59 protein-coding genes and 2 pseudogenes (1 of these 61 running past the window's edge) are annotated in these 52,296 nt (G+C 38.8%); 42 read left to right on the forward strand and 19 right to left on the reverse strand.

Annotated elements, in window-relative coordinates:
- The 18 genes and pseudogenes from KVT27_RS15775 to KVT27_RS15860 all read left to right on the forward strand — a co-directional run.
- On the forward strand, window positions 1-177 hold the 3' end of the coding sequence (locus KVT27_RS15775; RefSeq protein ID WP_217581597.1) for a hypothetical protein. 576 nt of this gene lie to the left of the window's left edge; only the last 177 of its 753 coding nucleotides appear in the window; its start codon lies off the left edge, out of view; it ends in the stop codon at window positions 175-177.
- 46 nt (window positions 178-223) lie between these two features.
- Window positions 224-418, forward strand: a complete 195-nt coding sequence (locus tag KVT27_RS15780) for a hypothetical protein (protein WP_134026760.1) — start codon at window positions 224-226, stop codon at window positions 416-418.
- 71 nt (window positions 419-489) lie between these two features.
- Window positions 490-663: a hypothetical protein gene (locus tag KVT27_RS15785; protein ID WP_166672233.1), complete on the forward strand. Its 174-nt coding sequence runs from the start codon at window positions 490-492 to the stop codon at window positions 661-663.
- Window positions 664-666: 3 nt separating this feature from the next.
- Entirely contained in the window at window positions 667-2,082 is a 1,416-nt protein-coding gene (locus tag KVT27_RS15790) for a TOTE conflict system archaeo-eukaryotic primase domain-containing protein (protein ID WP_217581598.1), read from the forward strand.
- An 83-nt stretch (window positions 2,083-2,165) separates the two neighbouring features.
- Window positions 2,166-2,969, forward strand: a complete 804-nt coding sequence (locus tag KVT27_RS15795) for a hypothetical protein (RefSeq protein ID WP_217581599.1) — start codon at window positions 2,166-2,168, stop codon at window positions 2,967-2,969.
- Between the two features lie 125 nt (window positions 2,970-3,094).
- Window positions 3,095-3,319: a helix-turn-helix domain-containing protein gene (locus KVT27_RS15800; RefSeq protein WP_217581600.1), complete on the forward strand. Its 225-nt coding sequence runs from the start codon at window positions 3,095-3,097 to the stop codon at window positions 3,317-3,319.
- Between the two features lie 102 nt (window positions 3,320-3,421).
- Window positions 3,422-3,562, forward strand: coding sequence for a hypothetical protein (locus KVT27_RS15805; RefSeq protein ID WP_217581601.1), 141 nt, complete (start codon window positions 3,422-3,424; stop codon window positions 3,560-3,562).
- On the forward strand, window positions 3,549-4,193 hold the full coding sequence (locus KVT27_RS15810; RefSeq protein ID WP_217581602.1) for an HNH endonuclease: 645 nt from the start codon (window positions 3,549-3,551) through the stop codon (window positions 4,191-4,193). The genes KVT27_RS15805 and KVT27_RS15810 overlap by 14 nt, the downstream gene beginning before the upstream one ends.
- Before the next feature lie 245 nt (window positions 4,194-4,438).
- Window positions 4,439-4,612, forward strand: a complete 174-nt coding sequence (locus KVT27_RS15815; protein WP_217581603.1) for a hypothetical protein — start codon at window positions 4,439-4,441, stop codon at window positions 4,610-4,612.
- Entirely contained in the window at window positions 4,613-5,029 is a 417-nt protein-coding gene (locus KVT27_RS15820; protein ID WP_217581604.1) for a hypothetical protein, read from the forward strand.
- The gene (locus KVT27_RS15825; protein WP_217581605.1) at window positions 5,019-5,696 is read left to right on the forward strand and encodes a hypothetical protein; all 678 of its coding nucleotides are present in this window, start codon (window positions 5,019-5,021) and stop codon (window positions 5,694-5,696) included. The genes KVT27_RS15820 and KVT27_RS15825 overlap by 11 nt, the downstream gene beginning before the upstream one ends.
- Before the next feature lie 2 nt (window positions 5,697-5,698).
- Window positions 5,699-5,941: a hypothetical protein gene (locus tag KVT27_RS15830; RefSeq protein ID WP_217581606.1), complete on the forward strand. Its 243-nt coding sequence runs from the start codon at window positions 5,699-5,701 to the stop codon at window positions 5,939-5,941.
- Window positions 5,942-6,020: 79 nt separating this feature from the next.
- Window positions 6,021-6,356: a hypothetical protein gene (locus KVT27_RS15835; RefSeq protein ID WP_217581607.1), complete on the forward strand. Its 336-nt coding sequence runs from the start codon at window positions 6,021-6,023 to the stop codon at window positions 6,354-6,356.
- Window positions 6,357-6,409: 53 nt separating this feature from the next.
- Window positions 6,410-8,539 carry a phage tail protein gene (locus KVT27_RS15840; RefSeq protein WP_254636169.1) on the forward strand — a complete coding sequence of 710 codons (2,130 nt, stop codon included), beginning with the start codon at window positions 6,410-6,412 and terminating at the stop codon, window positions 8,537-8,539.
- Window positions 8,540-8,648: 109 nt separating this feature from the next.
- Window positions 8,649-9,035, forward strand: a complete 387-nt coding sequence (locus KVT27_RS15845; protein WP_217581609.1) for a phBC6A51 family helix-turn-helix protein — start codon at window positions 8,649-8,651, stop codon at window positions 9,033-9,035.
- A gap of 391 nt (window positions 9,036-9,426) precedes the next feature.
- Window positions 9,427-10,002 carry a recombinase family protein gene (locus KVT27_RS15850; protein ID WP_217581610.1) on the forward strand — a complete coding sequence of 192 codons (576 nt, stop codon included), beginning with the start codon at window positions 9,427-9,429 and terminating at the stop codon, window positions 10,000-10,002.
- A 494-nt stretch (window positions 10,003-10,496) separates the two neighbouring features.
- A complete protein-coding gene (locus KVT27_RS15855; RefSeq protein ID WP_217581611.1) occupies window positions 10,497-10,862 on the forward strand; it encodes a hypothetical protein in 366 nt (121 codons plus the stop codon).
- A gap of 153 nt (window positions 10,863-11,015) precedes the next feature.
- Window positions 11,016-11,111, forward strand: a pseudogene (locus KVT27_RS15860) (iron-sulfur cluster assembly accessory protein); the annotation flags it as partial.
- 183 nt (window positions 11,112-11,294) lie between these two features.
- Here the strand turns inward: KVT27_RS15860 and KVT27_RS15865 are convergent.
- Window positions 11,295-11,816, reverse strand: coding sequence for a GNAT family N-acetyltransferase (locus KVT27_RS15865; protein WP_036119949.1), 522 nt, complete (start codon window positions 11,814-11,816; stop codon window positions 11,295-11,297).
- A 161-nt stretch (window positions 11,817-11,977) separates the two neighbouring features.
- A complete protein-coding gene (locus tag KVT27_RS15870; RefSeq protein WP_036119946.1) occupies window positions 11,978-12,529 on the reverse strand; it encodes a hypothetical protein in 552 nt (183 codons plus the stop codon).
- A 169-nt stretch (window positions 12,530-12,698) separates the two neighbouring features.
- Here KVT27_RS15870 and KVT27_RS15875 point away from each other — a divergent pair, with 169 nt between their 5' ends.
- The 5 genes from KVT27_RS15875 to KVT27_RS15895 all read left to right on the forward strand — a co-directional run bounded on the left by KVT27_RS15875 (window position 12,699) and on the right by KVT27_RS15895 (window position 18,165).
- Window positions 12,699-13,196, forward strand: coding sequence for an NUDIX hydrolase (locus KVT27_RS15875; protein ID WP_036119944.1), 498 nt, complete (start codon window positions 12,699-12,701; stop codon window positions 13,194-13,196).
- A gap of 25 nt (window positions 13,197-13,221) precedes the next feature.
- Window positions 13,222-14,973 carry a sensor histidine kinase gene (locus KVT27_RS15880; protein ID WP_217581625.1) on the forward strand — a complete coding sequence of 584 codons (1,752 nt, stop codon included), beginning with the start codon at window positions 13,222-13,224 and terminating at the stop codon, window positions 14,971-14,973.
- A 6-nt stretch (window positions 14,974-14,979) separates the two neighbouring features.
- Window positions 14,980-15,723, forward strand: coding sequence for a LytR/AlgR family response regulator transcription factor (locus KVT27_RS15885; protein ID WP_036119938.1), 744 nt, complete (start codon window positions 14,980-14,982; stop codon window positions 15,721-15,723).
- Between the two features lie 118 nt (window positions 15,724-15,841).
- Window positions 15,842-17,635 carry a carbon starvation CstA family protein gene (locus tag KVT27_RS15890; RefSeq protein ID WP_217581612.1) on the forward strand — a complete coding sequence of 598 codons (1,794 nt, stop codon included), beginning with the start codon at window positions 15,842-15,844 and terminating at the stop codon, window positions 17,633-17,635.
- A gap of 200 nt (window positions 17,636-17,835) precedes the next feature.
- Window positions 17,836-18,165: a YuiB family protein gene (locus tag KVT27_RS15895; protein WP_004228336.1), complete on the forward strand. Its 330-nt coding sequence runs from the start codon at window positions 17,836-17,838 to the stop codon at window positions 18,163-18,165.
- 97 nt (window positions 18,166-18,262) lie between these two features.
- On the opposite strand, the gene KVT27_RS15900 is transcribed toward KVT27_RS15895, so the two are convergent.
- On the reverse strand, window positions 18,263-18,745 hold the full coding sequence (locus KVT27_RS15900; RefSeq protein WP_217581613.1) for a divergent PAP2 family protein: 483 nt from the start codon (window positions 18,743-18,745) through the stop codon (window positions 18,263-18,265).
- 123 nt (window positions 18,746-18,868) lie between these two features.
- On the opposite strand from KVT27_RS15900, the gene KVT27_RS15905 reads away from it, so the two are divergent.
- From KVT27_RS15905 to cysI, 7 genes are all read left to right on the forward strand, one after another.
- Window positions 18,869-20,377, forward strand: a complete 1,509-nt coding sequence (locus KVT27_RS15905; RefSeq protein WP_036119927.1) for a leucyl aminopeptidase — start codon at window positions 18,869-18,871, stop codon at window positions 20,375-20,377.
- A gap of 135 nt (window positions 20,378-20,512) precedes the next feature.
- Window positions 20,513-20,716, forward strand: a complete 204-nt coding sequence (locus KVT27_RS15910) for a hypothetical protein (protein ID WP_036119924.1) — start codon at window positions 20,513-20,515, stop codon at window positions 20,714-20,716.
- A 387-nt stretch (window positions 20,717-21,103) separates the two neighbouring features.
- Window positions 21,104-21,877 (forward strand): uroporphyrinogen-III C-methyltransferase, encoded by a 774-nt coding sequence (gene cobA, locus KVT27_RS15915; RefSeq protein ID WP_036119921.1) that lies wholly within the window; start codon window positions 21,104-21,106, stop codon window positions 21,875-21,877.
- Window positions 21,878-21,889: 12 nt separating this feature from the next.
- Window positions 21,890-22,630 (forward strand): sirohydrochlorin chelatase, encoded by a 741-nt coding sequence (locus tag KVT27_RS15920; RefSeq protein ID WP_208705330.1) that lies wholly within the window; start codon window positions 21,890-21,892, stop codon window positions 22,628-22,630.
- Window positions 22,630-22,779: a YezD family protein gene (locus KVT27_RS15925; protein WP_008178096.1), complete on the forward strand. Its 150-nt coding sequence runs from the start codon at window positions 22,630-22,632 to the stop codon at window positions 22,777-22,779. Before KVT27_RS15920 ends, KVT27_RS15925 begins: the two co-directional genes overlap by 1 nt.
- 46 nt (window positions 22,780-22,825) lie before the next feature.
- The gene (locus tag KVT27_RS15930) at window positions 22,826-24,607 is read left to right on the forward strand and encodes an assimilatory sulfite reductase (NADPH) flavoprotein subunit (protein WP_217581614.1); all 1,782 of its coding nucleotides are present in this window, start codon (window positions 22,826-22,828) and stop codon (window positions 24,605-24,607) included.
- Between the two features lie 87 nt (window positions 24,608-24,694).
- Window positions 24,695-26,413 (forward strand): assimilatory sulfite reductase (NADPH) hemoprotein subunit, encoded by a 1,719-nt coding sequence (cysI, locus tag KVT27_RS15935; RefSeq protein WP_208705335.1) that lies wholly within the window; start codon window positions 24,695-24,697, stop codon window positions 26,411-26,413.
- 43 nt (window positions 26,414-26,456) lie between these two features.
- On the opposite strand, the gene KVT27_RS15940 is transcribed toward cysI, so the two are convergent.
- From KVT27_RS15940 to KVT27_RS15955, 4 genes are read right to left on the reverse strand one after another with little or no spacing between them, the layout of a single operon-like run.
- Window positions 26,457-27,527 carry a sulfate/molybdate ABC transporter ATP-binding protein gene (locus KVT27_RS15940; protein ID WP_008178104.1) on the reverse strand — a complete coding sequence of 357 codons (1,071 nt, stop codon included), beginning with the start codon at window positions 27,525-27,527 and terminating at the stop codon, window positions 26,457-26,459.
- A gap of 15 nt (window positions 27,528-27,542) precedes the next feature.
- The gene (gene cysW / locus KVT27_RS15945; RefSeq protein ID WP_036119907.1) at window positions 27,543-28,415 is read right to left on the reverse strand and encodes a sulfate ABC transporter permease subunit CysW; all 873 of its coding nucleotides are present in this window, start codon (window positions 28,413-28,415) and stop codon (window positions 27,543-27,545) included.
- Between the two features lie 10 nt (window positions 28,416-28,425).
- Complete coding sequence (gene cysT, locus KVT27_RS15950) at window positions 28,426-29,259, reverse strand: sulfate ABC transporter permease subunit CysT (protein ID WP_036119904.1); 834 nt, start codon at window positions 29,257-29,259, stop codon at window positions 28,426-28,428.
- Window positions 29,260-29,270: 11 nt separating this feature from the next.
- Window positions 29,271-30,314: a sulfate ABC transporter substrate-binding protein gene (locus KVT27_RS15955; RefSeq protein ID WP_036119900.1), complete on the reverse strand. Its 1,044-nt coding sequence runs from the start codon at window positions 30,312-30,314 to the stop codon at window positions 29,271-29,273.
- Window positions 30,315-30,758: 444 nt separating this feature from the next.
- Between KVT27_RS15955 and KVT27_RS15960 the strand changes: the two genes are divergently transcribed.
- From KVT27_RS15960 to cysC, 4 genes are all read left to right on the forward strand, one after another.
- A complete protein-coding gene (locus tag KVT27_RS15960) occupies window positions 30,759-31,460 on the forward strand; it encodes a phosphoadenylyl-sulfate reductase (RefSeq protein WP_217581615.1) in 702 nt (233 codons plus the stop codon).
- 12 nt (window positions 31,461-31,472) lie between these two features.
- On the forward strand, window positions 31,473-32,537 hold the full coding sequence (locus KVT27_RS15965) for a sulfate permease (protein WP_036145515.1): 1,065 nt from the start codon (window positions 31,473-31,475) through the stop codon (window positions 32,535-32,537).
- Window positions 32,538-32,629: 92 nt separating this feature from the next.
- Window positions 32,630-33,769, forward strand: a complete 1,140-nt coding sequence (sat, locus tag KVT27_RS15970) for a sulfate adenylyltransferase (protein ID WP_150906964.1) — start codon at window positions 32,630-32,632, stop codon at window positions 33,767-33,769.
- Window positions 33,766-34,359, forward strand: a complete 594-nt coding sequence (gene cysC, locus KVT27_RS15975; RefSeq protein ID WP_036220107.1) for an adenylyl-sulfate kinase — start codon at window positions 33,766-33,768, stop codon at window positions 34,357-34,359. The genes sat and cysC overlap by 4 nt, the downstream gene beginning before the upstream one ends.
- 56 nt (window positions 34,360-34,415) lie before the next feature.
- Here cysC and mnhG read toward each other — a convergent pair whose 3' ends face one another.
- Genes mnhG through KVT27_RS16010 form a run of 7 tightly spaced genes read right to left on the reverse strand, consistent with a single transcriptional unit; the run spans window position 34,416 to window position 40,171 of the window.
- Window positions 34,416-34,784, reverse strand: coding sequence for a monovalent cation/H(+) antiporter subunit G (mnhG, locus tag KVT27_RS15980; protein ID WP_036119889.1), 369 nt, complete (start codon window positions 34,782-34,784; stop codon window positions 34,416-34,418).
- Window positions 34,768-35,049, reverse strand: coding sequence for a Na(+)/H(+) antiporter subunit F1 (locus KVT27_RS15985; RefSeq protein ID WP_008178119.1), 282 nt, complete (start codon window positions 35,047-35,049; stop codon window positions 34,768-34,770). Before KVT27_RS15985 ends, mnhG begins: the two co-directional genes overlap by 17 nt.
- The gene (locus KVT27_RS15990; RefSeq protein WP_217581616.1) at window positions 35,046-35,525 is read right to left on the reverse strand and encodes a Na+/H+ antiporter subunit E; all 480 of its coding nucleotides are present in this window, start codon (window positions 35,523-35,525) and stop codon (window positions 35,046-35,048) included. Before KVT27_RS15990 ends, KVT27_RS15985 begins: the two co-directional genes overlap by 4 nt.
- Before the next feature lie 4 nt (window positions 35,526-35,529).
- The gene (locus KVT27_RS15995; protein WP_036119880.1) at window positions 35,530-37,017 is read right to left on the reverse strand and encodes a Na+/H+ antiporter subunit D; all 1,488 of its coding nucleotides are present in this window, start codon (window positions 37,015-37,017) and stop codon (window positions 35,530-35,532) included.
- Window positions 37,010-37,351 carry a Na(+)/H(+) antiporter subunit C gene (locus tag KVT27_RS16000; protein ID WP_008178124.1) on the reverse strand — a complete coding sequence of 114 codons (342 nt, stop codon included), beginning with the start codon at window positions 37,349-37,351 and terminating at the stop codon, window positions 37,010-37,012. The genes KVT27_RS15995 and KVT27_RS16000 overlap by 8 nt, the downstream gene beginning before the upstream one ends.
- Complete coding sequence (locus tag KVT27_RS16005) at window positions 37,351-37,773, reverse strand: Na(+)/H(+) antiporter subunit B (protein WP_012292381.1); 423 nt, start codon at window positions 37,771-37,773, stop codon at window positions 37,351-37,353. The genes KVT27_RS16000 and KVT27_RS16005 overlap by 1 nt, the downstream gene beginning before the upstream one ends.
- The gene (locus KVT27_RS16010; protein ID WP_217581617.1) at window positions 37,760-40,171 is read right to left on the reverse strand and encodes a Na+/H+ antiporter subunit A; all 2,412 of its coding nucleotides are present in this window, start codon (window positions 40,169-40,171) and stop codon (window positions 37,760-37,762) included. Before KVT27_RS16010 ends, KVT27_RS16005 begins: the two co-directional genes overlap by 14 nt.
- A 154-nt stretch (window positions 40,172-40,325) precedes the next feature.
- Here KVT27_RS16010 and KVT27_RS16015 point away from each other — a divergent pair, with 154 nt between their 5' ends.
- Window positions 40,326-40,889, forward strand: coding sequence for a DUF5366 family protein (locus KVT27_RS16015; RefSeq protein ID WP_008178131.1), 564 nt, complete (start codon window positions 40,326-40,328; stop codon window positions 40,887-40,889).
- Between the two features lie 441 nt (window positions 40,890-41,330).
- Here the strand turns inward: KVT27_RS16015 and KVT27_RS16020 are convergent, their stop codons facing one another.
- Window positions 41,331-43,181 carry a transglycosylase domain-containing protein gene (locus KVT27_RS16020; RefSeq protein WP_217581618.1) on the reverse strand — a complete coding sequence of 617 codons (1,851 nt, stop codon included), beginning with the start codon at window positions 43,179-43,181 and terminating at the stop codon, window positions 41,331-41,333.
- A 237-nt stretch (window positions 43,182-43,418) separates the two neighbouring features.
- On the opposite strand from KVT27_RS16020, the gene KVT27_RS16025 reads away from it, so the two are divergent.
- Together KVT27_RS16025 and KVT27_RS16030 are read left to right on the forward strand one after the other, a co-directional pair.
- Window positions 43,419-44,006 (forward strand): peptidylprolyl isomerase, encoded by a 588-nt coding sequence (locus KVT27_RS16025; RefSeq protein WP_036119874.1) that lies wholly within the window; start codon window positions 43,419-43,421, stop codon window positions 44,004-44,006.
- Window positions 44,007-44,028: 22 nt separating this feature from the next.
- Entirely contained in the window at window positions 44,029-44,241 is a 213-nt protein-coding gene (locus KVT27_RS16030) for a hypothetical protein (protein ID WP_008178137.1), read from the forward strand.
- A 40-nt stretch (window positions 44,242-44,281) separates the two neighbouring features.
- Here the strand turns inward: KVT27_RS16030 and KVT27_RS16035 are convergent, their stop codons facing one another.
- Window positions 44,282-45,703 (reverse strand): magnesium transporter CorA family protein, encoded by a 1,422-nt coding sequence (locus tag KVT27_RS16035; RefSeq protein WP_150906967.1) that lies wholly within the window; start codon window positions 45,701-45,703, stop codon window positions 44,282-44,284.
- A gap of 110 nt (window positions 45,704-45,813) precedes the next feature.
- A complete protein-coding gene (locus KVT27_RS16040; RefSeq protein ID WP_036119867.1) occupies window positions 45,814-46,989 on the reverse strand; it encodes a MalY/PatB family protein in 1,176 nt (391 codons plus the stop codon).
- 72 nt (window positions 46,990-47,061) lie between these two features.
- Here KVT27_RS16040 and KVT27_RS16045 point away from each other — a divergent pair, with 72 nt between their 5' ends.
- Window positions 47,062-47,322, forward strand: coding sequence for a DUF1871 family protein (locus KVT27_RS16045; RefSeq protein WP_008178143.1), 261 nt, complete (start codon window positions 47,062-47,064; stop codon window positions 47,320-47,322).
- Window positions 47,323-47,405: 83 nt separating this feature from the next.
- Here the strand turns inward: KVT27_RS16045 and KVT27_RS16050 are convergent, their stop codons facing one another.
- On the reverse strand, window positions 47,406-47,648 hold the full coding sequence (locus KVT27_RS16050) for a hypothetical protein (protein WP_225316109.1): 243 nt from the start codon (window positions 47,646-47,648) through the stop codon (window positions 47,406-47,408).
- 307 nt (window positions 47,649-47,955) lie between these two features.
- Between KVT27_RS16050 and KVT27_RS16055 the strand changes: the two genes are divergently transcribed.
- The 3 genes from KVT27_RS16055 (at window position 47,956) to yugI (ending at window position 50,596) form a co-directional block, all read left to right on the forward strand.
- Entirely contained in the window at window positions 47,956-48,504 is a 549-nt protein-coding gene (locus KVT27_RS16055) for an RNA polymerase sigma factor (RefSeq protein WP_036145504.1), read from the forward strand.
- Complete coding sequence (locus tag KVT27_RS16060) at window positions 48,497-50,134, forward strand: hypothetical protein (RefSeq protein ID WP_217581619.1); 1,638 nt, start codon at window positions 48,497-48,499, stop codon at window positions 50,132-50,134. The genes KVT27_RS16055 and KVT27_RS16060 overlap by 8 nt, the downstream gene beginning before the upstream one ends.
- A gap of 84 nt (window positions 50,135-50,218) precedes the next feature.
- On the forward strand, window positions 50,219-50,596 hold the full coding sequence (gene yugI, locus KVT27_RS16065) for a S1 domain-containing post-transcriptional regulator GSP13 (protein ID WP_008178152.1): 378 nt from the start codon (window positions 50,219-50,221) through the stop codon (window positions 50,594-50,596).
- 43 nt (window positions 50,597-50,639) lie between these two features.
- Here yugI and KVT27_RS16070 read toward each other — a convergent pair whose 3' ends face one another.
- Entirely contained in the window at window positions 50,640-51,947 is a 1,308-nt protein-coding gene (locus KVT27_RS16070) for a sigma-54-dependent Fis family transcriptional regulator (RefSeq protein ID WP_008178156.1), read from the reverse strand.
- Window positions 51,948-52,093: 146 nt separating this feature from the next.
- Here KVT27_RS16070 and KVT27_RS16075 point away from each other — a divergent pair.
- Window positions 52,094-52,296 (forward strand): annotated as a pseudogene (locus tag KVT27_RS16075) (L-glutamate gamma-semialdehyde dehydrogenase); the annotation flags it as partial.

Consider the following 52,296-nt stretch of genomic DNA (forward strand, 5'->3'; position numbering starts at 1 on the left):
GAACTGCGTTTTTGTTCGGGTATATGTAATAGAAGAAAAAAGTTTAAAAAAATGCAAAAAAGCACTTTACATTCCTCAAGTGCTGACGATATAATGGAGAGTGATACGTCTGTTTTTGTGCAGACTTCACTTATGATAACATTCTTTTATTTATATTGTCATTATACAGGAGGATGAACGGCAATGCAAGTGGTTTAACAAAATTAATTATGGGGGTTTTAAAATGAGCGATAAACAGATTTTGATTGTAAAAGATTTAGGTGTTTCCATCTCGTTAATGGAGCGAGGACATAACTTGATTGCTCAGATGATGAGCGAGCGATATGAAGGTTTGAAGCTATACGTTTTTCATAATACGGCCAGCTTGGAATCGGACATCTTAGACTACCCACCTAGCACCTACTACTCAACTGATTAGCTGCTTAACTTCATTCCTAGTTATATATTAGTTATTTGTACCGAAAAGGGACACTTTTAAGGGGGCTTACTATGTTAACGAAATGTATTTTATCTATGAGAGTTGCGCGTGACTTGCTTGCGAGGGGCTGTAAGATGATCGATGTCGACACGTCAACGGCACGGCCAGGCAACGTTGTATTCATTTTTGAGGTAAACGAACATTTTAACCAGGCGTTAGCAGAAATATCACAAAAGGGGCGATGAGGATTGAAACGACAGGAACTGAACGACACAATTACGAAAATTAGCGAGCTTTACATTAGTGCGCGTAAGCGTTACATCATCCAGACTCAGCAGAACTATATCACATTAGACGGTTATAAGAATCCAAGCGTGTGGACTTTGACTGATAGTTTAATAGAGCGCCATTTAAAAGGCGTGAATACTTACGGTGTATTTAATGGTAACAGTGTTAACAAATTTATAACGTTCGATGTAGACTACGCTGACGACCAGGTATTAGCGCGATGGTCTACGTTGAAACTGATTTACGCATTAGAGAACGATTTCAATATACCGTCAGCAGATATTCACGTTTCATTCAGCGGAAATAAAGGCTATCATGTCGATCTGTTCTTTGATGTGCCGATTTCGTCTGATGATGCAAAGTCTTTCTACAGACAAGTAATTAAGACTGCAGATTTGCCGAGCGAAAAGGTTGAATACCGTCCGACATACACGCAAGCGGTAAAGCTGCCACTCGGAATAAATCAAAAGACTGGCGCTAGATGTTGGTTCGTTGATCGTGAGACGCTAGAGCCTATCGAATCCTTCGATTATTTAAACGATGTGGAGCCGATGGATCATGCGCTCATACTCGACGCACTGATTGAATTAACGCCTGAACAAGAGGCGGAATTTAGAGAAGTTGTTGAGCGTACCAACGTCGATGTGACAGCCGTTAGTCACGAAAAGGCTCAGTCGAAGGTTATCGGCATACTAAAAGCCGGACAGCTACAATTCAGTAATACACGCCACGAGACGACGGTCCTACTTGCTGCGTTCTGTAATTCGCAAGGGTATGAAGAAGCCGAAGCAATCGATTTAATTATGTCGATTTTACTCGCTACGCCTAGCGAATATTTCAGTGAAGGCAGTACAGCGGAGTATTGGCAGAAGGAAACGGAACGGATCGTAAAATTGGCGTTCGAACGTGGCTACAAATTGGGTAACGAAGATGTCGCGGTGAAAGTCTATAAGTCGGAAATACTTGCGGTTTTGGGTGTCGGTACGTTCCGGCAGAAACAATTGGCTTATGCGATGTTGATTACGTCCAAAAGGTACGGCAAGACTTTCTATTTAACTACCAGAACCGCTATGAGAATGATAGAAACGAAGTCCCATGAAACGATACAATCGGCTATGAAAAAACTTGTCGCTGTCGGATTTATTGAATATGTGCGTAAAGGTGAGATTGATAGAGCGAAAAGTAGCCAAATAGGACATGCATTCTATAAACCGAATCGTTATCGGATTTTAATTGATAAGCCGCAAGCTGACGATGAAAGTGTAGATGTTATGCCTAATCAGTCGTTAATCGACGTTACGTACCAGTTATTTGATATTCGAGAGTTACGTAGAGTCATATCACGCAAGGAGCTAGGTAATCGTTGGGCTCGTTAACTACGGTATTAGTTATATATTAGTTATTTGTACCGAAAAGGGACATTTTTGAAGCACTATAAACCACAGAAAAGAGGAATTAGATGACGACACAAACTGTGCAGAAAAACCCGAGCGCGAAGCAATTAGAACGAGATATTAGAGCCTTTTGGTTCAAGCATTACCCAAAAAGAAAAAGCTACTCCGATGCACAAAGAAACCTGTTGGCGCAGGACTTTGTAAATGAGCAGCTTGAGTTATGGGGAGTAGACTTATACATGATTTCTGACATCAAGGTCTATCACCCAGCTTATTTAAAAACAACGAGTTTTCGTAAGGCTAATGTATATGATATTCTAGCTGACTTTATGACTGCCGTCAATAATGCAACTGCGGAGAAAGAGGAAGCATACCCGACGTATTCGGAAGAACAGGAGTATTATCGCGCACAAAAACGGACGCAGCATGAATTGGCTATTTTTGAAGTTGAAGAAGATAGCGATGTTCAACCGGCTTATACAGTATCTTCGGAGGACATGGAAAAACATCGAGTGGTGGAGATAGAAACGATGCACGTCGAGCGTGAGCATATCGAAGATTTTATTCGGAAACTAAAGACTAAGCCGACGCTGTATGCCCGTAGACTGCAAAGTGAGTATGGTGGCACAGCTAGAGAAATCGCTCGTAAAATATACAAGTTGGATCCGAAGAAAATTCAAAAGTGCAAAATCTGCAACGAGTGGTTTTATCCTAAACATGCTAAGACGGAGGTATGTGATTTATCGGTCATGTATAAGGCTATGAATATGGGTAATTACGTGAAATATGTAGCGACGAAACAAAGCACTTGCTGGCATGTGAGAAATGCTCGGAAAACCAGACAGGCCAAGGGTTCTTGTCCCATTTGACGATACCTTTTTTCCTACTAAATAGCCACTGGAAATACATAGTTTCGGTGGTCCTTTTATTTTAAAGTGAAAGTTTCAAAGTGTAACAAATCATAACAAAATAGAACAAAAAGGCGGTGGCGGAAGTGGAGAACAATTTAGTAAGAGATATGCGAGAGGCTCATGGATTAACGGTGCGTGATTTTGCTGCGAGAATCGGCGTCACGCCTGCAACAGTAATCAGCGCGGAGAAGTCTGAGTTTATCACGCAAAAAATGAAAGCTAATGTTATGAGGTTTTTTGATTTGGATGACGTGTTTTTTGAATACGTTGAAAAGAGAAGAAAGTTAATGATTTATGAAAATGGGTAGGCGATATATTTTTTAGCCAAAAACCTAAAATTATATAAATTTGTCCATGATTACACGTTATCACATTAAAAGTCAAAAGTAAAGCCTTTTGGAGGTGAGCGAGTGAATGAGCGATTACAGCTATTAATCAAATATCTTACAGCTTTAGCAGGAGTACAAGCATCTGGAATCAAGGTGCGTGACGAGATACTCCAAACTATAAAAACGATTGAGGGAGAGATTGAGGGAAATGAAAAAGAATAAGAGTGAAGTTAAAACAATTGAATGCCGTATCTGTGTTGAGACAAAAGCAATTGAGTTATTCCGCCGTGATGCGAAAAGTAAAACAGGACATCAAAATATTTGTAATGAGTGTAGGAAGCAACACAGAAGGAAGAACGGTGAATACGCTCGACAACGTGCTTACGCATATGCCGTTAAAGCCGGACAAACTAAACCGATGGTAAGTGCTGCGTATATCGAAACCATTTTGACGGAGGCGTGTGTATATTGTGGTTGTGACTTTGCTGATGACAATGTAGTAGCCACTTGTGACCATGTATACCCGCAATCAAGTAGTTACGGTGGAGTTAATATTGAAGCTAATGTCTTGCCTGCGTGTAGGTCTTGTAATAGTACAAAGCATGATTTATTTGCGATAGAAGCCTTCGATAAATATCCCGAGCGATTTAAACCGGAACTATTGCGTCCATTTGTGCGACGCTTTATAGGTGGATTGATTAAACGGGAGTTAACTGACATTGAGGTTGAACAAATGATAGGTCACTTACGAGACGAGGCGGTAGAAATTCGGAGAAATGAGGCGAAACAATGCAAAAAATCGAGCGAGGCGTCTACAGATATAACGCAGGAGATGTTAACAGCGGTTGGATAACACTTTATAAACTACGAGAAATGACGGCGGCACAGCGTGAAAAATACGACTTGTGTCGCTATTTTAATGACAAAAAAGAGGAGTTGGAACTGAATGGAGCATAAAAGGTATTCATCGAACTATCAGAGTGAAGGCAAGCGAGCAAAGCCGAAGCGTCGTAAAAAGCAGTATAACAAAAACGGTATCGAAATCATCGGGCAGCGATATCCGAAACCAAAAATTATAAACGGGACGGTGTTTTACTAATGCAGATTTACTACAGTAATGACAACGGAGAACATTGCGTTTACATCGATGAAGGCGAACGTCAGCATCGTATATTTTTACCACCGGAAGTTGCAACGCTAGATGCTCGATATTTTGTGCAATCAGAGGCAGCTAATTACGTAATTCAACAGCTTTTAAAAGGCGGTGATTAAATGCGCTTTGCCTTGCTATCAATCGTTAACTTGCGAGAGGTTCCGTTCCTGTCACTACTAATTTACGAAACTGACGAACGTGGTATATCCAATTTAATTGGCGAAATCTCAAAGCCTTATGACGAGTTAATCGACTTGCTAGACGATTTATATGCGTATGAAATAAACGAGCTGCAGACGGATAGCCAAGAATTGTATCGAGAATTAATGAGCGCTCAGTATCCAGTGATTTATCGGCGTGAAGTCGAAGGAACGCGCGAGCGGATTTCTCGTAACGAGGAAATGTTAGTCGAATTATTCGAGTTGGACAAGCAAGACGAGACTGTTATTCCGACATGGCGATTGTGGTGTATCGCTAAGTTAGAAAAGATTATTCAAATACTAAAAACAAAGGGGATAAAATCGGATGGCAATTAAAGAACACGAGTTTACATTATTACAAGATTACAAAATTGAAGGTGCTGAAAGAGCAGCAAAACTAGCGCAGTATCAAGCAGACTTAACAAGTGCTCGTGCACGTTTAAGTGAGTTGCAGACGCAATATGAATATACGTTTACTGAGAGCGTTAAGCATGGTACAGACGAAACTGCCCAACTCGCTAAAATTGACGATGACATTGCGCTACAAAAAGAGGTTGTCACACGTAGGGAGCGCGATGAGCGTTTAGCACGCGCTGCAATGCCGGAAGGGACGATTTCATCCGTAGACATAGTAAACGAGTATCAAAACGTGTTTGTACCTAAAGTTAGATCAGAGTATGAACCAATTGTCGATGCAAAATTAAAAATGGCGAGGGATTTGCTGATTAGCTGTATTATTGACCACCGCAATGGTGAAGATGCTTACGGATATTTACGTGAGGAAATGGTTGAAATTTCTAGAGCTAATCGTTCCCAAGGTAAAACGAGTGAGGTTACTTCAATAGCACATCCGACAGGTTCAGCGAAAGTGATGCGAAGTCTAGGAGTTACAAATGGGGTGCATGAAGTAATCAGCCAGGTTAGTCGATTCACATACGGGCATAAGCCGAATGATTTTGAATATATCGCAGAAGTACCAACAAAGACTAAAGGAGCGAAATAATTATGAGCAAATATAACGAACATGTAGAAGCTTTGTTAGCACAACAAGCGAAGGGAAAAGGTGTTAATTTCCGCGTGGTAGAATCTGGATTAAAACAGAAATTGCAAGAAGGCACAATCGAGCAGCAGGACGTAGCAATCGCAATGCAAGTCGCTAGAGCACTCGGTTCAATAGAATCGAAAGTTTTATACGCAAATGTTAAAAGAGCTTCCCAACAAGAACATGAAACACAGCAAACTGAATAACGCAATATTAACGCAAGGCATGACGTTTTAACCGACGTTGTGCCTTTTTAAATTCAAAAATGCAAGGAGGACATAGGGGATGAAACTAATCAAACATAAGCAGGAAATAACACAATTACTAGACGATAACGAAGTAATACTTGCTGCAGCTAAGTTTGTAGTAGAAGTGGAACGCCTTCACGGTAAAGTTCCGCAAATTAAGGTTAAACTGGCAACCGAATTAAAAGTACCATTACTAGCTATAGCAATGAGTGGCCGTATACAAGCCGACCATGCTCGTAAACGATTAGAGGCGTTGAATGGAGCCGTCGAATATGCCAACGGAGATAGAAGCGCACGCAAACGATACATTACAGCAAGCCAACAAGCTGATCGATTGGCTGACGTAGTAGCAAAGAGAGTTGAGCGAATCTAATGGCTATTAATCTAACGGCGGTTTTCAGAATGAGGGACCAGGGCTCGTCCCGTATGCGAAGATTAACGCAGTTGATGGACCAGATGAACCGCACAAGTAGAGCGACAGGGGAATCAGTAAGTCGCACACAAACAGCGGTAAATAGGTTTGGTGGTGCTATATCTTCAACATCCAATCGTATGAGCAGCTTTTCTACTCGTATGACAGGCTTACGTGCGGGAACTAACGGGCTTAGTGCAAGTTTTAGCGGTATGCAAAGTTCTTTAATTGGTCTAATGGGGGCATACGCTGGTGTGAATGGGGCGGCCAAGTTGTTTAACGCAACAATAGGCGCTGCAGCAAACTACGAACAAAATGCGATGGCTATTAGCGGAATGTTTGGTGATGATAAACAAGCTAAAAAGTATCTTCAAATGATTGAAAAGGCTGCTATTGATAGTCCAGTATTGAATAGTACAGATATGATGACAAACTCAAAAGCATTCATAGGAATCAGTAAGAACCTTAATGAGTTAAAACAAGTTTGGGGTTTAGTTGAACGTATACAGGCACTTTCTGGCGTAGACACTCAACAGGCAGCTTTCTCAACAAAAGAACTTATGCAAGGTGATTACGTTTCGATGTACGAAGCAGTTGGACTAGATAAAAAGGAATTGCAAAAAATCACTAAAATGGACGGCATGTCTGCTAAGATGGCTGGTTTAGATAAATTATTAACCAAAATGGGTGTAACTGATGAAATGGTTAATAAGATGGGGAATACGACAAAAGGATTGTGGTCGCAACTTGAAGAGAAGTCACAGACGTTCTTTAGAAACATGGGAATGGAGAGCAATACAAAACTAGGAGAATTCTTACGACGACTAAATAAAATGTTTGATGGTCTTGATACTACCACTCTCAGCGATAAATTGGGAGGTATACTTGCTAAAGCCACAGATAAAGCGATTGCTTTATACGATATATTCGTGAAATGGCGAACACAAATAGCATACGTAGCTGGAGCGATTGGCACGTTTGTAGCTGCATTAGCTGTAGTAGGAACAATTTCTGCGTTGGCAAATCCGATAGCACTAATAGCAATGGGAATAGCCGCAGCAGTAGTCGGATTCAAAGCGCTCTACGACAATAGCGAAATGTTCCGAGGAGCAATCGATGGCATAGTCGGCAAGGTTAAATCGTTATGGTCCGCATTTAAGACGGGCGGCACAGGCGGTTTAATCAACGCACTATTTCCGCCTGATATTGCGAATCAGATTAACTCGTTAGTTGGCGGAATTAAGGCGAAGATTTCCGGACTAATGACTGCATTTAAAACTGGCGGATTTAAAGGCGTACTGGAGATGTTAATTTCTCCCGAAGCTATTAGCGCAATGACATCTCGTTTTGCAACGATAAAGGAGCAAGTAATTAGCGTATTCACTAGCCTCGTTGAAGCCGTGTTGCCAGTACTTCAAACGCTATGGTCAACGGCACAGCCGATTCTTAGCGCTTTGTGGGACGCATTAAAAATCGTAGCTGACGTCGTAATGCTCGCATGGAATAACATTATCGCACCTACGATTACATTCGTTATGAAAACTTTCCGACTTATGTGGACGGTGATTGGCCCGATACTTGAGCTTCTAGGTGCAGCGATTGGCGCAGCCTTTAAGATATTGCGCTTAGTATGGGATACGATTGTAGGTCCGTTTGTAGCATTCCTAGCCGGAGGATTTACGCAGGCATTCGGAGCAGCTACAGAAATTGTTAAAGCGTTGACTCCCGCATTCAAAACTGTGGGCGGTTGGATTAGTACAGCGGCAGGATACTTAAAGGACTTCGCAGCAATTCTCGGAAACATTAAAATGCCAGACTGGATAGGTAAAATTGGTTCTGGTGCCGTAAGTTGGGCGAAGAAGTTGATACCGGGCAAAGACGGCGGAGCTGCTAAATCGCACTATAGCGGATTAGATTCCGTACCATATGACGGATATGCAGCGCGTCTCCATAAAGGTGAACGCGTTTTAACTGCGCGTGAAAATCGTGATTATTCGGAAGGTAACGGTGGAGGAGGAAATGGCACAAGCGGAGGAGTCGTTATCTCAGGCAATAACTTTACAGTACGTGAAGATGCGGACATACATCGTATAGCGTTTGAGCTAGCGAAATTAATCGAACAGGAGATGGTGCAAACTGGCTAAGAGTCCTATCGCGATATGAAGACAAAACGGGCGGGCATCGGCTTTATAGCGCTGCTTGCTCGTCTTTTTTATACCTAATTGCGTAAGAACTAAATAAAGGAGAGACATTATGTACGATCGATTAATCGTAGGGCAGCGCAATGTTAAGCCGTATCTTGTAAGTGATAAAGACATCGCCAGATTACGAGAAAAATTTAACGGAAAAGAAAAGAAGGTACGGGCGGTTGTCCTTCTAGCGCAGAATAGCGGTTATATAAAGATGGAAGAAGTGGCGTTCCTATGTAAAATTACGCGCATGACATTATATCGCTGGCGTACGCAGGATAAGACGTTTCAAAAGGAGTGCGATAGGTTGCTCGATAAGGCGTTTAAACATACGAGAAATGAGTACAATAGAATAACGCGACGTCGAGTGTTTTCATTAGCGGAATTATGCGGAGGATGGTACGGGTATCGTAACTTGGAGGATATAATCCACGATTTACCTCTATTATAAAATGTTACATTTTTACTCTTTTGAGAACGTTTTAGGGCGTGAAATATCGGGCAGAGGCCTTTTATGGACGCGCCCTTAAAACACTTTGGGAAGTCACATTACTTCGCTATATGACGCAGTTTTAACGCACATATAATAGAAGGAACGCGGATTTTGTGCGATTTACATAAGTAAGATAACGTAATGTTAACGCAGATACACCGGGCAGGCAGTCGGATTGGACGGGGCGGTCTGAAACTCGAGGGGTTCGAGTATGACGCTATATTAACGCAAAGATTATGGACGCTACCGTATTATCAAAACTTAACAGTATTGACAACGTTTTGCTGATGCGATAAGATAGCCTTATAAACGTTATCAAAACTTATTATCAAAAGTTAGGGGCGATATAATGGCTAAATACGGATATGCTCGAGTGTCAACAGTAGCGCAAGATTTAGAGTCGCAAATTCAGTCGTTAGAGTCAGAAGGTTGTACGCAAATCTATAAAGAGAAGTTTACGGGAACTAAGACGGATCGACCTGTATTTAATGAAGTTATGTCGTTGTTAACGGAAGGTGATACGTTAGTGGTAACGAAACTAGACCGATTAGCACGTAACACTAGAGAGGGTATCGATGTTGTCGAGGCGTTATTCGAGCGCGATGTGCGCGTGCATGTACTTAACGTAGGGCTATTAGAGAATACGACTATGGGGCGCTTCTTCCTCACTACGTTGTTGGCTGTAGCTGAAATGGAACGCAATTTAATCATTGAACGAACGCAAGAAGGCAAAGCAATCGCAAAGCAGCGCGATGATTTCCGAGAAGGTAGGCCGAAGAAGTTTGATAAGAAACGCTTAGACACTGCAATGCAGCTATTGGAATCGAATAGTTATAAAGAAGTCGAAGCAAAGACAGGAATTTCAGTCGCTACATTAGCGCGTGAGAAACGTAAACGGAAAGAACAAACGATTATAAACGATTGAGCAAACGTCGCTTGATCGTTCTTTTTTTTGCGTTGAACGTGCGTGACCCCCAAGGCCATCGATTCGGAACGGCGTCATCTGGTGTCCGAGAATTACATACAACTTTTTTTCATTTGGGGGTTACCGTTTAAAACCACCGCAGTCTCAAAAAAAATTTCTGTGCTCATAGGACCATTTCAACGCTACTCGACGCATAATCAACGCAGTTATTTATACGTATAGAATCGTTATTAGACGTAACGAATTACGACTAGTAATATAGTTTACCTCGAATCGACTGACTGACGTAAAACTGACGCAAAGTTGAATGCCGCTAAACGCCTAGAGTACCTTTTACTAAGAGGAGAATGAGCAATTTTTTAACGCTGAAATGACGCATGAACCTTAGAGCTGCAAGGGTTGCGTATTTTTGTTAGGTGATGTATAGTTCGAGTTGTTAACGAGAAATTACTGACTATAACGCGCGCGTGTTTCGGAAGAAAGGGACACTGTTCATGGATTCAAAACTAATTAATCAAACAGAACTGGCGAAAATGCTAGGCGTTAGTACCTCTGCAATTGGTAGATACAAAGCACCGTTTCATTTCTATCTCGGAACATTTTCGCAAACTATAGGAAAAAGTGTTTTATTTAATGAAATAGAAGTAGGAGCAATATCGTATGTTAAACAAAAGGCAGACGAAGGTGTTCGTATTATAGACGCAGCAAAAGAGGCTATAAAAAAGTTTTACGATATAGACGTTCAAGATGTGGGTTGTAAAAATTGTGCGATGTTAGAAAGCGAAATCACTTATAAAGATGAAGTGATAAGACAGCAACATGCGTTACTTTCAACATTAACTGCAAGGTCTATTAAATAGTTACTTGCGATTCTAGTACGCCTACATATATAATGTAAGAAAGTAATCTATCGTTTTAATAATACGTAGGTATTGCAAAATACGTCGTATTCAAATATCGATAAAAAAGTACGTACAGTAGGCGTTCATGCTTCCGAATAGTATACCGTTCAATTCACAATTGATAATCCAAATGCCATTGCATCGTGTGGCTGCGGTACATCTTTCAAAACAGCAAAGCGTGAAGGTACACCTGAGATTTGTGAATAATTAAACGTGATATAAATGTAGAAGACAATCCTGATAATAGGTAAACACAATCTGGATTAGGTTGTGAATACAAGCCTTTTTGATTTGTATGTTTTGAAAACAACAAATTAAAGAGGCTTTTACTGTGTTTTGAAGTCTAAAAGGAAAGCCTTGTTTAGATCATTAAACAAGGCACTTTAATAATTAAAATTTATAATACCAAAAAATTGCTAGTTCATTTGCTGTTGGGAAGTTTGAATATAGCATCGTATCCACTGCACCTATTACAAATTGATTTTTAGCATAAAAATGACAAGCTGAAACATTGATATCTTGTGTTTCAAGCATGAGACCACAGCAGTTCCTTTCTTTGGCCCACTCAATGGCTTTATTTAGTAAGGCAGTGCCAACGCCATTTTTTCTATAATCTTTTGCGACAGCGATGTCTTCAATAAGCGCATATCCGTTCCAGTTAGAGCACATCTTAATCTGCCCTACACAGCTGTTGTCTATATAATAAAAAAATACAGCTTTCTCGATATCATCTATGTAGCTAAGATCAATTTCATCCTCTTCATATTTTTTGAAGTAAGGCTCAGAACAGATTTCCTCTGTAAATGTCCAAACTTTATCTTTGAATGTCGGTATAATTTTTCCCGAGACTATAAAACCGTCGTTTGATTTATTAAAATCCTTCATAGTAGACGGAGTCATTTTAATGATCATTTTACTCTCCCTTTCTGTATTCAACTATGTGGTTGGGGGGATGGCTTTTATTTTATGAAAAAACCAATACCTTCTCTGACGATTGCTGGATTATTGAAACAAAGTGAAAATAAGAAAAGTGCTTCTTTCGCTGGTGATGAAAGAAGCCTTTTAGCATGGAGTTAATCAGACTTTTCACGCTCCATAAACTTTACGCCGTTTAAAACTGCTAGCTTATAGATAGCTCTCTTTTCATCAAGACCAAATTGTCCATTTTCCTCAATGATAAATTGTTCATTGCTTTTAGTTTGAAAGTAATAGGTTCCAAACGTACCTATTTCGTATTCATAGATAATCTCATTTAAATCTTGCCAATTATAAATAGTTTGATGGTGATACTGTTGAAAAACGATTTGATCCTTTTGTATGGCGCTATAGCTTAATAAAGAATAATAACCTAATACGATACTACTTAAGATGATGACGCATGCAAGTATGTAGATGCTTGGATTTCTTTTTAATCCGAGTACAATGAAAACTACGAATATCAAGCCTAAGGCTATTAATAGCATAATAAAGTTGCTAGGTGGTGTCATCAGGATGACATCCTGTCTATCAGTATAGAATGTCTGAGATATGGTTAGTGGCGTAAAAAAGGCTAAAAAAGGCGTGAGTATCGCTAATATAAGGGCTGCTATAAAGTACTTTGCTCGTACTGATAGTGCATGTAACATAAAATCTCCTTTCTTTTTAAAATGATGAGGTGCACTAAGTGTAACATATTTACAAATAAGGATTGTCTATGCATTTTATTGAATTAACAAGATTGGTCTTAAAATTCTGAATAAAAGCTTCATTCCACTGAAAGCAAGCAGGTATAATAGAAATATAGAGGTGAAGGTTATGAGAAAAGATCGAGGGAAAATATGGCTGGGCGTATCGGGTGTTACAGTGAATGAGCTTGGACAATGGCTAGTTGTGAAAAAAGCGTATAGCGGATTGAAAGGACGTTGGTCATTGCCGGCGGGATTTGTTAACGCAGGTGAAACCGTGGATGAGGCGGTCATCCGTGAAATAAAAGAAGAAACAGGAATAGATTGCAGTGTATCGGGCTTAATAGGATTTCGTACAGGCGTTATCCGTGACGATATCAGTGATAATATGGCGATTTTTTATTGTCGTATGCTAGATGAACAGCAGCAGGTATGCATTCAGGAAAAAGAAATACTGGAGGCCAAATGGTTGTATCCACAGGAGCTCGCACAAGATGAAACAACCTCCGTTATGTTAAAAGAAATGGCATCCAATCAATTCGAAAAACATCAGCTAGATGCAATAGAGGGGATTAATCCTGGCGATATATTTGGGTATACCTCGTATCGACTGTTCTTTAAAAAATGATATGACTTCGGGAGGGGGACCTATGATGGAGCTATTTTTATTTATGTTAGAGCGCGTTGGGCTGATCATTGTGTTTGCCTTTTTAATGTCAAGGTGGAGACTGTTTCGAGAGAAGCTGTTTCAGGAGCAAGGAACGAAGGAGAAAATATGGCTCATCATTATCTTTAGTAGCTTATGTATCGTTAGTAGCTATACAGGGATTAAAATTGAAAGCGGTACGATACACCCATTAAATCAGATGATACATAGTACGATTAATGCTGAGGAGGCTATTGCCAATACAAGATTAATTGGTGTAGCCATAGCAGGCATTTTCGGTGGACCACTTGTTGGTGTATGTGTAGGGATTATAGCAGGGATTCACCGTATGACACTAGGGGGCTTTACAGCGATCGCCTGTGGCATTTCGACGATTTTAGCAGGCTTTATGACCGGTGGATTAAGTAATCGTTTCAAAATACGTCAAACTTTTTCCTATAAGAAAGCTGTTATCATTGGAATTTGTGCAGAGACGATACAGATGTTGGTGATTTTAGTAGTTGCGAAGCCATTCGAGCAAGCTTTGCAGTTAGTAACATTAATTGCTATGCCAATGATTTTGATGAATGCCTTTGGAATCTTCTTATTTTTTATGATTATAAAGACTTTTATTGATGAAGAAGAACGAACAAAGGCATTGCAAACACATCAAGCATTTTCAATTGCTCAACAAACGATTGAGCATTTCCGAAAAGGCTTGAATGAGGAATCCTGTCAGACGGTGGCAGAAATTATTAAAAGAGAAATTAGTGTAGAGGCGGTCGCCATTACGGATAAAAACGGTGTATTAGCCCATGTTGGCGTTGGGGAAGACCATCATTTAATTCATCGGGAAATTATGACAGCTTTGACGAAACGAGTACTAGAGGAAGGGAAAATATTAATGGCTACTTCGGCGAAGGAAATTCAATGTCCACATGATGATTGTCCTTTAAGCGCTGCCATTGTATTGCCTTTAATGGTACAGCATCGCACGGTTGGGAGCCTAAAGCTGTATTTCACGAAGGCAGATTCATTAACAGGGGTGAAGAAGGAGCTTGCGGAGGGCTTAAGTAGACTTTTCTCTTCACAGCTGGAATATGCTGAAATTGAACAACAGAGAAAGTTATTAAAGGATGCTGAAATAAAAGCATTACAGGCACAGGTTCATCCTCATTTCTTCTTCAATAGCCTTAATACGATATCAAGCTTAATCCGTACAGATGCAGATGAGGCAAGAGCATTATTGATCAAGCTTAGTACATTTTTTAGAAGCAATTTACAAGGTGCACGGCAAATGCTTATTCCATTGAAAAATGAAATTGACCATGTTGAGGCTTATTTATCCATTGAGCAGACAAGATTTCCTAATCGTTACGAAGTAGAGTTTATTATGGATGAATCACTTTTCGATGTGCAGATTCCACCATTTACATTGCAGCCTCTTGTTGAAAATGCTATTTATCATGCATTTAAACATCGTAAGGAAGGCAAGATTTTTGTCAAAGTACAACGAGTGAACGATAAGCTAGTTTTGCTAACCGAAGATAACGGCTGTGGCATGAGAAAAGAGCAGGTAAAGCAGCTCGGTAAACGGATTATGCAATCGGAGCAAGGGACTGGAACGGCGTTGTGGAATATTTATCAGCGTATTCATGAAATTTATGGCTCAGACGCTGATTTTCATATAGTGAGTACATTGGATGTAGGAACAAAAATAATGATTCAACTGCCGTTAAAGGCGACTAGATGGGAGTAGAAGAGATTGAATGTATATATTGTGGATGATGAACCGTTGGCACGCGCTGAATTGCGCTATTTATTAGAGCAAACAGCGTTAGTAAATGTTTGTGGTGAGTCTGAAAGTCTTGAGGATTTTTACAACACGACACAGTATGAACAGGTTGATTGTGTATTTTTAGATATTGAGTTAGGCATGAATAATGGACTTGATTTAGCTAAACAATTACTGTTGCATACACAAAGACCCGAAATTATCTTTGCTACTGCCTTTGATGAATACGCATTACAGGCATTCGAGGTGAATGCCTTTGATTATATTCTGAAACCTTTTGAAGCACAACGAGTACAAGCTGCTGTAGAAAAGTTAGTAGCTAAAAAAAGAGCCACACAGGCGAAAACGATGGAAGAAATAAAGATTTCACAGCTGGACAAGCTTGATAAATTAACGGTTTATGTCAACGATCGAATTTTATTAATGAAAATACAGGATATTTTATATTGTACATCGGAGGACAGTAAAACAGTGGTTGTCACAGAGCAAGGGAGGTTTTTTGCTTCGGAGTCATTGGCAGCATTAGAAAAAAAGCTGACATTAAAGGGATTTGTGCGTGTCCATCGTGCGTTTATCGTAAATTTAGAGCATATTGTGGAGCTAGAGCCTTGGAGTAGTTCTAAATATAATTTAATTTTGCATAACAGACATTCCATTCCTGTCAGTAGGCTCTATATGAAGGATGTGCGGAAAATTTTTGACCTTTCGAGGTAGTTGCATTTCAGCGGTAGAAACCTACGTTTCAACTTTTGATTCTGACATTTCAGTTAATTTTATGAATATCGTGGACATTCCTTTGCTATGATGTGGAAAAAGTAAAAGGGGTGTTTGCATGAATGCGATTACAATTGTGATAGGCTCTATTTGTATTTTAGTGATTAGCTATCGTTTGTATGGCATATTTTTCACAAAAAAGGTACTAAAAATAAAGGATGATACGCCCACGCCCGCCCACGCTTTGGAAGATGGTAAAGACTATGTTCCGACGAATAAATGGGTAACCTTTGGGCATCACTTTGCAGCCATCGCTGCTGCGGGGCCATTAGTAGGACCGATTTTAGCTGCACAGTTTGGTTATTTACCTGGCCTTCTATGGTTATTAATAGGGGCTGTCATTGGGGGAGCTGTCCATGATGCAGTCGTGTTATTTGCTTCTATGCGCCATGGTGGTAAGTCTTTATCCGAAGTGATGAAGGAAGAGCTCGGTCCGATTGCTGGCTTCTGTACAGGCCTTGCTATGCTGTTTATTATTACAATTACAATGGCAGGTCTTTCTATGGTAGTTTTAGGAGCTTTAGAACGCAATCCATGGGGGACGTTTGCAGTAGGGATCACCATTCCAATTGCTATGCTTGTGGGTATTGCTTATCGTAAAACAGGCAATTTACTTGTTACGTCTGCGGTTGGGTTTGTTTTATTAATGATAGGCGTATTTATTGGGCCGCTTATTCAAGGAACTGCATTTGGTGATTTTTTAACATTTGACCGTGATACATTAGCAATTATTTTACCGATCTATGCATTTTTTGCAGCGGCATTACCTGTATGGCTATTATTAGCTCCACGTGATTATTTAAGTAGTTTCATGAAAATAGGAGTATTCATCGCTTTAATTATCGGTGTCTTTTTCGTTAACCCAGCTATTCAGTTCCCGCCATTTACAGAGTTTATTCATGGTGGAGGTCCGGTAATTGCAGGTCCTGTGTGGCCATTTGTATCCATTACGATTGCCTGTGGAGCTATTTCCGGCTTCCATGCCTTTGTAGGCTCAGGTACTACACCTAAAATGATTGATCGTTGGGAAGATATTCGAATCGTTGGCTTTGGAGCAATGTTAGTGGAGTCGTTAGTAGGTGTGATGGCGTTAATTGCAGCTACAGCCCTGCATCCAGCAGACTATTTTGCCATTAACTCAGCGCCAGCAGTTTTTGCTACATTAGGAATGGAGCCTGTTCATTTACAAGCATTATCTCAAAATATTGGAATGGACTTAGAGGGACGAACAGGAGGAGCCGTGACATTAGCTGTCGGAATGACGGATATTTTTACAGGTATTCCTTGGTTTGCGGAGTTATCTTCCTATTTCTATCAATTTGTCATTATGTTTGAGGCTGTCTTTATTCTAACAGCGATAGACGCTGGAACACGAGTGGCACGCTATTTAATTCAAGACTTTGGGGGCAATGTTTATAAGCCATTAAAGCGTACTAATTGGATACCAGGAACCATTTTCGCTAGTGCACTTGCTTGCTTTATGTGGGGGTATTTATTGTATTCAGGGGATATTAGCTCCATTTGGGTATTATTCGGTGTATCTAATCAGCTAATGGCGGCAATTGGTTTAGTATGTGGAGTGACGATGGTACTGAAGGTGGCAGATAAACGAATCTATGCACTAACTTGTTTTATCCCATTAACTTATTTATACATCACCGTGAATGTGGCTGGCTATTGGATGATTAAAAATGTTTATTGGAATCCAGCAGCTTCCGGCTTTAATATGTTAAACGGCATCTTATCCGTTATCATGCTGATGCTAGGGCTACTCATCGTTATTTCAGCGTTTAAGAAATGGGCACAGCTATGGAAATCTCCAAAGTTTGTATTAACTCAATCAACTTCATAATTAATAGAAGAAACTATTGGAGATAAGAAATGACCTTCAATAGTTTTTTTGTATTTTCTAGGATAAAATATCCATGGTCCATCACAATCAACGTAAATGATTTCCTAAATATGTCGAACAAGCGAAAACAAGGATATGTTCATTGAAAGCGTTGTCGTAATCATGTAAACTAATGAGAGGAAAACGGAGGTTATACATACATGGATGGTCCAGTTTCATTAGTACAGTTAATCATTTCTATTTTGTTATTTTTCGTCATGTTCTTTGGTATCGGATTCTTATTAAACATGCTGTTACGTATGACGTGGTTAATGGCGATTGTATATCCAATTGTTGTGATCTTTATCGTGGATGAAGTAAGCTTCTTAGATTATATTTTCAAGCCAGGTTCTGCATTTCCAGCGTTAATCGATAAATTACAAGCCCTTCAGTTTGTAGATATTGCTATTTTATCAGGCGGCTTTGCAGGCTCCATCGTGGCAGGCATTGTGATGATTTATTTACGAAAAAGTGGATATCGCATGTTCTAATTTACTTAGTACTCTTCTTTCTATTGAATGAAAGAAGAGTACTTTTTTTATTCGATAAAAAACACATCCTCCATCATAAAAGGATGTGTCTTAGCTATCATATGAAAAATTCGTAGGTTATGATGGCGATAAAAATACCTGTGAGCGCCCCAAAAAATACTTCACTTCGTTTGTGTCCTAATAACGTTTTTAATTCCTCCTTTTTCTCTTGCCCATCCATCTGAGGCCATTTTTTTAAATCATGAAGCAGTGTTTGGAAATCCTTACGCAATTGATTTAAAATCGCAGCATGTTGCCCTGCTTGGTAACGTACACCGCTTGCGTCGTACATAACAATAATGGAAAACATTGCGGCTACGGCAAAAATAGGGGATGCTAAACCCGTCTCATAAGCAATAGAGGTTGCCAGTCCAGTAACAGAAGCGGAGTGAGAGCTAGGCATTCCGCCTGTAGAAGTAAAGAGGCTCCATTTCACCTGTCTGGTCATTAGAAAATGGATGGGAATCTTGACAAACTGAGCAAAGATAACCGAAAAGAGGGCAATCAGTAAGGGGGTATTTTGAAGTAAACTCAAATTCATCACAACCTTCGCAAATAATTGCTTTTATTATAACATTCATTATTTTCTAAAAGAAGATATAGGCAAATATTACGCGCTTTTCAGAAACTTCGTTATAATAGTAGATGGAATGGAGGAATTTACATGAATATTGTAAAAGAAGCAAAGACATTTGAAACAATTTCTACTGAATTATTAGTGGTGGGTGTCACTAAACACCGTGAGCAAATGCAGGATTGGGCAAGCTTTTCATCTTTTTATGGTGAATCACTTGATATGTGGGTTAGCGCGGGAGACGTTTCAACTGAGCTTAAGAAGCTAACGAAGCTGCCATTTGTGAAGGATCATGCCAATTTAAAACGTATTTTATTTGTAGGGCTAGATGAGCGTAAAAACCTAACAGAAGGGGATATTCGAGCAGCCTTTGGTTTAGTTGGGAAAGAGCTAAGAGCCTTAAAAGTAAAAGAGTATTCCATCTGGCTTGAATCATTTACAACAGAAACAATCTCAGTGACTGATGTAGCCTTCTTAGCAGGTGAAGGAACTGGTCTAGGCTATTATTCTATTCCTCATTACAAAACAACTTCAAACGAAGTGGATAAACGTATTGATGCTGTTCATCTAGTGACGACAGCAGAGGATTTAGACGAAGTTGTAGCAGGCTTTGAGGTCGGCGTCATTTATGCGGATGCAGTGAATGAGGCACGTAGCCTAATTAATTTACCACCGAATTTACTAACGGCTACTGATTTAGCAAACTATGCGGAATCTTTGGCAAGTGAATATGACTTTGAAGTAGAGATTCTAGGTAAAGCGCAATTAGAAGAATTGGGGATGGGCGGCATTTTAAGTGTCAACCAAGGCTCTTACGAAGAACCTCGATTAATCACATTAAAATATAAAGCGTCTGATGATTTTGAAAATCCAATTGGTCTCGTTGGTAAAGGTGTAACATATGATACAGGTGGCTATTCCTTAAAACCAAAAGACTCGATGGTTGGGATGAAAGGCGATATGGGCGGTGCAGCAGCAGTGCTTGGTGCCATGAAAATTATCGGTGAATTACGTCCAAATAAAAATGTAGTGGCGGTTATCGGATCTACTGATAATATGGTATCTGACACAGCATTTAAACCAGATGATGTCATTACAACGTATAGTGGCAAAACAGTCGAAGTATTAAATACGGATGCAGAAGGACGTTTAGTTCTGGCAGATGCAACTACATATGCGAAGCAGCAGGGGGCTGCATCGCTAATTGATGTCGCTACTTTAACAGGAGGCGTCATTACTGCGCTAGGTATGGATAAAACAGGTGCTCTTACTAATGATGATGAATTTTTTGCAGCATTTATGGAAGCAGCAGAGGAAACGGATGAATTTGTTTGGCGTATGCCTTTGACAGAGAATGATAAAAAGAGAATTCGTAAATCTGATGTAGCAGATTTAAACAACTCACCTGGTCGTGATGGACATATGATTTTTGGTGGGGGCTTTGTCGGAGAATTTGTCGGTGAAACACCTTGGATTCACCTTGATATTGCCGGAACATCCGATGCAGTAGCTGTCCATGATCTAGGTCCTAAAGGTGGTACAGGTGTGATGGTACGTACACTTGCTAATTTTGTCCAACGTTTAGGAGAAGAAAAATAATAGAGCATTTTGATCAGCGGGATTGTCTTTCCGCTGATTTTTTTGCATTTTCAGCACTTATCCCGATAGATTAGGCAATGTACATATGATAGATGCATCTTCCTTCATACGATAGAATAAAAAGGGAGGTAGCATATGCGTAATTTCGGAGGTTACCCAGGAGGAGGATTTGGAGGAGGTATTTGGCCATTCGGTGCACCGTTTTTCGGTGGCTTTTTAGGAAGTTTCCTAGGGTCTCAATTTAATCAATATCCTTACAATCCATATTATCCAAACTATCGGCCATATCCGCCTGGTCCATTTTTCCGACCAGGACCACGGTATCGTAGACGCTGGTAAGAACATAAAATAAATAATCCAGTTGCCTAAAACGGCAACTGGTTTTTTGTTGTGTTGAGGAAGTATCAAATTTTGTGTTGACAGAATATACTAAATTATTTATTATTCTTATTATATTACTAAGAATTAAATAAGTAGCTGACTAGCAAACTAGAGGCTTTTATTGTTCATAGGCATTTTTGTGCCTAGGGATAATATTAGCCTTTTTTCTTTACCTTGATGACAGCAATCTTTTTCCTCTATAGGGAGAATCAAAAATTTGTTCAAACGCCACCATTGGAGACACAATCGCTTACGGATGTCAAAGGGCGTGACGGTTGCGACTCCGTCAACTAAAAACTGGACACCATGACGCGAAGGCGCAACGGATAGAAGGAGTGAAATGGAATGGGGAAAGTATATATCGTTGGTGCTGGTCCTGGGGATGTGGATCTTATTACGGTCAAAGGTTTACGTTGTATTGAATGTGCAGATGTCATTTTATATGACAGACTCATAAATAAAGAGCTATTAAACTATGCTCGACAAGACGCTCAATTAATATTTTGCGGAAAACTGCCACAACAACATGCCATGATTCAGGAGCATATTAACCAAACGCTTGTCAGTTATGCACAGCGAGGGTTAATCGTTACAAGATTAAAGGGAGGTGACCCATTTGTCTTCGGAAGAGGGGCAGAGGAGGCTGAAGTGCTAGCCAAACATCATATTCCATTTGAAATTGTACCGGGGATTACTTCAGGTATAGCAGCCCCAGCTTATGCAGGAATTCCTGTGACACATCGGAATCTAAGCTCAAGTTTTGCCATGGTTACGGGACATATGCAGGAAGGAAAAGATGATGCAATACGTTGGGAAAGTCTTGCGAAAGGAATCGATACGATTGCTATTTATATGGGGGTAGGTAATCTGCCGTACATCCGACAGCAACTTCTTAAATATGGACGTGAGGAAGAAACGCCTGTAGCCGTTATTCATTGGGGAACTTTTGCTGCTAAGCAAAAAACGGTTACTGGCACTTTAGCAACAATTGAAGAAATCGTTCAAACAGAAAATATTCAGAACCCGAGTATCATTTTAGTTGGAGAGGTTGTGGCATTAAGAGAAACGATACAATGGTTCGAGCATAACAGTCCACAACCAATCCAAGTTACGGGGTAAGGAAGTGACGTTATGCAGGCTATTTTATATATTGCTCATGGTAGTCGTGTTAAGGCAGGAACAGATCAAGCTATAGCTTTTCTACAAGGCGTTCAACAAGAGGTTCATGTATCTATTCAGGAAATATGCTTTTTGGAGCTTGCAACACCCACCATTGCAGAGGGGATTGTCAACTGTGTTAGACAAGGGGCAACTATGATTGCTGTTATGCCCATTCTATTGCTAGCTGCACAGCATGCGAAGCAAGATATTCCAAGAGAAATTGCCGAAGCTCAAAAGCTCTATCCGCATATCCAATTTTCCTATGGTGAACCATTAGGCATTCATGAACGAATCATTGACACGTTGCAGGCTAGGATTTTAGAAAAGCAGCAGCCTAACTGCGAAGCAAGTGTTTTACTAATAGGACGTGGCAGTAGTGATCCAACCGTAAAGAGAGATTTAGCTGAAATTGCAACAAGATTGCGAATGAAATACAACTATCAAACAGTAGATACTTGCTTCTTATATGGGATGGGTCCGAGTTTTGATGACTGGCTCCAGCAAGAAAAAGAGAGGCAGCATCAAGTTTTTATTGTGCCGTATCTCTTATTTACAGGTATTTTACGGCAAAGCATTACAAAGCGATTACAAGGACTATCCAACAACAACATGATGTTATGTGAAAGCTTAGGTTATGACGTCAATGTAAAAAAAGTGTTAGTGGAACGTATTGATGAATTACTACATTTCAAAGAGGAAGGTGTTTCATAATGGCAGATAAAAGGCTTGAAAATGTAAATCTAGCATTAGATAATGTCCGCCAAATGCTAAATACTGTGAACCATGGTTCGATTACATTGATTGTTCAAAACTCTTATGTGGTTCAAATCGAAAAGAAAGAAAAAATAAGACTTCGATAATTCTTTTTAGAGGATGAAATGATGACGATTCGCGAGGTGGCAAAGATTGAAACTGCAAGTTATAAACAGTCCATTTAATGAAGAGCAGGTAAAATTATTAAACGAACTTTTACCTCAATTAACATTGGAGCAAAAAATTTGGTTAAACGGTTATTTAAGTGCACCACAAGCTACTCAGGAGGCCGTAGTTGAGACGCTCCCAGTAGCAGACCCTATTACGAAAACCATAACGATTTTATATGGTTCCCAAACAGGTAATAGTCAAGGGCTAGCTGAAAAATATGCCTCTCTATTAAAGGCTCAAAACGTAGATGTTACTGTCTCATCATTAGGGAAATTTAAAGCAAGTAACTTAAAGAAAATCTCCAAACTATTACTTATTGTGAGTACACATGGTGAGGGTGATCCACCTGATCAGGCGATCCAGTTCTATGAATTTTTGCATAGTAAACGAGCACCAAAACTGGAGCATCTTCAATATTCGGTACTTGCATTAGGGGATAGCTCCTATGAATTTTTCTGTAAAACAGGTAAAGACTTGGATGAGCAATTTGCCAAACTAGGTGCAACAAGAATTGTTCCTCGTACTGATTGTGATGTGGATTATGATGACGCTGCTGCTCAATGGTTCTCAGCTGTTCAACAAGAATTTCTCAAACAAGCTACTACAATATCGGTTACTTCAACACAAAGCGATGAAATACAAGGAGCTACTACATATTCAAGAAAAAATCCATTCTACGCTGAAGTGTTAGAAAATATTAATCTAAATGGTCGCGGCTCCAACAAAGAGACACGTCATCTAGAGTTATCCATTGAAGGAGCTAATTTTCAATTTGAGCCAGGAGACAGTATTGGGATTCAACCGGAAAATAGTGAGCCATTAGTCGATGCATTACTGGGAGTACTACAATTTGATCCAGCTACTGAGGTGACTGTGTTGGATGAAACAGTATCCTTAAAGAATGCCTTACAAAAAAAATTGGAAATTACAGTGTTATCTAAGCCAGTTCTTGAAAAAATTAAAGCTTACACAGAACATCATGAGTTTTCATCGTTATTAGAAGAACCTAATGCATGGAAGGAGTATGCCAAGGGAAGGGATTTACTTGATGTAGTAGAGGATTTTGCTCCTTTCACATGGAGTGCGCAACAATTCGTGGACATTTTGCGAAAAATTCCATCACGACTGTACTCCATTGCAAGTAGCCAATTGGCGAATCATGATGAGGTGCATTTAACGATTAGCAAGGTAAGCTATGAGACGAACGGTCGACAACGTCTGGGAGTATGTTCAGGTAGTGTGGCAGAACTTCAAATTGGCGCTACATTACCCATCTATGTTCATAAAAATCCAAATTTCAGATTACCTGAGCAGAAGGAAACACCCATAATTATGATTGGCGCGGGCACAGGTATAGCACCTTATCGAGCTTTCCTAGAGGAAAGAGAAGAGTTAGGGGTAGAGGGGAAAGCTTGGCTCATTTTTGGCGATCAGCATTTTGTTACTGACTTCCTCTATCAAACAGATTGGCAACGGTGGCTAGCTTCTGGCACATTAAGCCAAATGCACATAGCCTTTTCACGTGATACCGATAAAAAAGTCTATGTTCAACACAAATTGGAAGAGAATGCAGCTAATTTTTATGAATGGCTTGAGCAAGGTGCTGTCATTTATGTATGTGGTGATGAGAAATCAATGGCAGCTGATGTGGATGCAACCATTCACCGTATTATAGAGCAGCAGGGGCAGAAAACGTCTGAGCAAGCAAAAGCCTTTGTGCAAGAACTAAAGCAACAAAAACGATACCAGCGGGATGTATATTAAGAAAAAACTCTTCCTCGTAGGAAGATGACTATTTGCTAGCAAGCAAAGCCTCTGGAGAGGTGTAATGGATTAAAGGAGCGATAAAGAATGACAGAGAAAATTGTTTTGCCTCCACAGTCAGGGAAACCAAGTGATGTAGAGCGTATTAAGACGGAAAGTAATTATCTTCGTGGGACACTCGAACGGACTATGAATGACCCATTAAGTTCTGGTATTCCTGAGGATGACAATCGTTTAATGAAATTCCATGGTAGTTACCTACAGGATGACCGAGACCTTCGCAATGAAAGACAACGACAAAAACTAGAGCCTGCCTATCAATTCATGGTACGCGTACGAACTCCTGGAGGAGCGGCTACGCCAGCACAATGGCTTGTAATGGATGTAATGGCTAGAAAGTATGGCAATGGCTCCTTAAAACTAACTACACGTCAAGCGTTTCAAGTGCACGGTATTTTAAAATGGAATGTCAAAAAATATATGCAAGAAATTAATGACGTGTTATTGGACTCTCTTGCCGCCTGTGGGGATGTAAACCGTAATGTTATGTGTAATGTAAACCCAAATCAATCAGCATTACATGAAGAAGTTTATAATTGGTCTGCTAAACTAAGTGAGCATTTACTACCTCGTACACGTGCATACCATGAATTATGGTTAGATGGAGAAAAGGTAGTAGACAGTCAGGATGAAGAAATTGAACCAATTTATGGAGAACAATATTTGCCGCGTAAATTTAAAATTGGCATTGCTATTCCGCCAAGTAATGACGTCGATGTGTTTTCACAAGATATCGGACTAATCGCGATCGTAGAAGATCAAAAGCTGATTGGCTTTAATGTAGCTGTTGGAGGAGGAATGGGGATGACGCATGGTGATCATGCTACCTATCCACAGCTTGCGCGTGAAATTGGCTTTATTACTCCGGATAAACTACTGGAAACAGCAGAAAAGATTATAACAATTCAGCGGGATTATGGGAATCGCTCAGTTCGTAAAAATGCACGTTTCAAATATACGATTGATGCAAGAGGACTAGAATGGTTTAACGAAGAATTAACGCGACGTTTGGGTTGGAGTATTCAAGAAGCGCGTCCTTATACATTTGAACGTACAGGAGATGAGTTCGGTTGGATTAAAGGGGCAGAGGGTAATTGGCATTATACGCTATTTATTCAAAACGGCCGCATTAAAGATTTTCAAGATTATGAGCTGTTAACAGGGTTACGTGAAATAGCTAAGGTGCATACAGGCGATTTCCGTTTAACTCCTAACCAAAATTTAATGATTAGTAATGTAACACCACAGAAAAAGAAAAAGATTGATGCTATTATAGAGCAATATAAGCTGACGGATGGTGCGCATTATTCCGCATTACGCCGTAATTCCATTGCCTGCGTCTCCTTACCAACCTGTGGTTTAGCCATGGCGGAGGCGGAACGTTATTTGCCATCTCTTATTACAAAAATAGAAACAATCATTGATGAAACAGGATTAAATGATACAGAGATTGTTATTCGGATGTCAGGCTGTCCAAATGGTTGCTCCCGTGCAGCGATGGCTGAAATAGGCTTTATCGGTAAAGGTCCTGGAAAATACAATTTATATCTTGGGGCAAGTTTTACTGGTAATCGATTGAATAAAATCTATCGTGAAAATATAGGTGAGGAAGAGATACTGGCGGAGCTACGACCAATTCTTGTACATTATGCGAAGGAACGTTTAGACGGTGAACATTTTGGTGATTTTGTTATTCGTGCTGGATATGTGACGGCTGTATACGATGGTAAAGAATTTCACATATAATAAATAAAAAACCATGTAGCAAATTGCTTTGCTACATGGTTTTTTAAATGGAGTAATCTTCGGGGATAAAAACCTTTAATTGCTTTGGCCTAACAAATACATGATCGCCTACTTCAAGCTGAAGGTGAAGGAACTGTTCTTTTGATAATTCTGCCTCTAAAAATTCATCTAAATCTTCTCGGCGTAGCTCAATTTGGACAATAGGCCCCAACAGATGGATATGATTGATTTTGACGGGGACCGTACCTGGAATACTTACCTTTTCTATTTGTATATCATGTGGGCGAACATAACCAATTACATTATCTTTTGTATGTGATTGTACATCAGGCACATCCAGTGCAACTTCTCCATGCATCAGCTTACCGTTATGTAAGCGTCCTTTAAAAAGATTAACGTTCCCTAAAAAATCATAGACAAATGGACTTTTGGGATGTGTATACACTTCATCTGGACTCCCAATTTGCTCGATTTTGCCATTGTTCATGACAACAATACGATCTGCCACATCCAATGCTTCCTCTTGATCATGCGTAACAAAAATACTTGTAATATGAAATTCATCATGTAACTTTCGTAGCCAGCGACGCAACTCCTTGCGCACTTTTGCATCAAGTGCCCCAAATGGCTCATCTAGCAGAAGAACTTTCGGCTCTACTGCAAGTGCTCTTGCAAGTGCCACACGCTGTCTTTGACCACCTGAAAGCTGTGTAGGATAGCGGTCAGAGAAATTTTCGAGTTTAACTAATTGTAGCAATTCCATCACTTTGTCTCGTATTTCTTGCTTAGTAGGTCTAGTTTTCCGAGGGCGAACCTTTAGGCCATAGGCGACATTTTCAAAGACTGTCATATGACGAAATAGGGCATAATGCTGAAACACAAAGCCTACATTACGTTCCTTTGGATGCCGATCCGTCATGGAATGTCCATCAAAAAAAATATCACCCGTATCGGCGGTCTCCAGCCCTGCAATGACACGTAATAGAGAGGTTTTTCCTGATCCAGAGGGGCCAAGCAATGCAACAAGCTCCCCTGACTGAATATGAATAGAAATATCCTCTAGTGCTTGAAAAGATCCGTATATTTTCGAGACATTTTGAATTTGAATACTCATGCTGATCATCTCCTATTAACTAGATTTGGACTTCCATGCAATGATGTCTTTTAAAATTAATGTAAAGATAGCTATAACACTCATTAAGGATGCAACAGCAAAGGCGGCTGAAAATTGATATTCATTATAAAGAATTTCAATATGAAGGGGCATTGTATTCGTCATGCCTCGTATATGGCCAGATACAACTGAAACTGCACCAAATTCTCCTATTGCTCGTGCATTACACAAGATTAGACCATAAAATAAACCCCATTTAATATTGGGTAAGGTGACATACCAAAATGTCTTAAAGCCACTTGCACCAAGCGAAATCGACGCCTCTTCCTCAGACGTACCCTGTGCTTGCATTAGAGGTATTAGCTCACGAGCAACAAAGGGCAGTGTGACAAATATAGTCGCAAGGACAATGCCAGGTAGGGCAAAGACAATTTTAATATCATTGGTGAATAACCAATCACCAAATAATCCCTGCGATCCAAATAGTAAAATAAATACCAAACCTGCGATAACAGGGGAGACCGCAAAAGGTAAATCAACAATGGTTAGTAAAAGATTTTTCCCCTTAAAATTAAATTTTGTAAGGGTCCATGCAGCCATTACGCCAAAGATTGCATTTAGAGGTACAGCAATCGCTACAACTGTTAAAGTGAGTTTAATAGCAGCTAATGCATCTGGATGTGTGATAGCTGCCAAGTAAACATCCACACCTTTTTGAAAGGCTGTAATAAAAATTGAAGCTAATGGTAGGACGATAAAAAAAGCTAAAAAGGCTAATGCAATAAATGTAAGCGTATAGCGAATAACACGAGGCTCCTGTAAGGCGGCAGACTTAGACACCTTATTTTTTTCAGTACTAGCCTGTTGAATAAATGTTGATTGTTCCATATAGTTCCTCCTAATGTACAAACCGACGATTGGCTAGCCATTGTATGACGTTAATGGTTAATAATAAAATAAATGAAGTAACAAGCATTACTACTGCAATTGCAGTGGCACCAGCATAATCGTATTGCTCAAGTTTAGTCATAATAATTAAAGGGGTAATTTCGGTTTTCATCGGCATATTTCCAGCGATGAAAACAACCGAGCCATACTCTCCAAGAGCACGGGCAAAGGCTAATGAAAAGCCTGTTAAAATGGCTGGTAGCAACTCTGGTAAAATCACTTTACGAAAGGTTTGTAAACGATTGGCTCCAAGGCTAGCTGAAGCCTCCTCGATTTCAGCACTAATATTTTGCAATACTGGCTGTACTGTCCGGACAACGAAAGGGAGACCAATAAAAGTTAAGGCAATTATAATACCAAGGGGCGTAAAGGCAATTTTAAAATCAAAAAATTGGCCAATCCAACCATTGGGGGCATAGAGTGATGTTAAAGCAATCCCCGCTACAGCAGTAGGTAAAGCAAAGGGTAAATCTACTAACCCATCAATTATTCTTTTAAAAGGAAACTGGTAGCGAACCAGAACCCAAGCGATAATTGTACCGAAAAGTACATTTAATAGACCTGCAATAAGGGCTGTGCTGAAGCTCACTTTATAGGAAGCAACAGCACGAGGATCAGTGATAATATCGAAAAACGCAGTCCAGCTTAAGGACATCGTATGGAAAAAGATCATAGAAAGTGGTAATAACACTAGTAAACTAACATATAACATCGTATATCCAAGAGATAGGTAAAAGCCTGGAATAATACGACGTGATTTTTTCGTCAGGGTTACACTACTCATCAGAACACTCCTTATTGTGGCAAGTAGATTTCATCAAAGGTACCACCGTCTTTAAAGTGAGTTGCTTGTGCTTTTGTCCAGCCACCAAAATCATCGATAGAAACAAGTTCAAGCTGAGGGAATTGGTCTTTATATTTAGCTAGAACGGCTTCATTGCGAGGTCGGTAATAGTTTTTGGCAGCAATTTCTTGACCTGTATCGCTATATAAATGCTGTAAGTATGCCTCTGCCACTTCGCGTGTTCCTTTTTTATCGACGATTTTGTCAACAACCGCCACTGGTGGCTCCGCTAAAATACTTAATGATGGAGTAATAATCTCGAATTCATCCTTCCCTAATTCATGAAGTGATAAGTAAGCTTCATTTTCCCATGCAATTAAAACATCCCCAATTTTTCGTTCCACAAAAGTTGTGGTAGCACCTCGGGCACCAGAATCTAGTACTTCAACATTGCTGTATAGTGATTTCATAAATTCTTTTATCTTTGTTTCATCGTTGTTATATAACTTTCCAGCATATCCCCAAGCAGCTAGGTAGTTCCACCGTGCACCACCAGATGTTTTAGGGTTAGGGGTAATGACGGATACATCTTTTTTGATGAGATCATCCCAATCTTGTATATTTTTCGGATTGCCCTTGCGTACTAAAAAGACAATAGTGGATGTATAAGGAGTAGAGTTATGGTCAAATTCTGTTTGCCAATCTTTATTTAGCAGTTCACGAGTTTGGGCAATTTCATCAATATCATAGGCGAGAGCAAGCGTGACAACGTCTGCCTCGAGGCCATCAATCACTGCTCTACCTTGTTTTCCTGAGCCTCCATGAGATTGTTTAATCGTGACATCCTGCCCTGTTTCATCCTTCCATTTTTTTATAAAATCTTGATTGAACTCATCGTAAAGCTCGCGTGTTGGATCATAGGATACATTTAATAGCTCTACTGATTCTTGGCCACCTGTATCTTCATTTGAGTTAGCACTACTACATCCTGTTACAGATAAAGTTAATACAGCAAGCAGTGCCAAAGATTGAAAGACATTCTTCCTTTTCTTCATTCCATTTCGCTCCCTTTCTGGCTAAAGAATGCAAAAAGCCATCCCCCATAACGATAATTCGTCATTGGTAGATGGCCTTCAGATCCTCTGATCAGCATTTTAGTATTTGTAGATAATACATTAAACATATATTTCCTATTAGTCAACAAGGAATTATGGAATATTGAAAATAAAGGTGATTTACCTAGCTATCATTTATTTTATGCAACTAAGAGTGTCAAAAATGGGTTTATTGCATAAGATATTTCAAAAACCTAGTTGACTGCTTGGTGTACTTTAGTATATATTTGGTAATAAGAAAAAACGATTATAGAACGAGGTAGCAATTACTAGTGAAAAATCGTTGAATAATGAGCTGGCTAGTCAAACTAGAGGCGTTTTAGCAAAGACATGTTTTTAGGTGTCTTTTGTTAGAACGCCTTTTTTCGCTATGAGGGGGATTCAATGTTAACACATGCAAATTGGCAAGAACCAAACATTAATTTTCATGTTGATGAAACGTATAAGGGAGCATTAGAGGTTTTACAGTGGAGCTATCAAGAGTATGGGAATGAAATTGTCTATGCCTGTAGCTTTGGGATAGAGGGCATAGTTTTAATTGATCTCATTTCAAAGGTAAAGCCAGATGCAACCATTGTCTTTTTAGATACAGATGTCCATTTTAAAGAGACCTATGAAACGATCCAGCGAGTAAAGGAAAAATATCCACTATTAAACATTGTAATGAAAAAGCCTGCACTTACACTTGAACAACAAGCGGCCCAATATGGTGATGAACTATGGAAGTCAGATCCAAATCAATGCTGTGCTATACGCAAGATTAAGCCTTTACATGAAGCCCTTTCAGGTACAAAGGCTTGGATATCTGGTTTACGTCGTGAACAATCGCCATCACGTCAACAGACAAATTTTCTTAATCGTGATAATAAATTTAAGTCGATTAAAGTTTGCCCACTTATCCATTGGACATGGAAGGATGTTTGGCGATATGTCTCAAAACATAATTTGCCATACAATCCCTTGCACGATCAAGGCTATCCAAGTATTGGCTGTGAGCATTGTACGAAGCCGGCGTTTACGATGGATGATTTACGTTCTGGTAGATGGCAAGGCTCTGGCAAAACGGAATGTGGGTTACATGAATAAAGGAGTAATGCCATGCTAGAATATTTCGCCATAGCTATTAGTTTATTTTTTGCAATGAATATAGGTGCAAGTGGAGCAGCGGCTTCAATGGGAGTTGCATATGGGGCCGGTGCTATTAAAAAGGCTTGGCAAGCATTATTGTTATGTGCCATAGGCGTTTATAGTGGAGCGGTTTTAGGCGGAGGAGAAGTAGTCAAAACGATTAGCTCAGGCATTATGCCTCAGGAATATATTACGGTGAAAATTGTCATCATTATTTTAATTTCTGCAACGAGCAGTTTATTTTTTGCCAACCTTCTAGGCATCCCCTTATCTACGAGTGAGGTGACCGTCGGTGCAGTCGTTGGTGTGGGCATGGCTTATAAAGTGCTATTCGTTCAGTCTTTACTTGTCATCATGTCCTTTTGGGTTATTGTCCCACTTATAGCTTTTGTTATAGCCCTTATATGTGGCAAGCTGTTATATAAAGTACAGCATAGGGGGCTACTAAAAGATCATCCAATTTTAACCGTCCTACTCCTATTAGCAGGATTTTTTGAAGCCTTTTCGGCAGGTATGAATAATGTTGCGAATGCAGTTGGACCGCTAGTAGGTGCTGGCATGATGGATGTTACTATCGGCATTATGCTAGGGGGTGCATTTGTAGCTATAGGAGCCATCCTACTTGGAAAACGAGTTCTTGAAACAAACGGAAAAAAAATTATGCGATTTCAAAAGGCAGAGGGTATTTTAATTTCAAGTACGGGTGCACTCCTTGTCGGTATAAGCTCCATTTTTGGACTTCCAGTGCCCCTAACGCAAGTAACATCTTCCTCTATTATCGGAATGGGCATGGCGAAGAACGGAAAACAAATTCTCCATAAGCATATTGTGAAAAAGATTATTCGTATTTGGGTTGTATCGCCAATTTTTTCATTAGCCATTTCTTATTTTTTAGTGCAGTTGTTTTTAGAAAAAGATCTTTATGCGATTATTTTGAATGGCAGCATTATCGTTGGAACGCTTGGAGTTATTAGTTTAATGCGTACAATGCGAGAAGAAGAGCAATCCATATATGATGCAGGAGAGGGTATTTAATTTCACTAGTGTTACAACACATCATTGATGTTGATCTTTCATACATTTCAACTATTAAACTTAGTATTTAAATGGAATTAGGAGGAGATTATATGAGTTTACAACCACATGGAGGGTTTCTTGTGCAAGCTTTTCATCCCGAAAAGGAAATCACATCTATTCATAAGGAGATTGAGCTGGATGCCATTTCTTTGAGTGATTTAGAGTTAATTGCTATAGGTGGCTACAGCCCTATCGAAGGCTTTTTAACACAAGTAGATTATGAATTAGTAGTGGAAAAAAGTCGATTAGCATCAGGTATAGTATGGAGTATTCCAATTACCCTCCCTGTGACGAAAGAGAAGGCAGCAACATTACAGCCTGGCGAAGAGGTAAAATTAGTCTACCAAGGTGAAACTTATGGCGTTATTCAGGTGGCTGATATTTTTGAGCCGAATAAGCGAACAGAGGCATTACTTGTATATGGTACGGAGGATCTCGCACATCCTGGCGTCCACAAGCTACATGAACGTCCTGCCATATATGTCGGAGGGAAAATTACTTTAATCAAACGTCTGGCACAAAAGTTTCCTACGTATTCATTTGATCCGGTGGAAACCCGTCAACTATTTGCTTCAAAGGGTTGGCAAACCATTGTTGGCTTTCAAACGCGTAACCCGGTGCATCGAGCGCATGAATATATCCAAAAGGCAGCACTTGAAACGATTGATGGTTTATTTTTAAACCCTCTTGTTGGAGAAACAAAGTCGGATGATGTGTCTGCGGCTATCCGTATGGAGAGCTATGAGATTCTATTAAAAAATTACTATCCTGAAAATCGTGTGCAATTAGGAGTGTTTCCGGCTGCTATGCGTTACGCAGGACCAAGGGAGGCCATTTTCCATGCACTTGTAAGGAAAAATTATGGCTGTACACATTTTATCGTCGGTCGAGATCATGCAGGTGTAGGGGATTACTATGGCACGTACGATGCACAAAAAATCTTTGAACAGTTTACGGAAGATGAATTAGGGATTGTTCCATTAAAGTTCGAGCATAGTTTTTATTGTCAGCAATGTGAAGGAATGGCTACTACAAAAACTTGTCCGCACGATAGCTCTGCCCATATTATTTTATCAGGAACAAAAGTACGAGAGATGCTACGTAATGGGGAAGTACCACCAAGTACATTTAGCCGTAAAGAGGTAGTAGATGTATTAATAAAAGGCATGCAAAAGGAGGTAGTCAAATGAGTTCGAATATTGTTTGGCATGAATCCTCAGTTACAAAAGAGGAGCGTCGATCCCAAAATAAACATCAAAGCTTTATTTTATGGTTTACGGGCTTGTCTGCTTCAGGAAAATCATCTATAGCCAATGCGTTTGCCCGCCAATTATATGAAAGGGGCAACCAAGCCTTTGTGTTGGATGGCGATAATGTCCGTCACGGTCTAAACAAGGATTTAGGTTTTGATGAGGCAGGACGAAAAGAAAATATTCGTCGTATAGGGGAAGTTTCGAAGCTTTTTATAGAAAGTGGTCAAATTGTATTAACGGCATTTATTTCTCCTTATCGAGAAGATCGTCAGGTGGTCCGTGCGCTTGTTGAAGATGGTGAATTTATCGAGGTTTTTGTAAAGTGTTCAATAGAAATATGTGAAAAACGGGATCCCAAGGGTCTATATAAAAAAGCGAGAAAAGCAGAAATTGCTAATTTCACTGGTGTTAGCGCCCCTTATGAGGAACCAGAAAACCCTGAAATTATTTTAGATACTGAACATCATACGATAGAAGAATGTGTGAAACAGTTGACTAGTATTTTAACTTCCAAAGGATATATATAATAAACCAATAAAAAAATCTGCTCGTTCAGAACGATTGAGCAGATTTTTTATATGTCTTATTGTGCGTCTTGTTCTTTTTTCATTCTGTCAATTTCCGGACCTAATTCATCACGTACTGTCCCTTTCCAAGGCTTGACACCAGCAATATAAGAGGAGCGAGTCATAATATGTCCTCCAACAGGGCCAGTGATGAAGAGGAATAGTATTCCTAGTAATATACGTGGATTAAAATGATCTTCGATTAGCCAAAAATGAAAGAATACACCAATTAGAACACACATGACACCAAGTGTAGCACTTTTTGAGGCAGCATGTGCTCGTGTATATAAATCAGGTAGGCGGATAAGCCCAATAGCTGTGACGACAATAAAAAGTACTCCAACAGAAATGAAAAAGATAACTAAACTATTAGCGAGAATTGTCACGTTTAATGATATCTCCTTTCTCTATGAATTTAGAGAAAGCAACTGTACCGATAAATGATAAAATCGCTAGCAATAAAATAATCTCAAGGAAGAAGCTTGTTTCCACTAAAATCGAAAATAGTCCAATTAAGGAAATAAGAGAGACACCCAGTGAATCTAAAGCGACTACACGGTCAGATGCAGAAGGTCCTTTGATCATTCGATAAATGACCGCAATCATCGATAAGCAAATCACTACAATGACCGTTATAATAAATGTTGTCATGATTTACTCACCTCCAAAATCGCTTTCTCAAATGAATCTCGAATGGAAGCAACAGCCTCATCCACATCACTAATATCAATAGCATGTACATATAGTGTTTTAGCATCATCCGATACATGTACGACTACAGTTCCTGGCGTTAAAGTGATAAGACTGGATAATAATGTGATTTCCCAATCTTCCGTTAATACAGTAGGATAAGCAAAAAAGGCAGGCTGCATGTCCAATTTAGGCTTTAATACTACCTTCAGGACTTGCACATTCGCTAATACTAACTCTTTAAAGAACAGCAAAGTTAATTTTATAAGGGCCCATAGGCGGTAGACATAAAGACGAGATTTAAAAAATCTTCGCATTATTATGATTAAAATGATGCCCATTATGAACCCAATAATAAAGCCGGTTGCTGTGTAATTAGAGGATAGGAACATCCATACGAAGGCAAGTACAAAGTTTAAAATCATTTGAAATGCCACAGCGTTAATCCCCCTTCATCACAGCATCTATATAGATAGATGGATCATTTAAAAGTTTTGCTGCATCGTCCATAAATGGCGTCATCCATTCGGAACCAACACCATATGCGACAGAAATAAGTACTAAAAGGGCTGAAGGCATAAACAGCATTTTGTAGATAGATTTGTCAACGATGCCCTTCGTTTCTTTTTCCTCGCCCCAAAAGGCGTAGATGAAGATACGAATTACGGATAGTAGTACGAGCAGTGAGGACGCTAATATGAAAATACTACTCCACATATTACCCGCTTCAAAGCCACCTTGTACAATCAATAGTTTGCCAACAAATCCGCTAAGCGGTGGAATTCCGGCTAAGCCAAATGCTGCAATTAAATAACACCAACCAAGTGCCGGGTATTTTTTCATCAGACCACCCATCTTACGCAAATCAGATGTACCTGTAATGTAGATGATCATACCGATTAACATAAAGAGTGCTGCCTTTATGAGCATATCGTGTACTAAATAAAACATTGCTCCCTTTAAGGAAGCTTCATTCATTTGTGAGACACCAAATAAAATAACCCCTACGGCGATGACAATATTGTAGATAATAATAAGTTTGACATCAAAGTAAGCGAGTGCCCCGATGCATCCAGCCACAATTGTAGCAATGGCAAGTACCATCAATAGATCATGAGTGTAGGATAAATCGTGTACAAAGAATAATGTATAGGTACGTGTAATCGCATAGACACCTACCTTTGTGAGCAGTGCACCGAATAATGTTAGTACAGGTATAGGAGCCGCTGCATACGAAGTAGGAAGCCAAAAATACAATGGGAAAATGGCTGCTTTTAATCCAAATACCATTAAAAAGAGTACAGCTATAACGGTAATGATACCTGGTTGATTGATTTCAGCTATTTTAACGGCAATATCAGCCATATTCAATGTTCCTACAACCGAGTATAAAAAGGCTACAGTAATGACAAATAGGGCAGACGAAATAACATTAATTAAAATATATTTAATCGATCCTTTCAGTTGCCCTTTCTCGCCACCGAGGACGATCAGTAAATAAGATGCCATTAATAATACTTCGAAGAAAACGAATAAGTTAAAAATATCACCTGTAGTAAAGGCCCCATTAACCCCAGTTAAAATAAACATGATTCCAGGGTAATAAAAGAATCGTTCACGTTCCTTCGTAATAGAACCAAAGCCATACCAAACAACAAAAAAGGCAATTAACAATGTCGTTGTCACGAGCAATGCGGATACCATATCAGAAACCATTGTAATCCCGTAAGGAACTGGCCAATCTCCGAAAGTGACCTTTTGGATACCATCATGTTTCACTTTCATTAGAAGTGAAATGGCAGTGATCAAGGAAATCCCGATTCCAAGTAATGAAAATGTTCGTTGATACATTAAGTTTTTTTGCCCAAACATTAAAATCATACCGAAGAAAAACGGAATGATGATAGGCAGTAGTAGGAAGTTATTCATCCTCATCACTTCCTCTCATTAAGCTAATATCATCAGTTTGCAGCTCCTGATAGGAACGATATGCCAGCACTAGGAAAAACGCTGTGACACCAAAGCTAATGACAATAGCAGTTAAGATAAGTGCCTGAGGTAATGGATCTGCAAAAGTTTTGGCTCCTTCGTTTAACACGGGTGGAGCCTCACCACCAAGACCACCCATCGTTAATATAAGTAGATGAGCACCATGACTTAAAAGTCCTGTACCAATAATAATACGTAATAAACTTTTTGATAAAATTAAATAGACAGCTGCCATAAAGAGGAAGCCAATGACAAAGGCCATAATTATTTCCATTATTCATCCTCTCCAATCGTTTGAATAATGGTCATCGTAACACCGACAACAACCAGATAGACACCGCTATCAAAAAGCATAGCCGTGTGTAAAGACTGTTTGCCTAGAAGCGGTAAATCGAAATAATTAAAGAAATGAGTAAAAAAAGGTTCGCCCACAAACATAGGGAATGCCGCAGTAGCAAGGGCTAATAATAAACCAATAGCCGTTAAATACGTGTAATTAATAGGTAAAATATGGCGTACAGTACGGATATCAAACGCTAACACTAATAGCACAATGGCACTGGAGGTTAAAAGCCCTCCAACAAAGCCACCACCCGGCGTGTAATGACCTGCTAAAAAAATATGAATGGAGAAGAAGAAAATAATGAAGAATACAATTTTAGCCGTAAATTGTATTATCACATCATTTGTTTTCATGTGTTTTCTCCTTTCTATTCATACGCAATTTAATCATTGCAAAGATAGCCATTCCAGCAATAGCGAGTACTGTAATTTCAAACAATGTATCAAAGCCACGATAGTCTACTAAAATTACGTTGACAATATTTCCTCCGCCCGCTAAAGAGTAAACGGTTTCCTCATAGTACTTAGAAATAGTAGGAATGAGTTTTTGCGAATGAGCGGATAGTGCGACAAGTGTTACCATGACACCTACTGCAATGGATATAACAGCTCGATTTAATTGAAATCTCATACGCTCTTCTCGTTTACCAAGCTTTGGCAAATGGTAGAATGCCAATAAAAAGAGGGCGACAGATATAGTCTCAATAACAAGCTGTGTTAAGGCTAAATCTGGCGCATTAAAAATAACAAAGAATAATGCTACCGTATATCCAACAGAGCCAAGACCTATAATGGCCGTTAACCGCGATTTAGCTAGTATGGTGATAGCTGTTCCAATTAATAAAACCACGACTAAAATAATTTCATATGGTCTTATCGGAGCGGTCCCTTGGAATGAAAGACTAAAGGCATTTTTCACAAAAAGCGAACCAATGACGATAACAGCAATACCACTAAACATGTAGAGTAAATAATGACGCATTGAGCCCGTCATATAGAGTCGAGAGAGGCGATTTAAGCCAACATCTAATCCCTGCATAATTTTGTCATAGGTATTATTCAAAGTGAAAGCCTTTGGGAATCGCTGATACATTCCTTGCCATTTTGGTAGTGAAACAAATAGTAGTACTCCAATAATGATAATTCCTATCGTCATCAGAAGTTCAGGGTTGACCCCATGCCATGCTGCTACATGTATGTCAATATCTTGTGGTGTTTCGTATAGAAATGGCTGAATCGCTAGAACAGCCGGTTTGACAAATGTATCGCCAATAAAATTCGGGATAAAGAATATGAACACAACTAATCCCGCTAAAAGCATTGGAGAAACTAGCATTCCAATAGGTGCCTCATGTGGTTTATGAGGTAATTGCTCTGGTTTGTAGTTGCCATTAAATGTTCGGAAAACAAAATAAAAGCTATAAATAAATGTAAAAATACTAGCAATCCAAGCGATGATTGGGAAGAGCACTCCCCATGTATCAAAGCCAAAGAGCTCAAACTTTTGAAGGGAGAGCATGGCTGTTAGAAACATTTCTTTACTTAAGAAGCCATTAAATGGTGGAAGACCAGCCATTGATAAGCTTCCTATCGCCGCAACTGTAAAACTGATAGGCATAATACTCATTAACCCACCCAATTTTCGAATATCACGCGTTCCTGTTTCATGATCGATAATCCCAGCAATCATGAATAGGCTACCTTTAAATGTTGCGTGATTAATGAGATGGAAGATAGCAGCAAATGCCGCGAATTTAATAGTATCTACTGATTCATTCGCATGAAACGCCACTGCGCTTGCCCCAAGTAGTGACATAATAAGTCCAAGTTGACTAACTGTCGAGAAGGCTAGAATTCCTTTTAAGTCCGTTTGCTTGACTGCAAAGAAGGAACCCCAGAATAAAGTTAAAATACCTATACCTGTTACAAGCCATACCCAGAGCTCAGAGGCTGCAAATATTGGGGTAAAGCGTGCTACTAAATAAATACCTGCTTTGACCATCGTGGCAGAATGTAGGTATGCACTGACTGGTGTAGGTGCTTCCATTGCATCTGGTAGCCAAATGTAGAATGGGAATTGTGCAGATTTTGTAAATGCTCCTAGAAGTAATAAAACAAGCGACCATGTAAATAAAGGTTGATCAACTAAATTCGGTGCCATAATAATTAGCTCTCGAATGGAATAAGTTCCTCCCATTAAATAGAGAAGTACAAATCCGCCTAGCATCATTAAGCCGCCGCCGACTGTTATCATCATTGATTTCAGTGCGCCAAGGCGTGATGCATCACGGTTATACCAATAACCAATGAGCAGGAATGAGGAAATGGACGTTAATTCCCAAAAGAAATACAGTGTAATTAAATGATCTGACTGTACTACTCCAAGCATTGCAGACATAAATAACAGTAAGTAAACATAAAAATTATGTAATTTTTCTTTATGTTTATCTAAATAAAAAATGGAGTAGAGGACAACTAAAGATCCGATTCCAGTAATTAATAGCGAGAATAATAAGCTAAGGCCATCCAAATAGGAGACGAAGGAAATATCAAGCGATGGAATCCAAGGAAGTTTAGCAGTAAATACTCCACCTTTAGCCACTTGTGCAATATAGGATGCATAAATAACTACGAGCGTAGCTGGAACAGCGAGAACAAACCAGCCAGTATGAATATTTTTTATGCTTTTATATAAAAATGGTACGAAGATTGCAGCAAGCATTGGAATGAAAATATAAAGTACTTGTAACAAAAAAACCCTCCTTTATGCAGGTAAGTAAATCAATTATAACGTACTTTAATTGGGAATGCATACGTACTATTGGGATTTAGCTTGCGGTAGTGGAAGAATTTTCGTTATATTATAAATAGGAAGTTATCAAGAAAAATAGAGGAAAAAAATTTTTATGAAGAATCCATATATCTACGGTTATTTACCATTAATTACAATTTTATTGTTTAGTTTGACATTTGGTATGTATGCAGTTGGAGAATCTTTACAGATTTTTCGAGCGATCGGTGTATATTCAGGAATGCGAGAGTTTTTATCTGATGTTGAATTACGTGTATTCTTACTCATAGTGTTTGCTGTTGTTTTTTTTATGCTATTTTCAGCACTCAAACTAGTAGGAGAAACCATTCATGAGTTAGGAATGCTCTTTTTTTCAAAAGACAACGATGGTGCAACTGTTAGCCAAGCGCGAGGCGGCTATATCATTTTGTTTATTGGTGCTATGTGTTCAGCATTTGCAATCCAATTCATTTATGTGTTAATAGGAATTTTTGTCCTCACTGTTTTTACATATTTCATTTATCTTATTTACAAAATGAGTCATTTTATGTCAATGGGCGGCACAATCGGTCTATTAATCTTTGAACTTTTTATGTGGACAATTCTATTAACATTCATTGTGTATGTTGTATTGAAACTATATAATGGTATTTTAGCAAGTCTACCATTTGCCCAATAAATGCATACTGTAGGCAAAAACTATCGAGAGGCTCAATCTCGATGGTTTTTCTTATGTTCAAGTGACTATTTGGTGAATGACTACATGTTGTTCGAGCGTAGGTAACTTCTTATTTTTCCTGTCACGTCCAAGCTTTACATTAATGGGTGCAATGAAGTGCTTTTATGTAGAAGTTGGTGGGAATGAAGGGCCGTGACTTCTGAGGGGAATAGGGGAAAGGCGAGATTCTGGAGTGAGCAGATGTTTTCTGTGCGAAAGCGTAGGAAGCGGGGACCCCATCCGTAGTGGAAATCAAAGGCTTTCTTTTATTCGAATGGAAAAGGAAAAAGAAAAAAGGATTGTAGGCAAACTCTCCAATTTTTCGAGTTTGTCTACAGTCTGAAGGGAGCAGAAAATCTCTTTCTGCTCCCTTTTGTGATCATTACATCCAAACCACTTATCTTACTCAAGTAAAACATTAAATAATTGATGATGAATTTTGTATTCTTCTAATTTTAGCATGGATTGAGGCTTATCATATCCAATCCATACGGCAGCTGTATAGGTATCATTAAGTCCGGCAAGCCAATAGTCTCGATAGTCATTTGTTGTCCCTGTTTTGGCACCAACATAGCTGCTATTACTGTAGACTCCCTGTCCCGTACCGTTCATCACAACATCGGCAAGTAGCTCACGCATGTATTTTACTGTTTTAGGAGACCAAATTTGATCACGCTGTGTATCCCAACTATAGAGCTCTGTTCCATCTAAAGCTGTAACTTTACGAATGCTATGGGCTAGAACATAAGATCCATCAATAAAGCTTGTATAGGCATCTGCTAGTTCTAATGCTGTTACACCATAAGTAAGCCCGCCCAAGGAAGCGGCATAATTATGGTCCTTTTCTACAATGGAGCGGAAATGGAAGCGATCTAAATATTGAAATGCTGTATCAACGCCAACTGTCTGGAAGAGTCGCAGTGCCGATGTATTATAGCTATGTCGAAACGCAGTGCGTAGCGACACATCCCCATACTTGTATCCCCCATAGTTTTGAGGGCAGAAGGATCCGACACAATAACTACCACCATTTACAATTGAATCCGGTGTATGTGTGGTTGTTTCAAAGAAAGGAGCATAAACGGCCAGTGGCTTAAAGGCGGAACCTGGCTGACGTGTTCCTTGAAATGCGCGATGATAATCAAACTTTTCATAGTTTTTCCCTGCGTATAAGCTAACGATCTCTCTGGATTGGTTGTGAATAACAGCACCTGCTGCTTGCAATGAACCGGCACCCAAAGTAGCGGTCATTTGTTGCTCATCATGCTGCTGTTTTTGGGGATCCAATGCAGTGTTAATTATGAGTCCATTTTGAAATAATGTATCAAGTCGATTGTCTAATTGTGTCTTAATTTTTTTCTTTTCTTCCTCATTGTCTGTATTGTTAAGCCGATCCGCATAGCCTTCTTTTTCTGCAACTAACCATTTTAATTCTTGAAGAACGTAAGTGCCATACATAGGATAGCTTTGTATTTTATCCTTAATATGCAATGTAATAGGTTCTGCCTTATAAGTCGTCGCATCTTCCTTAGTAATGCTACCTTTCACGGCAAGTGTATCTAATAAACGTTCTTGACGTGCTTTAGTTTGATCAAAGTTTTTTAAAGGGTTATAAAGTGACGGGTTGTTAGGAATTGCTGCAATAAAAGCAATTTCAGCTATTGATAATTGCTGGAGTGGCTTTTGAAAATAATAAGTGGCTGCTCCACCAATTCCGTAAACTTGATTGCTAAAATAGGACTCGTTAAGATACATCGTTAAAATTGCTTCTTTATCGAATTCTTTTTCTAATTCATAAGCATAAAAAAGTTCGGTTAATTTTCGTTCATATGTTTTTTCATCAGATAAATAACGCATTCGAACAAGCTGCTGTGTAATCGTACTGCCACCCTGTGAGCTAGTACTCGTATTTGAATTGGCGACTACTGCACGCATAATAGCACTTAAATCAAAGCCGATGTGTTCGTAAAAGTCGGCATCCTCACTTGCAATGAATATTTCCTGGGCAATTTGTGGAATTTCTTGTAATGTTAGTGGCTGCCGCCATTCGACATATTCCTCACTAAATGTTTGCCCATTTTGGTCCTTAAGTGTTACAGGAAGCTGAGGTTGTACTTCCGGTAAATGAATAGCCTGTGTAATTTGTTCCTCATGTGCTTGTGCGGTATTGATTTCTGTTCGTATGTTTGTGCTAATCCACCATAGAACAGGTAAGGAAAGAAGTATAATAAAAAAACCAAAAGCCTTTTTCATGTGTGCCTCCACTCTTTCTATGAATCCTTCAACAGAATAACATATTTTGGATTGATTCCAAATACTCGGTCAGACCTATTTCCTTTGTTTTGAGAGAGGAAGTTAAAAGTGCATAAATCGTCAATACTTTGATGAAGAAAACCAATCGGAAGTATGTTAGACTAAAATGAGGTCAAGAAGGATGAATTGTCATCTTTTTCATTGAAACTGAAAATTATCATTAAAGGAGAGACTTCCATGTTTCCACAATTAACAACAGACGTACAAGCAGGCGAAGTGCTTGTAGAAATGAACACAACATTAGGGGCAGTTAAAATTAAATTGTTCCCAGAGTTTGCACCAAAAACTGTTGAAAACTTTTTGGGTCATGCTAAATCAGGTTATTATAACGGCATCATTTTCCACCGAGTTATTCAAGACTTTATGATTCAAGGTGGGGACCCAACTGGAACAGGTATGGGCGGTGAATCGATTTGGGGAGATTCTTTTGAAGATGAATTCTCAGATAAATTGTTTAACCTACGCGGTGCGCTATCAATGGCTAATGCTGGTCCAAACACAAATGGTTCTCAATTCTTTATCGTTCAAATGAAACATCTTCCAAGCGATATGCTTCGTCAATTACAAGGAGCAGGCTTCCCAGAGGAAATTATTGAAGCTTATGCAAAAAATGGCGGTACACCTTGGTTAGACCATAAACATACTGTATTCGGTCATGTTGTAGAAGGAATGGATATTGTGGATAAAATTGCGGATGTAGAAAAAGATCCCCGTGATAAACCATTAGAAGATGTGAAAATTGAGTCAATTACAGTCTTTGAATAATAATTATAAGGACGTGTAGAGCATGGAAAACTTAATGTATCAATTTTTATATTTCCCTGAAGATAAATCAGGATATATTCCAGCAGCATTTGAATTTTTAATCATGCTTATTTTGTGTGTAGTCGTGTTTACGCTTTTCCGTAAAATTTCTAAGAAACAGGAAATTAAATCAAAAGAAATTGAAGCACGTATACTAGCAGAAAAGAAAAGTACAAACAACCAACAAAATGTCTAATTAAAAAGAATCTGCCTCCAATGGAGACAGATTTTTTTATTTACATTTTTCTTTTAGAACGACGAACGATGTTTTGTAGTGTTTTAAAGGCATTGAAGCAAACGAGTACAATGGATAGGCCAATCCCGCTCATGGCGGTAATAAAGGCAACCCATTCGAACAGCGTATAGCTCCAAACACTATCTAAATCACTACTGTCCTTCCATTCTTCAATGACTAAATTCATTCCGTATATACCGGATATAACCGTAAATACAGTTAAAATAAATAGTAAATTATTACTTCGATTATCAGACTGATCTTCTTGTGTTCGATATAAACTGTTCAATGTCGCTTTTGTTTCTACATAATGTTCATTAATACGGAAATGCTTTCGTAGTATTTGAGAAATTTCCCGACCTTCAGTCCGAACAACGACTTCTTCGAAATAATAACGTGCAGAGAACTTTGTGATTAGTTCGATTAATTCATTGACAATTTGTTTATCTTTTCCCCACTTTATTTCACTGTATTCGTAGGATAGTTTTAAGAGCATCATTTTATAAAAATAATGAATGAACAAATTATAATAGTGAGTACCCATAAACTCCTGAATGCTATGTGAACAATGTTTAAATGGCTTATTTGTAAGTGTCATTTGTGCCTGTGCTGAAGAGATAATATAACTATTGGGTGCCCAGCGTGTATGGGCGTGTTCCTCTACATAGTTTGAAATATATTGAGAATTTGTGCTTGAAATAAAGGGTTTGCCATCAGGTGTTCTTCCATCTACTTGCCCTAATCGAAAAAGATGCTCAGGTAAAAGTTCTGCTTGTTCATCACATATTAAATAGGCTGAGGAAAACATTCGTTCATCTTCAAAAAAGGGCAATCCTTCATAGCTATGATCTTGCCGGTGCTGTAAAAAAGGCTTTAGGAAGGGAATAAAATAGTTAAATAATAGCTCACTCGTAGAATCACAATGACCGAACGAGAAATGGTGACTTGCGCCCTTTTCCTCTCGCAATTTTGCCTCCAGCACCCTAAAGTAATGAATGAAATTTAAAATATCGCTAATGTCATAAGGATTGTCTATGCTTGTTCGTACAGTGACGATGCCATTGCCGAAAGGGCATAGCGTTACATCGATGCTCATAAGCTCATAGTTTATACAATTTTCTTGATGGTGTAAGGCCCCTTGTGTATAAAATGCTTTTGAGAAACGAAGAAAGTCTGGGCTATCCATTTTGTTTGGGAATAATTTGTCTTCAAGAAAGGGATAAAAAAACTGGGCAAGCTCTTCATGTATGATTGTTATGTCTCCATAAAAGGCATTTTCAAGAGTCATATTGTTCAATTCAAAAAAAGAAAACCCTTCTTCTAAAAGGATATTACCAATCTTTTGCCGATCTTTTGTTTGGTAGGCGAAGGGAAACAAGAATGTCATATAGGCACGCTGAATTATTAAAGGAACTAAGTCCATTGAAAACACCCCTTTTTCCATCCGATTGTTAAGAAACTTTTCCACATAGGAAGGATTTTAAACATCTAAAAAGAAGGAATCCTAAATAATCGGGATTCCTTCTCTTACTTTTATTGTTCAAACGCTTTTTTAAAGCGCTCTACGCCGTCTCGTACTGTTTCAAATGAACAAGCTACATTCATACGTAAGAAGCCTTGACCCTCTTCACCGTATTTTGTCCCTGGCTCTAACGCCAGTTTACCAATTTCTAATAGTCGGTTCATAATATCTTTTTCTTCAAGGTTAAGCTCTCTATAATCAATCCATATTAAATAAGTGGATTGTGGTTTAATGATGCGAATGCCTGGAATCTGCTCTAACTCTGCTTTGACATAATCCATATTTGCTGAAACATACGGCAACAATTCATCTAGCCAAGGGGAGCCTTCCGTATACGCAGCCTGTAATGCTACAGAGGCGAAAGTATTTAATGAGCCTTGTCCACTTGCCATATTCACAGCTTCAAGCTGTAGACGTTTGTTCTTATCTGGCACAATCATATAGGAAACCTGAATACCTGCTAAATTAAATGTTTTAGTAGGAGCCATACACGTTACAATACGATTGATTTCATCGCCTGCTACTTTGGCAATAGGAATATGTTTTTCTCCATTTATCATTAAATCAGCATGAATTTCATCTGAAATAATAAGGACGTCGTATTGAGCACAGAGTCGTACAATTTCCTTTAAAGTAGCTTCATCCCATACATAACCGCCAGGATTGTGAGGATTGCATAATATGTAGGCTTTCACATTTTGAGCTAGTGCCTGTTCAAAAGCTTCAAAATCAACGATAAATTTGCCATCATTTTTTTCAACTAGTTGGCAGCTTACCACTTCGCGCCCATTGCTTTTTGGGATGTTAAAAAATGGTGGATAAACAGGTGTGGAAATAAGGACTTTATCTCCCGGATTAGTAAAGGCAACAATGCTATTTGCTAAGGCAGCCACAACACCATTACAGAATACGATGGAATCCTTATCAATTTGCCAATCATGACGAGTATTTTGCCAGTCCACGATTGACTGTATCGCTTCCTCACTAATAAAGCTATAACCAAAAATAGTGCGTTCAGCATGTTCCTGCAATGCTTTTGAAACGGCTGGTGGAGCAGCAAAATCCATATCAGCTACCCACATTGGCAAGATATCGGACGCATCGTTTAGTCCATAAACCATTTTCATTGCGTCCCATTTGACGGAGTTTGTACAACGACGTTTGATAGTTTGATCAAAAATAGACAAGCAAATCACTCTTTTCTTTTTTATTTACTATGGTATCATACGATTATGATCAAAGGATAATAGGTGAGTATTTTGGAAAATGTAAAAATGAATCAAGCAGCTGTCCATCTGCTAGAGGAGTGGGATCCATTCCACTTAGGTCCAGACCATTATGATACGGAAACAGCAGATGTTGTAGCGGCATTGCAAGGAATCGATGATCCATCTACGCTTGCAAAAGTAATTCAAGAAACATATGAGCATTCGTTTGAGCAATGGATTCCTTTTGAGGATTGTGTAGCCATCTCTTACAAACTGATTGCTATTAAATTTGAAGCAAAATGTATTATTTAAAATATTTTGCATATTTCCTATAAAAAAAGGGGTTGTCCTACGACAACCTCTTTTTGCATTGACATGATAGAGGCTCTAAATCCTTATTTAAATATTGGTAAAATACCTTGAATGAAAATAATTAATATAGCAATTGGGGACACATAGCGAATTAACATGTACCAAATTGTAAACATCCAATTAGATGCGGCTAGCTCTTTACGAGAAATATCTTTTGTATAATAATAACCTGCAAAAATTGAGATTAGCAGAGCGCCAATAGGCATTCCGATATTGTTGGTCATAAAATCAACAAAATCAAAAATAGAACGGTCTAACATCTTCACATCTGATAGTATACCAAATGACAGCGCACTAGGAATACCAACAATAAAGATAATGATGCCACCAATCCAGGCAATTTTTTTCGCTTTTCGGTTAGCCTCCTTGTACTAAAGTTTTATTTTACCGCAATATTTTCATAACACAAGCAAATTTCTGAATATTGATTGAGGGGATTTCTCCATTAAGAGCCAATTTATAGAGCGTGTGAGGGCGTTTTAGTAAGGTTCCTCCTTTTAGAGTAAATAACATCCTTAATATGTAACAATTAGGGAGGTTCTGTCGTTCCATAAACAAAAGGAGGGGATCGCCTTGGAGGAAGCTGAATTAATAGCGAGGGCACAGCAAGGAGACAAAGAAGCCTATATCGAACTTATTCAAATTCATCAACAAACAGTTGAAAAGTTTGCCTTTCAGTGTGGCGTACATAGCAATGATTTAGCAGATGTTTCACAGGAGGTATTTGTTAAACTGTATCGCTTTTTACATCAATTTAAACAGGATCGATTTACGACGTGGCTTTATAAAATTACATTGAATGCTACACGTGATTATTATCGTAAGGAACAGAGAGAGCTGGCAAAAGAGGACAAGCTTAATGCGCAAAGGCAAACCATTTTCCTCTCTGCTGAAGACGATGTTCTATTATTTGAAGAAGATAAACTCTTACACAATGCTATTCAAGCCTTAGATGAAAAATATCGGTACCCTATCGTACTGTATTATTTCCACGAGCTAAAATATGAAGAAATCGCAGAGGTTTTAAATATTTCATTATCAACGGTTAAGGTACGGTTATTACGTGCGAAAGAAAAGTTGAAGGCAGCATTAATGCAAGAGGGGAGTGTTGAAAATGGATGATCAACAATTTAATCAACGTATGGGACTACTGAAAAAATCCTATGAGCGAATGGAATCAAAGCTAGAACCACTGCATGTTCTTCAGCAAATTGAAAATGAGGATGCCAAAAGGCAATTTCAAGAAATTAATAAAACGGTTCCAAAGCCTTCAACAAAATGGCAAAAGCCTGCTGTTTGGATTGCTAGCATCGCCAGTGTGTTATTAGTTGGAATCTTAATGTCGTCATATATGTTCCATCCGTCAACATCTGTGCATTCAAATGAAGAAAAGATAGAGAGTAGCTATGAAGAATGGTTTTCAAGCTTACAAAAAAAGTATCAAGAAAAGCGCGAAAAAACACGCCAGGAGCTCCATATACCCGAACAAGACTTTAGGAAACTATCGTTTATTGAAATCGCTGATAATAAATACAATGATAAAGCTAGAAATAAAAATATAGTAGTTAATAGAATGATGGATAATCCAAAATATTTAGCGGAGTTGGAGCAAGAAATACTAGATAATTTGCAAACACCTCGGGAGTTAATAGAGCAAATCAACACATTTGAAAACTCTATGTCATATGAGGAATCTCGATATTTTTTTAGCAATTATTTTTATTCAACGAAAGATGTTTTACAATATTATACTAATCAACTTTCTCCCTATAAGAATGTACTATCACAAAAAGAGGGAAATTATCCTAAAGAACTAAAACAATTAATCGCTACGGCTAAAAAACAGTATTTTGAGTTGTCTAATGATGGGAAAAACTTTAGCTTTAGAGCAGATCCCATTTTTCAGCAAAATGCACCAGCATATACTGATCGTCTTCACTCTGACATATTAGGTCTGTTTAAATATTGGGCTACTGGCTCTTTATTGGAAGGTGAAAATTTACGGTTTTCTACAGAAGAAACTGCTCGAATTTTAAAATTATATGAAAGAACATTAGTCACAGACCTATCAGTAGGAGGACTTGATTTCCTATTACGGGATTTAAAGAAAGAATTCGAAAATACGTGGCTTTTACTTCTAAAAGGTATGGATGACATGAGTAGATATTCGCCCGAACATATCGAGTTTTTAAATGCCACTGCAAATGGAAAGTATGGAGAATCGATGCGCTTGACCGCACAATTTATAGTTGAAGAATATAACGCAAATAAACAATCAAAAACATTAGACATACTTACAACAAAGGATATCTGGTTGGAGTTGTTAAATTTACGAGACAAAGTCTATATAGAAACAGAAGATGGCTCAGCAGGTTTACGTATTGATTTCCGATGGATTTACCAAACGGAAGCCCTATACAATTCCTATACATCAAGCAAAGACGATACCATCCTAGATTCATTAAATCCAATGAACATCGTTAGCCTATTCTTATATGCACAAGGAAAAGGCGATCAAGAAACCATTAAACAGTTAGTTTCTCAAGATGTAGATATGAATAAAGTAGTTCAATTTGATGGTATGGAACATTTTACAGTTCTTTATGCAACTGATGCATCCCAAACAACGATTAAAGTAGACGTGAAATCAGAATCAATTCAATTGATCGGCCAACGCTTAACCTTCCAATTAGGTACAGAGACTATAGGAAAAGGTGAAAAACGTTGCATCATTACAGCCATTTCTGAGTAAGGAGATTTTTTGCCCCGATTTTACACGTATGTTATAATTTAACCGATATATACGTAGCAAACCAAAAGAAAGTGGGCAAAGGTTATGGTAAAAAAATATGAATTAGGAGACGTGTTGACCGGAAAAGTTACAGGTATTCAACCATACGGTGCATTTGTTGCATTAGATGACAATACGCAAGGCCTTGTGCATATTTCGGAAATAACATACGGCTTTGTGAAGGATGTTAGTGAATTTTTAGCTGTTGGGCAAGAAGTAGAGGTCAAGATACTTGAAATCGATGAAGAGGCCGAAAAAATTAGTTTATCGATGAGAGCACTACAGGAACGCCCGGCAACAGTTAGAAAAAAAGAAGCACCACCACGCAAATCATTGCAGGACCGTGTAGATGAATCGGATGCGAATGGTTTTAATTCCTTAAAAGACAAATTACAGGACTGGATTGAACAATCTGGACAATAAAAAACGAGGATACTTTCAACGTGAAGGTATCCTTGTTTTTATGTTATTGCTTTTTTATTTTTCGGATTCGGTATTGAAGGTTTTGTCTACTCATCCCAAGTGCATTCGCGGCTTTTGTAATATTGCCCTCATATAAATTCAAGACATTTTGCACATAATATGATTCGGCTTCGCGCAAATAAGCATCTAATGGCATGACATCATGATTTTGATGGAACATAAAGAATTCAGGTTCACGATTGTTGGTATCTTGTTGCTGTACCTTGAAGCGGAAATGCAACGGCAATAAATCTGAGGTTACCGTAGACTCTATCGTCATAAATGAAACAATTTCATCCAATAGTAACTCGAGTTCCTTTAAATTGCCAGGCCAATCATATTGTAAGAATAATTCCTGTACATCTGGTGCTAGCTCTGTAACCTGTGAAGCAAATCGTTCTCGATGTCGGCTAAAATAATCATCCACAAATGGGAGAATATCTTCTTTTCGATCAGTTAAATGGGGAATAGTAATAGCCATCGTTGCAAAGAAATAATAAAGTGATTTGGACAGCTTTTTTTCAGCAATTAATGTAATCGGGTCGCTACCTACACTGCCAATTAACATGTACTTGGACTGCGGTAGGGACTGGAGTATATCTAATAATTGCTCTTGAATGTCTAAGCTCAAAAAATCAATGCGCTCAAAGAAAAAGGTATAGTCTTTATCTTCTTCTAAAAGCTGATTTAATTTATCAAGCACTGATTGAGCAGAACGACGACTAACAAGTGTCATAAAGGCTTCAGGATCTGGTGAAGCCGCGTGGTGAATACCTTCAGCCACTAAATCCTTGCCTGTCCCAGATTCCCCAATTAATAATACTGGTAATTTTACAGCCGCTGCTTTTTTAGCATTTTCGATGACCTGCTTCATGGCTTCAGATTCAGCTTTTATCATGTCGAACGTCAAAGGCTCATCATATCGACGAAGGGGTTGATAAACAAGCTTTTCTAATGATGTAATATCACGCGCAAATTCTATTGCCCCAATCAGTTTTCCATCTACAATAAGTGGAAAAGTATCATTAATGGTTGTAATTTCATGCCCATTTTTATTCCAATAGGATTGTTTGACATTAATTTCTTTCTTTCCAGTTTGTAATACACGCATTAAGGTACTTTCGTGCTGACGGAAGGAAAACATTTCAATAATCGAACGATCCGCTAGCTCATCAAAATGGAATCCTTCAATTTCTTTCATTTTTGTATTATAAATAATCGTCTTGCCGGATAGGTCTACTGCATGAATACCAACGGATACATTTGTTGCAATAAACTCATAAAAAGGTAGTAAAGGTTCAGAATTTTTCATAAAAATGTGCACCTCAAAAATTTTTTACTTGAAATATGCAACGAAATTTTGCATTATAATAAGTGTAAGAATATTTTATACGCAAAGATATTTTGCGTCAATGTTTTTTGCATACCCAAATATATCTCACAAGGGAGGATTAAAGTATGATTCCATACAAACACGAACCATTCACAGATTTTTCACAAGAGGCAAACTACAATGCTTATGTAGAGGCTTTAAATAAAGTTGAAGGTTACTTAGGGCAAGACTACCCACTTATTATCGGTGGCGAGCGTATTACAACTGAAGATAAAATCGTTTCGTATAACCCTGCAAAGAAAACAGAAGTTATTGGCCGTGTGTCAAA

Source organism: Lysinibacillus sp. GbtcB16, assembly GCF_019091145.1.
In the GTDB taxonomy this organism is placed as follows: Bacteria; Bacillota; Bacilli; order Bacillales_A; family Planococcaceae; genus Lysinibacillus; species Lysinibacillus fusiformis.

What these genes read in the sequence shown, in the direction of transcription:
- KVT27_RS15780 (WP_134026760.1), top strand. Translation starts at nt 224, where the DNA reads ATGAGCGATAAACAGATTTTGATTGTAAAAGATTTAGGTGTTTCCATC.
- KVT27_RS15785 (WP_166672233.1), top strand. Translation starts at nt 490, where the DNA reads ATGTTAACGAAATGTATTTTATCTATGAGAGTTGCGCGTGACTTGCTT.
- KVT27_RS15795 (WP_217581599.1), top strand. Translation starts at nt 2,166, where the DNA reads ATGACGACACAAACTGTGCAGAAAAACCCGAGCGCGAAGCAATTAGAA.
- KVT27_RS15810 (WP_217581602.1), top strand. Translation starts at nt 3,549, where the DNA reads ATGAAAAAGAATAAGAGTGAAGTTAAAACAATTGAATGCCGTATCTGT.
- KVT27_RS15815 (WP_217581603.1), top strand. Translation starts at nt 4,439, where the DNA reads ATGCAGATTTACTACAGTAATGACAACGGAGAACATTGCGTTTACATC.
- KVT27_RS15820 (WP_217581604.1), top strand. Translation starts at nt 4,613, where the DNA reads ATGCGCTTTGCCTTGCTATCAATCGTTAACTTGCGAGAGGTTCCGTTC.
- KVT27_RS15825 (WP_217581605.1), top strand. Translation starts at nt 5,019, where the DNA reads ATGGCAATTAAAGAACACGAGTTTACATTATTACAAGATTACAAAATT.
- KVT27_RS15830 (WP_217581606.1), top strand. Translation starts at nt 5,699, where the DNA reads ATGAGCAAATATAACGAACATGTAGAAGCTTTGTTAGCACAACAAGCG.
- KVT27_RS15835 (WP_217581607.1), top strand. Translation starts at nt 6,021, where the DNA reads ATGAAACTAATCAAACATAAGCAGGAAATAACACAATTACTAGACGAT.
- KVT27_RS15840 (WP_254636169.1), top strand. Translation starts at nt 6,410, where the DNA reads ATGCGAAGATTAACGCAGTTGATGGACCAGATGAACCGCACAAGTAGA.
- KVT27_RS15845 (WP_217581609.1), top strand. Translation starts at nt 8,649, where the DNA reads ATGTACGATCGATTAATCGTAGGGCAGCGCAATGTTAAGCCGTATCTT.
- KVT27_RS15850 (WP_217581610.1), top strand. Translation starts at nt 9,427, where the DNA reads ATGGCTAAATACGGATATGCTCGAGTGTCAACAGTAGCGCAAGATTTA.
- KVT27_RS15855 (WP_217581611.1), top strand. Translation starts at nt 10,497, where the DNA reads ATGGATTCAAAACTAATTAATCAAACAGAACTGGCGAAAATGCTAGGC.
- KVT27_RS15865 (WP_036119949.1), bottom strand. Translation starts at nt 11,816, where the DNA reads ATGATCATTAAAATGACTCCGTCTACTATGAAGGATTTTAATAAATCA.
- KVT27_RS15870 (WP_036119946.1), bottom strand. Translation starts at nt 12,529, where the DNA reads ATGTTACATGCACTATCAGTACGAGCAAAGTACTTTATAGCAGCCCTT.
- KVT27_RS15875 (WP_036119944.1), top strand. Translation starts at nt 12,699, where the DNA reads ATGAGAAAAGATCGAGGGAAAATATGGCTGGGCGTATCGGGTGTTACA.
- KVT27_RS15880 (WP_217581625.1), top strand. Translation starts at nt 13,222, where the DNA reads ATGGAGCTATTTTTATTTATGTTAGAGCGCGTTGGGCTGATCATTGTG.
- KVT27_RS15890 (WP_217581612.1), top strand. Translation starts at nt 15,842, where the DNA reads ATGAATGCGATTACAATTGTGATAGGCTCTATTTGTATTTTAGTGATT.
- KVT27_RS15895 (WP_004228336.1), top strand. Translation starts at nt 17,836, where the DNA reads ATGGATGGTCCAGTTTCATTAGTACAGTTAATCATTTCTATTTTGTTA.
- KVT27_RS15900 (WP_217581613.1), bottom strand. Translation starts at nt 18,745, where the DNA reads ATGAATTTGAGTTTACTTCAAAATACCCCCTTACTGATTGCCCTCTTT.
- KVT27_RS15905 (WP_036119927.1), top strand. Translation starts at nt 18,869, where the DNA reads ATGAATATTGTAAAAGAAGCAAAGACATTTGAAACAATTTCTACTGAA.
- KVT27_RS15910 (WP_036119924.1), top strand. Translation starts at nt 20,513, where the DNA reads ATGCGTAATTTCGGAGGTTACCCAGGAGGAGGATTTGGAGGAGGTATT.
- cobA (WP_036119921.1), top strand. Translation starts at nt 21,104, where the DNA reads ATGGGGAAAGTATATATCGTTGGTGCTGGTCCTGGGGATGTGGATCTT.
- KVT27_RS15920 (WP_208705330.1), top strand. Translation starts at nt 21,890, where the DNA reads ATGCAGGCTATTTTATATATTGCTCATGGTAGTCGTGTTAAGGCAGGA.
- KVT27_RS15925 (WP_008178096.1), top strand. Translation starts at nt 22,630, where the DNA reads ATGGCAGATAAAAGGCTTGAAAATGTAAATCTAGCATTAGATAATGTC.
- cysI (WP_208705335.1), top strand. Translation starts at nt 24,695, where the DNA reads ATGACAGAGAAAATTGTTTTGCCTCCACAGTCAGGGAAACCAAGTGAT.
- KVT27_RS15940 (WP_008178104.1), bottom strand. Translation starts at nt 27,527, where the DNA reads ATGAGTATTCAAATTCAAAATGTCTCGAAAATATACGGATCTTTTCAA.
- cysW (WP_036119907.1), bottom strand. Translation starts at nt 28,415, where the DNA reads ATGGAACAATCAACATTTATTCAACAGGCTAGTACTGAAAAAAATAAG.
- cysT (WP_036119904.1), bottom strand. Translation starts at nt 29,259, where the DNA reads ATGAGTAGTGTAACCCTGACGAAAAAATCACGTCGTATTATTCCAGGC.
- KVT27_RS15955 (WP_036119900.1), bottom strand. Translation starts at nt 30,314, where the DNA reads ATGAAGAAAAGGAAGAATGTCTTTCAATCTTTGGCACTGCTTGCTGTA.
- KVT27_RS15960 (WP_217581615.1), top strand. Translation starts at nt 30,759, where the DNA reads ATGTTAACACATGCAAATTGGCAAGAACCAAACATTAATTTTCATGTT.
- KVT27_RS15965 (WP_036145515.1), top strand. Translation starts at nt 31,473, where the DNA reads ATGCTAGAATATTTCGCCATAGCTATTAGTTTATTTTTTGCAATGAAT.
- sat (WP_150906964.1), top strand. Translation starts at nt 32,630, where the DNA reads ATGAGTTTACAACCACATGGAGGGTTTCTTGTGCAAGCTTTTCATCCC.
- cysC (WP_036220107.1), top strand. Translation starts at nt 33,766, where the DNA reads ATGAGTTCGAATATTGTTTGGCATGAATCCTCAGTTACAAAAGAGGAG.
- KVT27_RS15985 (WP_008178119.1), bottom strand. Translation starts at nt 35,049, where the DNA reads ATGACAACATTTATTATAACGGTCATTGTAGTGATTTGCTTATCGATG.
- KVT27_RS15995 (WP_036119880.1), bottom strand. Translation starts at nt 37,017, where the DNA reads ATGAATAACTTCCTACTACTGCCTATCATCATTCCGTTTTTCTTCGGT.
- KVT27_RS16000 (WP_008178124.1), bottom strand. Translation starts at nt 37,351, where the DNA reads ATGGAAATAATTATGGCCTTTGTCATTGGCTTCCTCTTTATGGCAGCT.
- KVT27_RS16005 (WP_012292381.1), bottom strand. Translation starts at nt 37,773, where the DNA reads ATGAAAACAAATGATGTGATAATACAATTTACGGCTAAAATTGTATTC.
- KVT27_RS16015 (WP_008178131.1), top strand. Translation starts at nt 40,326, where the DNA reads ATGAAGAATCCATATATCTACGGTTATTTACCATTAATTACAATTTTA.
- KVT27_RS16020 (WP_217581618.1), bottom strand. Translation starts at nt 43,181, where the DNA reads ATGAAAAAGGCTTTTGGTTTTTTTATTATACTTCTTTCCTTACCTGTT.
- KVT27_RS16025 (WP_036119874.1), top strand. Translation starts at nt 43,419, where the DNA reads ATGTTTCCACAATTAACAACAGACGTACAAGCAGGCGAAGTGCTTGTA.
- KVT27_RS16030 (WP_008178137.1), top strand. Translation starts at nt 44,029, where the DNA reads ATGGAAAACTTAATGTATCAATTTTTATATTTCCCTGAAGATAAATCA.
- KVT27_RS16035 (WP_150906967.1), bottom strand. Translation starts at nt 45,703, where the DNA reads ATGGACTTAGTTCCTTTAATAATTCAGCGTGCCTATATGACATTCTTG.
- KVT27_RS16060 (WP_217581619.1), top strand. Translation starts at nt 48,497, where the DNA reads ATGGATGATCAACAATTTAATCAACGTATGGGACTACTGAAAAAATCC.
- yugI (WP_008178152.1), top strand. Translation starts at nt 50,219, where the DNA reads ATGGTAAAAAAATATGAATTAGGAGACGTGTTGACCGGAAAAGTTACA.
- KVT27_RS16070 (WP_008178156.1), bottom strand. Translation starts at nt 51,947, where the DNA reads ATGAAAAATTCTGAACCTTTACTACCTTTTTATGAGTTTATTGCAACA.